Source organism: Coleofasciculus sp. B1-GNL1-01 (assembly GCF_040220235.1).
Taxonomy (GTDB): Bacteria; Cyanobacteriota; Cyanobacteriia; order Cyanobacteriales; family Coleofasciculaceae; genus Coleofasciculus.
This window is the reverse complement of the sequence record NZ_JAVJTO010000082.1, coordinates 57672-115342: the sequence shown is the minus strand read 5'-3', so window position 1 is coordinate 115342 and position 57671 is coordinate 57672. Positions and strand designations below refer to the sequence as shown.

At 45.7% G+C, this 57671-nt stretch carries 50 protein-coding genes and 1 pseudogene; 22 read left to right on the top strand and 29 right to left on the bottom strand.

Going from position 1 to position 57671, the window contains the following annotated elements:
- Positions 1-231: 231 nt before the first annotated feature.
- The 5 genes from RID53_RS20415 to RID53_RS20395 form a co-directional block, all read right to left on the bottom strand.
- Positions 232-534, bottom strand: a complete 303-nt coding sequence (locus tag RID53_RS20415) for a hypothetical protein (RefSeq protein WP_446389847.1) — start codon at positions 532-534, stop codon at positions 232-234.
- 660 nt (positions 535-1194) lie between these two features.
- On the bottom strand, positions 1195-1599 hold the full coding sequence (locus RID53_RS20410; protein WP_446372947.1) for a hypothetical protein: 405 nt from the start codon (positions 1597-1599) through the stop codon (positions 1195-1197).
- 107 nt (positions 1600-1706) lie between these two features.
- Positions 1707-2078: a hypothetical protein gene (locus tag RID53_RS20405; protein WP_006101408.1), complete on the bottom strand. Its 372-nt coding sequence runs from the start codon at positions 2076-2078 to the stop codon at positions 1707-1709.
- Between the two features lie 74 nt (positions 2079-2152).
- Entirely contained in the window at positions 2153-2419 is a 267-nt protein-coding gene (locus tag RID53_RS20400; RefSeq protein ID WP_446372960.1) for a hypothetical protein, read from the bottom strand.
- Positions 2420-3010: 591 nt separating this feature from the next.
- Positions 3011-4780 carry a mechanosensitive ion channel domain-containing protein gene (locus tag RID53_RS20395; RefSeq protein ID WP_446389830.1) on the bottom strand — a complete coding sequence of 590 codons (1770 nt, stop codon included), beginning with the start codon at positions 4778-4780 and terminating at the stop codon, positions 3011-3013.
- A 285-nt stretch (positions 4781-5065) separates the two neighbouring features.
- Between RID53_RS20395 and RID53_RS20390 the strand changes: the two genes are divergently transcribed.
- The 4 genes from RID53_RS20390 to RID53_RS20375 all read left to right on the top strand — a co-directional run bounded on the left by RID53_RS20390 (position 5066) and on the right by RID53_RS20375 (position 9065).
- Complete coding sequence (locus RID53_RS20390) at positions 5066-6136, top strand: TIGR00341 family protein (protein ID WP_446389829.1); 1071 nt, start codon at positions 5066-5068, stop codon at positions 6134-6136.
- Between the two features lie 173 nt (positions 6137-6309).
- On the top strand, positions 6310-7587 hold the full coding sequence (gene ahcY / locus RID53_RS20385) for an adenosylhomocysteinase (RefSeq protein ID WP_446389828.1): 1278 nt from the start codon (positions 6310-6312) through the stop codon (positions 7585-7587).
- 141 nt (positions 7588-7728) lie between these two features.
- Entirely contained in the window at positions 7729-8349 is a 621-nt protein-coding gene (locus tag RID53_RS20380; protein ID WP_446389827.1) for an exopolysaccharide biosynthesis protein, read from the top strand.
- A 56-nt stretch (positions 8350-8405) separates the two neighbouring features.
- Positions 8406-9065 (top strand): Uma2 family endonuclease, encoded by a 660-nt coding sequence (locus RID53_RS20375; RefSeq protein ID WP_446389826.1) that lies wholly within the window; start codon positions 8406-8408, stop codon positions 9063-9065.
- A gap of 473 nt (positions 9066-9538) precedes the next feature.
- Here RID53_RS20375 and RID53_RS20370 read toward each other — a convergent pair whose 3' ends face one another.
- The 3 genes from RID53_RS20370 to RID53_RS20360 form a co-directional block, all read right to left on the bottom strand.
- A complete protein-coding gene (locus tag RID53_RS20370; protein WP_446389825.1) occupies positions 9539-10123 on the bottom strand; it encodes a general stress protein in 585 nt (194 codons plus the stop codon).
- Between the two features lie 279 nt (positions 10124-10402).
- Entirely contained in the window at positions 10403-10873 is a 471-nt protein-coding gene (locus tag RID53_RS20365) for a BON domain-containing protein (RefSeq protein WP_446389824.1), read from the bottom strand.
- A gap of 54 nt (positions 10874-10927) precedes the next feature.
- Positions 10928-11569, bottom strand: a complete 642-nt coding sequence (locus tag RID53_RS20360; protein WP_446389823.1) for a general stress protein — start codon at positions 11567-11569, stop codon at positions 10928-10930.
- Between the two features lie 159 nt (positions 11570-11728).
- Here RID53_RS20360 and RID53_RS20355 point away from each other — a divergent pair, with 159 nt between their 5' ends.
- The gene (locus RID53_RS20355) at positions 11729-14590 is read left to right on the top strand and encodes a pentapeptide repeat-containing protein (protein WP_446389822.1); all 2862 of its coding nucleotides are present in this window, start codon (positions 11729-11731) and stop codon (positions 14588-14590) included.
- A gap of 149 nt (positions 14591-14739) precedes the next feature.
- Entirely contained in the window at positions 14740-14937 is a 198-nt protein-coding gene (locus tag RID53_RS20350; RefSeq protein ID WP_446389821.1) for a DUF433 domain-containing protein, read from the top strand.
- An 80-nt stretch (positions 14938-15017) separates the two neighbouring features.
- Here RID53_RS20350 and RID53_RS20345 read toward each other — a convergent pair whose 3' ends face one another.
- The gene (locus RID53_RS20345; protein ID WP_446389820.1) at positions 15018-15371 is read right to left on the bottom strand and encodes a DUF2442 domain-containing protein; all 354 of its coding nucleotides are present in this window, start codon (positions 15369-15371) and stop codon (positions 15018-15020) included.
- Between the two features lie 69 nt (positions 15372-15440).
- Between RID53_RS20345 and RID53_RS20340 the strand changes: the two genes are divergently transcribed.
- The 3 genes and pseudogenes from RID53_RS20340 to RID53_RS20330 form a co-directional block, all read left to right on the top strand.
- Entirely contained in the window at positions 15441-16487 is a 1047-nt protein-coding gene (locus RID53_RS20340; RefSeq protein ID WP_446389819.1) for a DNA cytosine methyltransferase, read from the top strand.
- A complete protein-coding gene (locus RID53_RS20335; protein ID WP_446389818.1) occupies positions 16488-17456 on the top strand; it encodes a BsuBI/PstI family type II restriction endonuclease in 969 nt (322 codons plus the stop codon).
- Between the two features lie 57 nt (positions 17457-17513).
- Positions 17514-18201, top strand: a pseudogene (locus RID53_RS20330) (DNA cytosine methyltransferase); the annotation flags it as partial.
- On the opposite strand, the gene RID53_RS20325 reads toward RID53_RS20330, so the two are convergent.
- Positions 18177-18392, bottom strand: a complete 216-nt coding sequence (locus tag RID53_RS20325; protein ID WP_446389817.1) for a Cfr10I/Bse634I family restriction endonuclease — start codon at positions 18390-18392, stop codon at positions 18177-18179. The pseudogene RID53_RS20330 and the gene RID53_RS20325 overlap by 25 nt on opposite strands.
- A complete protein-coding gene (locus RID53_RS20320) occupies positions 18385-18627 on the bottom strand; it encodes a helix-turn-helix domain-containing protein (RefSeq protein WP_446389816.1) in 243 nt (80 codons plus the stop codon). The genes RID53_RS20325 and RID53_RS20320 overlap by 8 nt, the downstream gene beginning before the upstream one ends.
- A 294-nt stretch (positions 18628-18921) precedes the next feature.
- Between RID53_RS20320 and recQ the strand changes: the two genes are divergently transcribed.
- A complete protein-coding gene (gene recQ / locus RID53_RS20315; RefSeq protein WP_446389846.1) occupies positions 18922-21051 on the top strand; it encodes a DNA helicase RecQ in 2130 nt (709 codons plus the stop codon).
- A 130-nt stretch (positions 21052-21181) separates the two neighbouring features.
- On the opposite strand, the gene RID53_RS20310 is transcribed toward recQ, so the two are convergent.
- Positions 21182-24379, bottom strand: a complete 3198-nt coding sequence (locus tag RID53_RS20310) for a PAS domain S-box protein (protein ID WP_446389815.1) — start codon at positions 24377-24379, stop codon at positions 21182-21184.
- Between the two features lie 720 nt (positions 24380-25099).
- On the opposite strand from RID53_RS20310, the gene RID53_RS20305 reads away from it, so the two are divergent.
- Complete coding sequence (locus RID53_RS20305; protein ID WP_446389814.1) at positions 25100-25666, top strand: hypothetical protein; 567 nt, start codon at positions 25100-25102, stop codon at positions 25664-25666.
- Between the two features lie 88 nt (positions 25667-25754).
- On the opposite strand, the gene aroB is transcribed toward RID53_RS20305, so the two are convergent.
- Positions 25755-26840 carry a 3-dehydroquinate synthase gene (gene aroB / locus RID53_RS20300; protein ID WP_446389813.1) on the bottom strand — a complete coding sequence of 362 codons (1086 nt, stop codon included), beginning with the start codon at positions 26838-26840 and terminating at the stop codon, positions 25755-25757.
- An 87-nt stretch (positions 26841-26927) separates the two neighbouring features.
- Between aroB and petL the strand changes: the two genes are divergently transcribed.
- Positions 26928-27029 carry a cytochrome b6-f complex subunit PetL gene (gene petL / locus RID53_RS20295; protein ID WP_446389812.1) on the top strand — a complete coding sequence of 34 codons (102 nt, stop codon included), beginning with the start codon at positions 26928-26930 and terminating at the stop codon, positions 27027-27029.
- A gap of 187 nt (positions 27030-27216) precedes the next feature.
- Here the strand turns inward: petL and RID53_RS20290 are convergent, their stop codons facing one another.
- From RID53_RS20290 to RID53_RS20280, 3 genes are all read right to left on the bottom strand, one after another.
- A complete protein-coding gene (locus RID53_RS20290) occupies positions 27217-28449 on the bottom strand; it encodes a DUF1501 domain-containing protein (RefSeq protein ID WP_446389811.1) in 1233 nt (410 codons plus the stop codon).
- Between the two features lie 113 nt (positions 28450-28562).
- Positions 28563-30218, bottom strand: coding sequence for a choice-of-anchor Q domain-containing protein (locus RID53_RS20285; protein WP_446389810.1), 1656 nt, complete (start codon positions 30216-30218; stop codon positions 28563-28565).
- A gap of 295 nt (positions 30219-30513) precedes the next feature.
- A complete protein-coding gene (locus RID53_RS20280; protein WP_446389809.1) occupies positions 30514-32190 on the bottom strand; it encodes a choice-of-anchor Q domain-containing protein in 1677 nt (558 codons plus the stop codon).
- A gap of 554 nt (positions 32191-32744) precedes the next feature.
- On the opposite strand from RID53_RS20280, the gene RID53_RS20275 reads away from it, so the two are divergent.
- A complete protein-coding gene (locus RID53_RS20275; RefSeq protein ID WP_446389808.1) occupies positions 32745-32867 on the top strand; it encodes a hypothetical protein in 123 nt (40 codons plus the stop codon).
- Between the two features lie 48 nt (positions 32868-32915).
- Positions 32916-34133: a TIGR03032 family protein gene (locus tag RID53_RS20270; protein WP_446389807.1), complete on the top strand. Its 1218-nt coding sequence runs from the start codon at positions 32916-32918 to the stop codon at positions 34131-34133.
- A 590-nt stretch (positions 34134-34723) separates the two neighbouring features.
- Here the strand turns inward: RID53_RS20270 and RID53_RS20265 are convergent.
- The 3 genes from RID53_RS20265 to RID53_RS20255 form a co-directional block, all read right to left on the bottom strand.
- Positions 34724-36664: a choice-of-anchor Q domain-containing protein gene (locus RID53_RS20265; RefSeq protein ID WP_446389806.1), complete on the bottom strand. Its 1941-nt coding sequence runs from the start codon at positions 36662-36664 to the stop codon at positions 34724-34726.
- Between the two features lie 733 nt (positions 36665-37397).
- On the bottom strand, positions 37398-38720 hold the full coding sequence (locus tag RID53_RS20260) for a peptidoglycan-binding protein (protein WP_446389805.1): 1323 nt from the start codon (positions 38718-38720) through the stop codon (positions 37398-37400).
- A gap of 169 nt (positions 38721-38889) precedes the next feature.
- On the bottom strand, positions 38890-39990 hold the full coding sequence (locus tag RID53_RS20255; RefSeq protein WP_446389804.1) for a DMT family transporter: 1101 nt from the start codon (positions 39988-39990) through the stop codon (positions 38890-38892).
- A gap of 268 nt (positions 39991-40258) precedes the next feature.
- Here RID53_RS20255 and sppA point away from each other — a divergent pair, with 268 nt between their 5' ends.
- Together sppA and aroH are read left to right on the top strand one after the other, a co-directional pair.
- On the top strand, positions 40259-41083 hold the full coding sequence (gene sppA / locus RID53_RS20250; RefSeq protein WP_446370336.1) for a signal peptide peptidase SppA: 825 nt from the start codon (positions 40259-40261) through the stop codon (positions 41081-41083).
- 181 nt (positions 41084-41264) lie between these two features.
- Positions 41265-41660, top strand: coding sequence for a chorismate mutase (aroH, locus tag RID53_RS20245; protein WP_446389803.1), 396 nt, complete (start codon positions 41265-41267; stop codon positions 41658-41660).
- A gap of 128 nt (positions 41661-41788) precedes the next feature.
- Here aroH and RID53_RS20240 read toward each other — a convergent pair whose 3' ends face one another.
- Positions 41789-42496 (bottom strand): hypothetical protein, encoded by a 708-nt coding sequence (locus RID53_RS20240; RefSeq protein ID WP_446389802.1) that lies wholly within the window; start codon positions 42494-42496, stop codon positions 41789-41791.
- A gap of 191 nt (positions 42497-42687) precedes the next feature.
- Between RID53_RS20240 and speA the strand changes: the two genes are divergently transcribed.
- The gene (gene speA / locus RID53_RS20235) at positions 42688-44787 is read left to right on the top strand and encodes a biosynthetic arginine decarboxylase (protein ID WP_446389801.1); all 2100 of its coding nucleotides are present in this window, start codon (positions 42688-42690) and stop codon (positions 44785-44787) included.
- Between the two features lie 175 nt (positions 44788-44962).
- Here speA and RID53_RS20230 read toward each other — a convergent pair whose 3' ends face one another.
- From RID53_RS20230 to RID53_RS20220, 3 genes are all read right to left on the bottom strand, one after another.
- Positions 44963-46129, bottom strand: coding sequence for a sugar phosphate nucleotidyltransferase (locus RID53_RS20230; RefSeq protein ID WP_446389800.1), 1167 nt, complete (start codon positions 46127-46129; stop codon positions 44963-44965).
- Positions 46130-46512: 383 nt separating this feature from the next.
- Positions 46513-47313, bottom strand: a complete 801-nt coding sequence (locus tag RID53_RS20225) for a segregation/condensation protein A (protein WP_446389799.1) — start codon at positions 47311-47313, stop codon at positions 46513-46515.
- 144 nt (positions 47314-47457) lie between these two features.
- The gene (locus RID53_RS20220; protein WP_446389798.1) at positions 47458-47820 is read right to left on the bottom strand and encodes a lipopolysaccharide assembly protein LapA domain-containing protein; all 363 of its coding nucleotides are present in this window, start codon (positions 47818-47820) and stop codon (positions 47458-47460) included.
- A gap of 83 nt (positions 47821-47903) precedes the next feature.
- Between RID53_RS20220 and pdxH the strand changes: the two genes are divergently transcribed.
- Positions 47904-48548: a pyridoxamine 5'-phosphate oxidase gene (gene pdxH / locus RID53_RS20215; RefSeq protein ID WP_446389797.1), complete on the top strand. Its 645-nt coding sequence runs from the start codon at positions 47904-47906 to the stop codon at positions 48546-48548.
- A 229-nt stretch (positions 48549-48777) separates the two neighbouring features.
- Positions 48778-50058: an ABC transporter substrate-binding protein gene (locus RID53_RS20210; protein ID WP_446389796.1), complete on the top strand. Its 1281-nt coding sequence runs from the start codon at positions 48778-48780 to the stop codon at positions 50056-50058.
- A gap of 19 nt (positions 50059-50077) precedes the next feature.
- Here RID53_RS20210 and RID53_RS20205 read toward each other — a convergent pair whose 3' ends face one another.
- The 5 genes from RID53_RS20205 to RID53_RS20185 all read right to left on the bottom strand — a co-directional run bounded on the left by RID53_RS20205 (position 50078) and on the right by RID53_RS20185 (position 53615).
- Positions 50078-50722 carry a Uma2 family endonuclease gene (locus RID53_RS20205; protein ID WP_446389795.1) on the bottom strand — a complete coding sequence of 215 codons (645 nt, stop codon included), beginning with the start codon at positions 50720-50722 and terminating at the stop codon, positions 50078-50080.
- Positions 50723-50821: 99 nt separating this feature from the next.
- Complete coding sequence (gene hpsU, locus RID53_RS20200) at positions 50822-51445, bottom strand: hormogonium polysaccharide biosynthesis acetyltransferase HpsU (RefSeq protein WP_446389794.1); 624 nt, start codon at positions 51443-51445, stop codon at positions 50822-50824.
- A 99-nt stretch (positions 51446-51544) separates the two neighbouring features.
- Positions 51545-52501: a glycosyltransferase family 2 protein gene (locus tag RID53_RS20195; protein WP_446389793.1), complete on the bottom strand. Its 957-nt coding sequence runs from the start codon at positions 52499-52501 to the stop codon at positions 51545-51547.
- A gap of 185 nt (positions 52502-52686) precedes the next feature.
- Complete coding sequence (locus RID53_RS20190) at positions 52687-52845, bottom strand: hypothetical protein (protein WP_446389792.1); 159 nt, start codon at positions 52843-52845, stop codon at positions 52687-52689.
- Between the two features lie 50 nt (positions 52846-52895).
- Positions 52896-53615 carry a hypothetical protein gene (locus RID53_RS20185; protein WP_446389791.1) on the bottom strand — a complete coding sequence of 240 codons (720 nt, stop codon included), beginning with the start codon at positions 53613-53615 and terminating at the stop codon, positions 52896-52898.
- Positions 53616-53811: 196 nt separating this feature from the next.
- Here RID53_RS20185 and cobU point away from each other — a divergent pair, with 196 nt between their 5' ends.
- A complete protein-coding gene (cobU, locus tag RID53_RS20180) occupies positions 53812-54366 on the top strand; it encodes a bifunctional adenosylcobinamide kinase/adenosylcobinamide-phosphate guanylyltransferase (protein ID WP_446389790.1) in 555 nt (184 codons plus the stop codon).
- Positions 54367-54420: 54 nt separating this feature from the next.
- Entirely contained in the window at positions 54421-55032 is a 612-nt protein-coding gene (locus RID53_RS20175; RefSeq protein ID WP_446389789.1) for a hypothetical protein, read from the top strand.
- A 186-nt stretch (positions 55033-55218) separates the two neighbouring features.
- Here the strand turns inward: RID53_RS20175 and RID53_RS20170 are convergent, their stop codons facing one another.
- Positions 55219-55479, bottom strand: a complete 261-nt coding sequence (locus RID53_RS20170; protein ID WP_446389788.1) for a hypothetical protein — start codon at positions 55477-55479, stop codon at positions 55219-55221.
- A 104-nt stretch (positions 55480-55583) separates the two neighbouring features.
- On the opposite strand from RID53_RS20170, the gene RID53_RS20165 reads away from it, so the two are divergent.
- Positions 55584-57458 carry an adenylate/guanylate cyclase domain-containing protein gene (locus RID53_RS20165; RefSeq protein ID WP_446389787.1) on the top strand — a complete coding sequence of 625 codons (1875 nt, stop codon included), beginning with the start codon at positions 55584-55586 and terminating at the stop codon, positions 57456-57458.
- The last annotated feature ends 213 nt before the right edge of the window (positions 57459-57671 follow it).

Here is a 57671-nt window from a genome sequence, read left to right as displayed (position 1 = left end):
ATCGTGGGTTGATGAAAGAGATTTAACAGAATTAAGGGCTAAAGCCCTTACAACAAGAATTAAGGCGGGTTGTAGGTTGGGTTGACGCAGGAAACCCAACAAGATTAAGGGCTAAAGCCCTTACTACGAACAGGAATTAGGGCGGGTTTTGTTGTTCCGTTATCGGTGAATATCTGAATTTAGTCCCTAAACCCGCCCCTACAGTGGTTAAACCTGCCCCTACAATTTAGTTTAGGCGTTGACTTTATCCAGCAGATTAGACGCGATAAATTCCCATTCTTGATTCAATTCACCGTTAAATTGTGACTGTCCACTGCGTCTGTACCAATAACGGGCGTTGCTTAAGTCACCTTCTTCGCGGTGAAGATAAGCATGAACCCATGCACTATCACTATCGCTGGCATTCTGTACGATGTCATGCGCCCTGTGCCAATCCCCTCTTTTGTCATACCACAACGCTTGCAATGCTTTGGGTAATTCAGAAGGACATTTTTCCTGTTTCGCCGTTAATTGGGTAAATTCATCCAATATCATAGTTCTCATAAAATCCCACATTTATGCTTATCAGCTTGATCTATTATAAAATTTGTTACCCCATAAGACAAATTACATCGATTCTCCCAAATGATCGCGAATTTACCGATAGCGACTTAAATGACTATTGCCACAACTGTAAATCCGTTTACAATTGGCTATTGTTATACTGAGAAGTCTAAGTAATTGGGGTGAGTGCGTGGTGGGGACAACTTGAATCTTATTTTGGTCAACTTGATGCTCAATGAATTGAATCAGTAGATTATTGAAGTAGCTGGCACAAATGCTTCTGCATGAATCGGAATATCTGTCGCTAGTTATACTAGCTGTGATACAACAGGTTGAGAAGAAATAAAATGAATAGGGCGGTTTATGGTAAAGTCAGCGCCACGATGAACTGGCGCTAAAGCGCAACTACAAGCGCAACTACAAGCGCAACTATGAACGAACACAAAAAAGACCCACTGGAGGTCGTGGGTCGTCTAGTCTAGTGCAACGCCTTTATACTACCGACTGTAAAATGGGGAAGTATTGGTCTAGCTCACAGTATCCTGGTGATTTTAAAGTGACCTGGTGCGATCGCGATATCACAGAACTGGCTTCCTTCTTCCCCTGACTGCTGTACTGGCGTTGCATTGACTGGTGTTGGGATGCACCGAATTAAGGAGAGCGATCGCCATAAACCTGTTCAAAGTGAGCATCAATCGGTTCGCAAAAGTTAGTCACGCCTTGGCTGAGAGCCGACATCAGGACTGGTGTTGCTAGAATCGCCGGAAGTAGGGGTGTCCCGGCTAAGTATTCAATCACCTGAGAATAAGAGCCATTGAGCAAATCTTGGCGAAATTCCGGCTTACAAATAACCGCACGGCATTTTTTGGCTAAATCGTCTAACCATCGAGCATTATCGCTTTGGGGTTGTTGTCCGGCTCGAATCGCGAGTGCGATCGCGGCGTCTTCTAGATCCCCCTCGCAATCCTCAATCGCATCAAGCGCTTGCATGGCTTCGGGGTTATGGGAAAGCTGAGAACGGAATCGGGCAATTTCTTGAGAGGTCACAATAGTCATAGTTTCTTTTGGGCAACTTACCCAGCCTGGAATAGCTATAATCAGATCTTGCACCATTCTCAGTAAGCCCGAAAACCTGTCCGGCGTTCCTCAAGGCAATTACTCTATTAAACGCCCAGCAACAGATCACCAATATCTGAACCATTAAGCTGGCGGGCGATTGCCAGTCGAGCTTCCAGTTTGGCTACACTGAACTGATTCCGCAAGTATTCCAAGTTAGCTACAGCGTTCGCCTTTTGATTGGTTAGCCGCATTACGGTGTTGAGGGCGTGCTGATATTCCAAATTCACCTCTAGTAGCTCAAATCGACGTGCTTTGCGTTGAGAGTCATTTTTTAACTCAGAATCGAAGGCAATTTGCTTGTCAATACTGGCTTCTAGGCGATGAATGTTAAGTTGCACCGCCTGAATTTGTGAGTCCAAATCATTAACAGTTTGAGCGGCTTGTGCGATCGCGGCGGGGTACTGACTCATGTTCATTGTCAATCTTCCTGTATGAAAGTATCAATCCGGACAATCCTTGATCCGGTTATCCAAGCTAAACAGTTAACCGACTACGCCACCCATTCCGAAGCTTGGGACTTGACTGTCTTGGTGGCTCCATCTAGGGAATTCCTCTGAGGCTGAGGATTTGGGGCTTTCTCTAAAAGGTTGACTTCAATATTCACCTCCACTAAATACGATCCCGCTTCATCTCCCACCGCTTGGGCGATTAAACTGGCGAAATCCGGGCGTTCTGCGGTGATTGGGTGGCGTAGGATGCGTTGTTCCCACTCGTACTCGGCGTTGGGGTTGATGCTGAGGATGTAATGCTTAATCATGGCAACAATCTTGAATGGTTTAGGGGTCAGGCGTTCACGGCGTAGAATCTTTGATAGTCCTATTATAGTACATTTGTACTGTAATGGCGAGGGGGTTTGGGCATTGGAGGTGTAGGGGCGGGTTTAGTAACGTTATTGGCTTGTAGAGAAACGTTATCAGTGAAACCCGCCCTTATGGGGGTGCAAGAAAAAGATTAAACCGGATTTCTCCTTCATCCGTGTCAACTTAAGCTCAACCCCTCTCCCCCAGCCCCTCTCCCACGCCGGGGAGAGGGGAGCAAGAGAATCCAGTTCCCCTTCTCCCCACGGTGGGAGAAGGGGTTAGGGGATGAGGGGGAAAATGTTGAGGAGTAGATAGAAACAGCTTAAAACATTGCCAGCATTGACTTTCACCTTAAGTTGACACCAATGCACGTCAGTGCGTCCCTACGATTTCTGGACGTAAGCGTTATCCGTCAAGTTAGGTGTGCCACGCCATTACGTTTTAAACTGAATTTAATAGTTATAAACAAATAAAAGACGTAGCATGGCTACGTCTTCCTAAGAATGAATGATTTATTTAACAGTGAACTGCGTCACTGAATTGAGGCTCTATTCCATTTCAGCATACTCTGCCTGAACATCGTGGTGACTATTGCCATTTGAGTGACCATTCGACAAGGATTGCATCGGTAAGGTGTTATTAAACCAGAGCGCTTGCTGAGGCATTGAAAGCAAGATTCCCGCTTCATCAAATGCCACTTTTAGACGACGGCGAAACTCTCGCGCTACTTCCCATTGTTTCAACGGCTGGGTTTTAATCCACACCCGAATAATAAAACCGCGATCGCCAAAGTTATCTACCCCTAAAATATCGGGTTGATCCAGGATACGCTCCCGCCACATTTGGGTCATAATCATCTCCTGTGCCACCTGTCTGACCAAATCCAATGCTTTATCAACATCGGCTTGATAAGTGACGGGAATATTTAAATCTGCTCGTGACCAATTACTGGAAAGATTTGCCACGATTCTAACTTCACTGTTGGGAACCGTAATTAATCGCCCCTCAGCATCCCGCAACTGAGTAATCCGGAGGTTGATCTTTTCGACAAATCCGCCAACGTCTCCCACGCCAATCACGTCACCAACAGCATACTGATCTTCTAAGAGAATAAAGAAGCCATTGATGGCATCTTTGATCAAGTTTTGTGATGCCAAAGACAAACCTAAACCAACGATCCCAAAAGCGGCTAATATAGGACCAATATCAATCCCAATTGCCACCAGCGCCACTAAAAATCCAATCGAACTCAAACTCAAGGTGATAATATTTTTGGTTACTCCAGAAACCGTTGACACGCGCAACTGCGCTCGCTGGGCGCTTTCTGGCGTCAGTAAATGATTTCTAGCAATGGCAGAGGAGAAGCGATCGGTTAAAGCATAAGAGAGACGGATGATCACGTAAGTTCCCAAGCCGACAATACCCACCCGAATGGGAATCCGGAAACTGGCAAGGATTAAAACCTGTAGGGGTCGGGTGTAAGGAAATAGACTTAAAATAAATAGACTTCCCCCCACCCAGATAACGCCTTGAGTTAATTGCAACAGGCGATGTAAAACTTCTTTGACATTTCGCTGTTGGTTTTGGGTAAGTTGAGTGGATATTGGTTCGGCATTTGACTCAGAAGGCTCTAACAGTTGTTTGGAGCGTTTTAAGCGGCGTTCCCAACGATAAATGAGTAAGCTGGCAACAATCATGGCTACGCCAGTACCCACGGCAATTTTAATTCGAGTCCTCAAAAATTCGGGTTGCCGTTCCTGTTTTGCCTGGGGAAGTTGTTGTTCTAGCTGTTCGATAATTTCGTCGGCTCTAGTCTCTATCGGCACTCCTGTGAGATCAGCATCTTGATTGGTAACGCTCATCAAACGAACTTCTTTGAACCGATTGTCTTGCTTATCTAGGAGAGAGATGTAAATTTCGGGTAAATTGCTTTGTTGGTCTAGTTCTTGGCGAAACTCTAATTCAACGTTCTCGTTTTTGAAGTAAGTCTGGCTGATATCCTGTAACCGTTGTTCTATTTCTTGAATGCGTTGGGATAAAGTGATTTGTGCTTCTTCTGTTCCCTCTGCTCCCTCTGCTCCCTCTACTTCCCCAGCCGTAGTGAGGGGTAACTCCGATTTGTTTGCCGCAATCTCGAATAAACAGCGACCATCGAGTCGGACACAATTGGCAACGACGGCATCCTTTGATGGTGTCTTGATGGTATTAGGCGTAGGTATGTTTACATCGGGTAAACCGGGTATCTGAGCCTGAACTGGAGAGATCACCCAGCCGGCTAACGCCATTGATCCGGCAATTGTCAAAGCTGAAATTCGCATATTCTTCGTCCTGATGATTTGCCTGTTACTTTTCTTAACATCCAAGTATATAGACTAAAAAAAAAATTAACAGGAGCGAATTGGGGGCAAAAGGCAGCAAAATGGGCAATATGACTTTGTTTGAGCTGGATACAAATTCTTGATCAAAAAAAGTTATAGCATTGGAGCTAGTTACAAGCAAATATTAACAATCGCTCCTTTCGAGTTATCCTCCATCTTAGGAGGTAGTTGTCGGGGAGTCTCTCAGTCCTAACCTAATCTATCAAACACCCATTTAATTCATTGATGCAACGATATATACACATGCTCAATCGGCTTTTACCGGAAGCCGTCACTGAAGATGTATTTAAACAACTTCACCAAGAATTGTCAACCGATGCGAATTGGACGATTAACTATGTTGTACTAACAATTAGTTCTTGTCTAATTGCCACGTTTGGTCTGATTAGCAACAGTACTGCTGTCATCATTGGTGCGATGATCATTGCTCCGTTGATGCTGCCCTTACGGGGATTAGCGTTTGGGGCGTTGGAAGGAGACTTGATTTTATTTCGTAAAGCCTTAGGTGCGATCGCGGGTGCGACAATCATAGCATTAGTTCTCTCGTGGCTGACGGGACGGATTGCTGGGATTCCCGAATATGGTTCAGAAGTGCTGTCTCGCACCCAGCCGAATTTAGTAGACTTGGGGATCGCGGTGGTAGCAGGCGGGATCAGTAGTTTTGCCAAGACTCGCGAGCGTATCAGCGATGCCTTAGCCGGGGTAGCGATCGCGGTTGCCCTAATGCCACCCTTATGTGTGGTTGGACTGTCGCTGTCTCAGGGGATTTGGTCCTTTAGCTTAGGCGCATTTTTACTGTATGTAACCAATCTTCTGGGTATCACCTTAGCCTGTATGCTGGTGTTTATCGTAGCAGGTTACACCAAAGTCAATCACGCCTTGAGCTGGACATTTGGCTTCACCGCCCTCCTCTTCCTGCCGTTGGGTGTCAGTTTTTGGGAATTAGCCAGACAAGCTCGACTGCAAGCCACGATTAATAATACCCTGGTACGGCGAACAATTACCATCGGTCAGCCAGAGGTACAACTGGTGAGAACCAAAGTGAATTGGACTGCTAAGCCACCCATCGTCTATCTCACGGTTGAGACGGATCAAGAAATCACGCCTAAGCAGGTGCGGTTAGTTCAGGAGTTTATCTCTAAGGAGATGAGACACCCCTATCAGCTTGTTTTCTTCGTCAGTGAAGTTAAACAAGTTACCACCCAAGAACCAGAGGAATCCCCAGAACCTGTCCCACCCTTGTTACCCCCCGCCCAAGCCCCTGTCCTTCATCAGCCACCCAGAAGTCAACTGTAGAGGCAGGTTTAGGAACTAAAATTACATCGACTTCAGGGTGTGTAGTCATGAGTTTATAGCGCTGAAGCGCAACTACGAACCGATCTCCCCCCGGATCAAACGCCCTCTCAGTATTAGAGATCGGCTAAGTTAGGTAAGATGGCAATGCAAATTAAATAAAACCAACCAAATCTATGACAGCAACATCTACTGCGCTCAAACACGAAGTCAAAGACATATCCCTAGCCCCCGGAGGCAAACAGCGGATCGAATGGGCTGGACGGGAAATGCCCGTTTTGCGGCAAATACAGGAGCGTTTTGCTCAAAACAAACCTCTGGCAGGGATTCGCCTAGTTGCTTGCTGCCACGTTACCACCGAAACTGCTCATTTAGCGATCGCGCTGAAAAATGCTGGGGCTGATGGGCTGCTGATTGCCAGTAATCCCCTGTCTACTCAGGATGATGTCGCCGCTAGCTTAGTCGCTGATTACGGGATTCCTGTCTTTGCTATCAAAGGCGAAGATAACGCCACCTACAACCGCCACGTTCAAATTGCCCTGGATCACAAACCCAATCTGATCATTGATGACGGGAGTGATGTGACAGCCACTCTGGTGAAGGAACGGCAAAATCAGATTGGTGATATTATCGGTACCACCGAAGAAACCACCACTGGAATTGTCCGCTTGCAAGCAATGTTCAATCAGGGAGTTCTCACCTTCCCCGCGATGAACGTGAATGACGCTGATACCAAGCACTTCTTTGATAACCGCTACGGTACAGGACAATCCACCCTCGATGGTATTATCCGCGCCACCAACATTCTGCTGGCTGGGAAAACCGTTGTCATTGCAGGTTATGGTTGGTGTGGCAAAGGTGCGGCAATGCGGGCGCGAGGTATGGGCGCGAATGTGATTGTTACTGAAATTGACCCGATTAAAGGGATTGAAGCCGTCATGGATGGCTTCCGGGTAATGCCGATGATTGAAGCCGCTTCCCATGGTGATGTGTTTATCACAGTTACCGGAAACAAGCACGTCATTCGCCCAGAACATTTTGAAGTGATGAAAGATGGCGCAATGGTGTGTAACTCCGGTCACTTCGATATTGAAATTGACCTGAAATCTTTGGCAGAGTTATCCACGGAATATCGCCAAGTTCGCAACTTTACTCAACAGTATTTCCTGAAAAACGGCAAATCTATTATCGTATTGGGTGAAGGACGTTTGATTAACCTAGCCGCCGCCGAAGGACACCCCAGCGCGGTGATGGATATGAGCTTTGCTAACCAAGCCCTAGCCTGCGAATATCTGGTGCAGAATAAAGGCAAACTAGAACCGGGTCTACATTCGATTCCGACTGAGATTGACAAGGAAATTGGACGGCTGAAATTGCAGGCAATGGGTATCTCACTGGATACCTTAACCACTGAGCAAGTGGAGTATATGAACTCGTGGACATCAGGAACCTAGTTCGGAATTGTTCGGGTGTGATATCATGCCTGACTTGATCCTCAAAAAGAGATCCCCGACTTCTTGAAGAAGCCGGGGATCTCCAGAAATCAGGGATATAATTCAGCAAATTCTCAATTTTTATCGAAAGGTTTCAGGAAAATGGCTCGACTTTCGGTTGAACTACAACGTTATTTTTTTGAAGAAGATCGACAGCCTCAGGTGAGACTAGCAGATATTCTGTCTTTCGCGGGGGAGCGAATTTTTGGGTTTTTGTTTGTAATCCTGTCGCTTCCCTCAGCGTTACCCGTTCCAGCACCGGGTTATTCGATCCCCTTTGGCATTGTCATGCTGATTTTAGCCTTTCAGCTAATCATTGGTGCTAAACGTCCCTGGTTACCCCAGAAAGTGATGAATGGCAGGATGAAACTAGAAACGGTGCAGGGAGTGGTTAAAGGGGGGATTCCTTGGTTAAAGAAGATTGAAGCGATCGCGCGTCCACGTCTAGCTTATATCTGTACCAGTCTAACGGGTCGTGTGGTGATTGGGGTAGCGATCGCACTCATGTCCATCTCGATGATGATTCCCATTCCCGGAACCAATACCTTACCCGCGATCGGTATTTTTGTCACAGGTTTTGGCTTAATTGAAGATGATGGGGCAATTAGCTTAGGCGGATTAGTTATTTGTTTACTGGGCGGAATTCTGTCAATTTCTATTTTACTTGCCGTTTGGTTTGGCGGTGCAAGTTTGGTGGATTGGCTCAAAGATGTTCTGCGTTAAAAGATGCCAGCTAAAATAAATAAAAATGCAATTTGCTGTCCTCCCTTTAACGCGCTATGTCCCAAATTCAAGAACTCGCTCCTTCCCCAGACATCTCACAAGATGTTACCTTTCCCCCAAGTGATCTCTATAGCGATGAACCCCCCTTGGAAACTGAACTACATCTACAACAAATCATCCTACTACTCGAAAGCTTAAAATGGCTATGGCGAGATAGAAATGATTTCTACGTTGCTGGCAACCTCACCATCTATTACAGTCCCCGCCAACGCAAATCGGAACACTTCCGGGGACCCGACTTTTTTGTCGTACTAGACACTGAACGGAAAACTCGCAAAAGTTGGGTCGTCTGGGATGAAGATGGGAAATATCCAAATGTGATTATTGAAATCCTTTCTCCCAAAACGGCTGATACAGACAAAGGCTTCAAGAAAAAACTCTATCAAGACACCTTTCGTACTCCCGATTACTTTTGGTTCGATCCAAATACGTTAGAATTTGTTGGATTTCATTTAGTTGATGGAGACTATCAACCCCTTGAACAGAATGCTCAAGGACAATTGTGGAGTCAACAGCTTGGTTTATTCCTAGGAATTCATCAGAATCAGTTGCGTTTTTTCACCCCAGAAGGGAAACTCGTACCGACACCTGAAGAAGTGGCGGAACGCTACGCCGCCAAACTACGAGAATTAAACATCGATCCCGAAACACTGTAATGTAGGATCTGCTACAGGGAGTCTGGTGGTAGGAGAGGCAATAGAGAATAGGCAATAGAGAATAGGCAATAGGCAACAGTTTCAACCCTCTGTTGAGAAAAAATTTTGCGATTAGCTTCGCTAGTGCCGAAGGCAATCGCGGAGGCTTACAATCCAAGGGTTTTGATTTCAAGGGTGTAAAAACCTTGCACTTGTTGGGTTAAAAAATGGATTTAAACCATTGTATAATATAGCTATTAATTCAGCAAACCCTAATGTAGATGTGAAAAAGTCAAGTCGGGCGGCAGGGATCGTCATTCGTTTATGTAATTTGTAAGGATTTGAAGAATATTAAACGAACTTAATCTTAATAAAGTTGAGTTGATTTCCACAAACCTACTTAAAGTATCGCTTAGTGTAACTAGATTATATTGTTTCAGTCGGTTTTAACCGACTTAAGCTATTAGCCAAGAACTTGAGTTCTTGGCATCTAACTAGCGAGAAGCTTTGTTTCGAGGAGCCTCATAAATTTTCCATTCACGAATTCCCATCGGACTAAGAATAGCTTCCGCCAAACCAATTTGATCAGGGGTTCCTTCTACCATAATCAAATACTCACCTTTAGACACTAAATCGTGATAAACCTTAGCTTGCTCGTCAGGAACACCCCAACCGACTAAACCACCAACTAAACCGCCACCAGCTGCACCAACCGCACCGCCAGCAACGGCTGTCGCAAAGGCATTAGCCGCAACCGTACCAAAGGCTAAAACCTGACCAGCGCCAGGAAGTAGAAACGCCGCGTAAGTGGTAATACCTAGGGCTTCCAATGCGCCCAGAACAACGCCACCGATTCCACCCGTCGCCGCACCCGCTTTAGCACCTTTACTGACTTGATGTCCTTTGCCTTTTTCCACATCAACACCAGCAAGTTCCTCGTTCCTACCAGCATCTCTAGCCACGACGGAGATTTGCTGTTCAGGAAAATCTGCTCGTTTCAAATCCTGTACCGCTTTTTCCGCGTCTTCACGAGTCGGGAATACACCAAGCGCGTGTCTGTTGAGTTTGTCTTCAGCCATGTTTCCCTCGCTTTCTTTTAGGATTGTTCCAGCACAAATTCAGCCTTTGGTGCTAGATTTGTGCTTTCTTCCCACATCTACTACACATTGGGTAAGGTATTCATCTATCAATAGAGATAAATTTAATATCCAAAACCACCATTTGTAGGGGACTCTGAGGTACATAGACAGATCCCCGACTTCTTGAAGAAGTCGGGGATTTTGCTTAAGGCTGTACCTCGTAAACCTGAAATCTGCTGTATCTGTTGCCTGTTGCCTGTTCGTTAAAAAACCGAAAATTTAACCCTTATAAGGCAGTAAATTGGGTCCGACTTCAGCTTGGACATTGACATCCCGAACCCCTTTAATTTCTCTCGCCAAAGGTTCAATCCGTTCCAGATTATCTTGGGTTTGGACGTATCCGGTTACCGTAACGATTCCCTGATTAGCCTGAACCGCTAGTTGAGAGGTTGGCAGGTTAACCTCTAACTTACTCCGCACTTCACTTTGGACATTGCGATTAGAGCGTTCCTCTCCTTCCCTAAAAACATTGTATCGTTGCTCCCGCGCCCGAATGTCAGAATTGGCTTGCGCTCTGCGAATGGGGTTTGTTGCATCGCTTTCATTTCCTAACACGGTGTCTAAATCTGGAGGATAACCAACCTCATTGACCGAATTAGGAGCGCTAGTACTGGTTCTCGCTACATCACCACAGGCGGAAACCCCTAACCCTACAACACCTGTTAAGCATAAGAGTGTAAACTTATTCATTTTTTCTATCCTCTTCGACGGTAAATAATCAGTCAAGATGCAGATCAATCCATCTCAATTCAGTTCCGGTTCTCGATAAACCGTTGATCTAGACATCTGAGCATGAGGCTCATCAACAGCCGCAACGGGGAAATCGGTATTTATCCCATCCATCTCTGGCGCATTGTAAATTCCCAACTCTTCGATTCCTCCATCTTTAAGTAGAGAAATTGCCTGACGAATTTGCTCATCCGTACCTTCAACAATGACCAAAAAATCACCCCGTAAAAATCGTTCCTGATATGCTTTAGCCTGTTTTTTGGGAATCCCTAATCCAATCAGTGCGCCCAAAAGTCCACCACTAACCGCACCAATTCCTGTCCCGGCTAAGGTTGTGGCGACAGCAGTCCCCAAAGCATCGGCTAACATGATTGGACCAATCAGAGGAATCGCTAACGCACCCACACCGACGAGTACGCCCGTTACCAATCCAATAACACCACCGACAACAGCGCCATTCGCCGCCTGTTTACCTGTTTGATTGCCCTTGCGAGTCTTCCTATCCGGATCGTGAAGCGACTCCTCTTCTAATTCTCTGGCAATCACGGTAACCTGATCCAGGGGAAAATTAGCCAGGTGGAGTTCCTGTAGTGCTTGCGTCACCGCGTCTCGGTTGGTAAAAATACCGATCGCCCGTTTGTGTTGATGTAAAGCCATTGTTCTCTCCTTTTACACGCTAGAGATAAATTAGTCTGTTCAACTTTAATTTATAAGTAAATCTTATCGTTTATCGGATAGTGTTTCCTCAATCCATAGGTGTAACTTTAGTCTCTATCCATAGAAAGAAGGACATTTATGACAAATGACGAATGACGAATGACGAATAAATTTATTACCACCGAACCACTCGGTAAAGGAGGTGAAGGCGGTGAACAAAAAACCTGGGACGCCGTTCAGCAAGCATTTCGCGATCGCACTTGTATCGGGTATTGGCGTTATCCCATATTTTCCAAGGTGGGTAAGTCTCGCAAGGAACCGGATATCCTGATTGTGGACGCCCAACTGGGTTTAGTCGTGATTGAGATTAAATCCGTCACCATTGACCAAATTCTGGCAATTACGGGTCATCGCTGGGAATTCCAAAACTATTACACCACCAGCAGCAACCCTTACCAACAAGCGGAAAATCAATTATTCTCCCTATTGGGGTATTGCGATCGCGAACCGATATTACGCCGTAACGTTACCGGGCGGGCGTTAATTTGTCTGCCCTTAATTACCGAAGCTGAATGGTATCAAAGTGGCTTCTACCAACTCCCTAGTTGTCCGCCAATTCTCTTTCAAGATAATATCGTTTCCTGGAATGAAACTGTTGGTCAATTGACGAGAAGTCAGATCCCTAAGAGACCCCTCCCTAGCCCTCCCCTACAAGGGGAGGGAAACGGAATACATTTTTCGTTGGAGGAGTTTCCGGCTCCCCCTTCCGTGCAAAAAAAGCGAAGCAGCCTTTGTCCTCCCTCCTCGCAGGGGGGAATGAGGGGGGTTGGGAAGGGGGCTGGGGGGTTAGGTTTTCTCGTCAAACGGATTCAGCAAACCGCTCCAATTATCAAAGGAAACCCGCTGAATAACCAGCAGTGGAAATTACTGCAAGCGGTAATTAGTGGGACACCTGTTTTCCGGAAAAAACAACACCTGAAAGGACACAAAAATGCTATCCCAAAAACCATTAATGGCACACCTCAACAAACCCGTGGTAGTATTCTGGCACAGGTACGCCAACACCTATCCGAATTTGATTTAGCCCAAGAACAAATCGCCAAATCCATTCCCCCAGGTCCCCAACGGATTCGGGGAATAGCGGGTTCCGGGAAAACCGTATTACTCTGTCAAAAAGCTGCCCATATTCACCTCAAGCATCCCGACTGGGATATTGCCCTGGTTTTCTTCAGTCGCAGTCTCTATCACGGGATTATTAGCCAACTGGATAAATGGTTGCGTCGCTTTAGTAGTGGCGAAATCAGATACGACGCCAAACGCAATCGCAAATTAAAAGTTCTCCACGCTTGGGGAGGGAGAAAACAACCGGGATTTTATAGTATCCTTTGCCGACACACGGGGGTAAAAGCGCTTACGGTTAATGATATAGAAACCAAGCAACCGCATCAAGCATTAGCTGAAGTTTGTCTCAATCTTTTACAAGAGACAGCAATTCCAAAATTATACGATGTTATTTTAATTGATGAAGGTCAAGACTTAATCGTCGATGACCCCTTAAAATTTGAAGGAAAACAGCCCTTTTACTGGATGGCATATCAGGCATTACGCCCCGTCGATCCCACCCAACCGGAACAACGGCGGTTAATTTGGGCGTATGATGAAGCGCAAAGTTTAGAAAGCTTAAATATTCCTAATGCCAGTGAATTGTTTGGGGAAGATTTAGGGCATTTAGTCACCGGACAGTATGGGGGCGGAATTAGAAAAAGTGAAACCATGTATCGCTGTTATCGTACCCCTGGGGAAATTCTTACCGCCGCCCATGGAATTGGGATGGGATTATTACGACGAGGGGGAATGTTAACCGGAATTACCCGAATTGAGGATTGGCAAGCGATTGGCTATGAAGTCACTGGCACGTTTCGCCCCGGTCAACAAATTACCGTAAAACGCCCTCCAGAACATTCACCGAATCTGGTATCAAAACTTTGGCAGGGTTCTTTATTTGAGTTTATCGCCTATCGATCGCGTCAGGAAGAATTAACCGCCCTAGCCGATAATATTATCTACAATCTTCGCTATGACGGGCTTAAACCGAGTCGCGAGATACTGGTGATTGTTTTAGGGTTAGGGTTGGAAGCGATGCGACTAGAAACAGCGGTGGCTGAGTTTTTAATGTCCCAGGGAATTGATATTTATCGTCCCAGTGCGATAGATTGCAATATGCTGCACATTGATAAAAATACCCGTGATCCAAATAAGTTTTGGTGTGAGGGTGGCGTAACCGTGTCTCGTATCCATCGGGCGAAGGGAAATGAAGCGGATATGGTGTATGTGGTGGGATTAGATAATGTGGCAAAAGATGAGAGTAATCTGCAATTGCGGAATCAGTTATTTGTAGCATTAACTCGGGCAAAAGGGTGGGTGAAGTTGAGTGGCGTGGGTTCTTATCCTTTGTATGAGGAAATGTGGCGGGTAATACAGAGTGGGGATACGTTTACCTTTACCTTTCGTCATCCGCCCCAGCGAGAGATTAGTGTAACCGATGTTGGCGAAGTGCGATCGCGCTATCAAAGTGGCGGGAGAAATTTCCAGAATGCAGAGTTAGCTGGGGCGCAGTTAGCGGGGGCGGATTTACGGAATGCGAATTTAATTGGCGCGATGCTGCGGGGGGCAAATTTACAGCAGGCGCAGTTAGATGGGGCAAAGTTGGTGATTGCGGATTTAAGTGAGGTTGACTTGAGTGGGGCGAGTTTACGCAAGGCAAAGTTAGTAGGGGCGAGTTTGAAGCAGGCGCGGTTAAGCGGGGCGGATTTGAGTTGGGCGAAGTTGGGGAATGCGGATTTAAGGGGGGCGGAGTTAGTGGGGGCAAAGTTAGTGGGGGCAAGTTTGAGTGGGGCAGATTTAAGGGAAGCAGATTTGACGGGGGCGAATTTGGATAAGGCGGATTTGAGTGATGTTAATTTAGAAGGAGCGAGGATGCCAGATGGGAGTATTTGTAAGACTAATTGGCGTGAACTATGACAGGGTATGGTAGGGGCGGGTTTGACTAAAAAGGTTGCGCCGTTTGAAGTTCACCCTAGTAAACCCGCCCTTAACCCAGGTGTTATCTATAAAAAAAATTAAATGCTAGATGACTACCTAACAGTGCTAGCGGTAAGCTTATACCGATTTTGCGTGGGACTAATCTACGAGTCCAAACAGTAGTCATTGCCGCTCAACAATGGGGTTTATCCTCAAATCAGATAGCTGCTGAGTATGACTTGAATGCAGAACAAATTGATGAAGCCCTAGCATTTTACCACGCCCACCGTGAAGAAATTGATCATGCGATCGCGGCTGAACAAGCCATAGAAGCCGCTCATGTCTAAACGGGTTTGTAGTAGCCAATGCGAGTGGCTTAAAATGCTCAATTTCCTAGCACTAAAGTGCTTACTACGAACATCGCGCCCTAACTTACCTTCATCTTAACCTGAGCCATCCACGCCGCCGTGCCAAACACACCAGCCAAAAGCGCCGGAACACTAAAATCTGCATCCAGCTTTTCCCAATGCAACCCATCCCCCGATGGCGTCACTTCAACCTCAGCCAAATCCTCTGGAGAAGCATCGGCTAACCCTTGCGCTAATGCTGGGGGAAAGCTATACGTCGCCCCACTCTTCAAATTGATAATTACGCGATCGCGACTTGGGTCATAATACGCCGACTCCGCCCTCGGTTCAACAACATTAGCAATGTCTGCGGCTTCTCTTGCTTTTGCGATCGCGGCTTTGATATTTGTCTCATCCCAACCTGAATTAACCATGAATTTCCTCCCATTTTTTGAGTCGTTCTATTTCAGGTAAAGAGTGCGATCGCGTCCTAAAATAGGAGAATGCAAAACCAACTCCCCTACCTTGATTTCCTCTCTCAAGAACTTCAACTTCCCCCCATCGATGGGACAGCACCTTTGGTGATTGATCTGTTTGCTGGCTGTGGGGGACTAGCACTCGGTTTTGAAGCCGCAGGATTTAGAACCATAGGTTATGAAAAATTAGCAGACGCCTGCGCCACTTATCAGCACAATCTGCATGGTTTCTGCTATCAGACCACGCTAACACGCCAACCCGATTTAATCGAGGGAGCCGATGTAATCATTGGTGGTCCCCCCTGTCAACCCTTTAGCGTTGGTGGACATCAACGGGGACTCAAAGACAGTCGCGATGGTTTCCCCATATTTCTTGATGCGGTTAAATCCTATCGCCCTCAGCTTGCTTTATTTGAAAACGTGCGGGGAATGCTATTTCGCAATAAAACCTACTTTGAAGAAATTGTCAGCGCTCTCAGGGAACTAAACTATATCGTTGAATGGGAAATCCTCAACGCCGCACATTATGGTGTTCCTCAGCGAAGAGAACGTCTTTTTTGTGTAGCTCACCGAGGCGGATGGAAATGGCATTCCAAAACTCATAATAATTTACCGTATACGGTTGGTGAAGCACTGGGAGAACTCGCATTGAGTGTACCCCCAAACGCTAAGTTTCTCACTCATAGCATGGATGAATATATCAAAAAATACGAGAAAGCCTCTAAGTGTGTTAGACCCAGAGATTTACACCTTGATGCCCCGTCTAGAACGGTTACTTGCCGCAATTTAAGCGCTCCTACAGGTGATATGCTGCGTATCCGTTTACCCGATGGACGTAGACGACGGTTAACGGTTCGTGAAGGAGCGCGTTTGCAAAGTTTTCCGGATTGGTTTGAATTCAAGGGTACTGAAGAAAGCCAATGTAACCAAATTGGCAATGCTGTTCCTCCCATTTTGGCAAAGGTTTTAGCCTGTTCTGTAAAAGCCTATTTACAGAAAAATACAGCTCAAAAATCAGCAGAGGAATCCCGCTTACTGAGTCAACCCATACAGCTCTCTTTGAAATTGTTTTAAATGGTTGAAAACTCTGAGTATTTCCAAAATCAATTCACTCAACGGATAGAGGAAGCTAAAGCTATTTTGAGAGACCTGAGTTTACCGACTGCACAGCAAAATGACAGGTCGGCTCTCACCTTACTAGCTTTGCTAAATTTAAAACCGGATACTCCGTGGTCTGAGGCGAGTAATCCTCTACTCGGAATCACCCCAATCATTAACTTCATCGCTAAACATTATGGAAAAGAATACGCACCCAATACCCGTGAAACTATCCGTCGCCAGACTATTCACCAGTTTATCGAAGCAGGTCTCATTCACCTCAACCCTGATAAGCCTTCAAGACCCACAAATAGCCCCAAAACTGTTTATCAAGTTGCCGAAAATACTTTAGAGTTACTTCGTGCCTACAAAACTGATGACTGGACTGAGAAACTGAGACAATACCTGACATCTGTCGAAGCGCTAAAAATGCGTTATGCCCAAGAACGAGAAATGGAACGAATTTCCGTTCAAGTAACATCAGGAAAAACAATATCATTATCTCCAGGTGGACAAAATATACTAATTGAGCAGATTATTAACGAGTTCTGCTCTCGATTTACTCCAGACGGAACATTAATCTATATCGGCGATACGGGTAACAAATGGATCTACTTCGACAGTGAATCACTTAAAGCCTTGGGTGTTACCGTTGAAACTCATGGTAAAATGCCCGATGTTGTCGTTCACTATGTTCAAAAAAATTGGCTGGTTTTGATTGAGGCTGTGACCAGTCATGGTCCCGTCAATGCCAAGCGTCGGAATGAGCTTCAGATTCTGTTCAAGAATTCAACCGCAGGTTTGGTATTCGTGACAGCTTTCCTCAGTCGCCGAGACATGGTTAAGTATCTCAACGAAATTTCTTGGGAAACAGAAGTCTGGATTGCAGAGTCTCCAACTCATCTGATTCATTTTAATGGGGAGCGGTTTTTGGGTCCCTACTGATTGATATAGTAAACTAACCCTATCATCTAAAATAGTAGAATAATTTTTATTTTATCAATGAGCATTCGCCCTAAACTATTCTCTTTCTTTGCTGGAACCGGATTTCTTGATTTAGGCTTTGAAGCCAGTGGTTTTGATATCGTGTATGTCAATGAAATTAATCCCTCCTATATGGAGGCTTACCGTTACTCTAGACAAGTTCTGAATCTGACATTACCCGAATATGGATACCATTATGCCGAAGATGGAGACGTTGAGCAACTTACAGAAGGGGAACAAGCCCTACGTCTCTGGTATTTAATCCAGGATGCTCGGAAATCTACAGATATTGTCGGTTTTCTTGGCGGACCTCCCTGTCCGGATTTCTCAGTTGGAGGAAAAAATCGAGGTAAGGATGGCGATAATGGTAAGCTTTCTGCTGCTTATGTTGAATTAATTTGCCAACATCAACCGGATTTCTTTTTATTTGAGAATGTCAAAGGATTGTGGAAAACGAAAAAACACCGCCTTTTTTTTGAACAGCTTAAAGTCAAGCTCAATCAACCAGGTTATCTATTAACAGAACGTCTGATAAATACATCATTTTAAACCAAGAGCTGGTCTCAAGCGATTTCTTTCTGTGGCGGAGGGAGATGATTCCAGAAAGTCATACAAACGCCTTCACCGATGGCGTTACTCCCCTACTGCTTGTTACGGAAATAATGAAGTCCACTTACATCCTTATAAAGCACGTCGCTTATCGGTTGGTCGCCTAGAATATTTGGATTGAAATGCTTGTATTGTTCGTTGTCTAATCCAAGCTATAATCTCACTAACAGATAAGTTACTATCTAGTTTATTGACGACTTCTAAAGATAAACTTCGGTAAATTGCAATGTTATTAATCTGTATTTTACCTTTTTGATTGGGGGTAAACCATTTTGAATAATCAACCATTGTCTCCTTGCTCAATACCATAGTGAGCAAAGAGGGCAGAAATAGAAATTTCTAATGCTTTTGCCAATTTATCAATGTTTTCCAATGAGGGATTGCGGGAGCCTCTCTCAATATCCGAGATGTAAGTGCGATGAAGTCCAGCTCGAAAAGAAAGCTCTTCTTGTGATATGCCTAGCTCTCGCCGACGCTGTTTGACTGCCAGCCCAAAGCGCTGCTTGATGTCTGTGTTGTCCACCCTTGAATCTTGACAGCCATGTAGACTATCAGTCTACAGACTATCAGTGACAAATAGGCAAGTGCCTTAAAATCGCTTGATTTCCTAACACTAAAGTGCTTACTACGCATAGAAGCGATCGCGCCCTGACTACCTTAATATATTCGGTTACAATTGCTAATGCTTTTACTGCCTAATTGGGACAGGCAGATTTGAGTGAGGTGAATGGAGAGGGGGCGAGGATATGCGGTGGGTGGTATAAAATACCAAGGAGAGATCAAAATGATTGAGTCAAAAGCGCCCACAGCATCCATCATGTATCAGTTGCAATCCTTGGGGGACGCCCTCAAACAGTTTTTTGGATATACTACCTTCCGCCCAGGACAGCAGCAAATCGTTGAAGAAGCGCTTCAGAACCGTGATTTGCTGATTATTATGCCCACGGGGGGCGGTAAGTCGCTGTGTTTCCAACTTCCGGCTTTACTTAAACCAGGGTTAACGGTGGTGGTATCGCCGCTAATTGCGCTGATGCAAGATCAGGTGGATGCCTTAGTGGATAACGGCATTGGGGCGACATTTCTCAATAGTACCTTGAGTTGGGATGCGGTGCGATCGCGGGAAATGGCAATCCTTAAGGGTAAGATTAAATTGCTCTATGTTGCCCCAGAACGCTTACTGGCAGAGCGATTTGCGCCCTTTTTAGAACAAGTGCGATCGCAGGTGGGAATTTCGGCGTTTGCGGTTGATGAGGCGCATTGTGTCTCGGCGTGGGGACATGATTTTCGCCCGGAATATCGGCAGATTAAACAGTTACGTCAACGGTATCCTGATATTCCCATGTTGGCGCTTACCGCTACAGCTACCAAGCGGGTACAGCAGGATATTGTCCAACAACTCACACTCCGTCAACCGAGTATCCATATTGCCAGTTTTAATCGCCCCAACCTTTACTACGAAATTCAACCCAAACAGCGCCAAAGCTATAACCAACTCTTCAAAAAAGTTCAATCCCATAAAGGATCGGGAATTATCTATTGTCTCAGTCGTCGCAGTGTTGAAGAAGTGGCATTTCGACTGCAAAAAGATGGCATTTCAGCCTTGCCTTATCATGCGGGGATGAGTGATATTGACCGATCCAGGAATCAAAATCGTTTTATTCGCGATGATGTGCAAGTGATTGTGGCAACTATTGCCTTTGGTATGGGGATTAATAAGCCCGATGTTCGCTTTGTGATTCACTACGACTTACCCCGAAATCTAGAAGGGTATTATCAAGAATCAGGACGGGCAGGACGGGATGGAGAACCAGCCTATTGTACTCTCTTTTATAGTCCCGGTGATGTGCCTAGACTGGATTATCTGATTGATCAAAAACCTGATCCGAGAGAACAGCGCGTTGCCCGTCAACAGTTACAGCAAATTCGCGACTACGCTGAAGGAACCGATTGTCGCCGCACAATTTTATTGAGATATTTCGGTGAACGGTTTAAGGGAAATTGCGATAACTGTGATAATTGTTGTCATCCTAAACCCGTTGAAGATTGGACAATTGAAGCGCAAAAGTTTTTGTCCTGTGTGGCGCGTTGTCGGGAACGATTTGGCATGACTCATATTATTGACGTACTGCGGGGTTCCCGGAAAAAGAAGGTGGAACAGAATGGACATCACCTCCTCTCAACTTATGGAATCGGCAGGGATAAAAGCGTTGACGCTTGGAAAATGCTGGCGCGATCGCTCTTACATCAAGGGTTAATGGATGAAACGACGGATGGCTATCGGGTACTGAAGCTGAATAAACGCAGTTGGGAAGTGCTTCGCAAACAACGTTCTGTGCATATTGCGATTACTCAAACCCCTGTAGCAAAGGCGCTATCTGATGTTAATCCGAGAACGGCGGAAATTGAATTGCTGTTTGAGAGATTGCGAAAGCTACGTAAACAAATCGCGGATACTCAATCGGTTCCTCCTTATGTGATTTTCGCGGATTCTAGCCTCAAGTTAATGGCACAAATAAAACCTAAAACCCTGGAGGAGTTTGCCCAAATATCGGGGGTAACAACTCACAAGTTGACGCAGTACGGCGAGCGATTTGTGTCGGAAGTTCGAGAGTTTTGTCAGGGGCAAAAGTTACCCGTTCCTCTGCCTTCAAATAGCCAAATGGTAACCTTACAACTGTATCAGCAAGGATTAAGTGTAGAGGAAATTGCGGAAAAACGGGGTTATGTTCCTAGCACTATTCTTACTCACTTAAGTGAGCTAATTGAGAAGAATCAGCCTATAGATTTAAACCGATTAGTAGCAGCAGAACGGCAAAAGCCCATCTTACAAGCGATTCAGAATGTTGGGACAAACTCCCTGAGAAGCCTGCGGGATCACTTGGGTGAGGATTATAGTTATGGTGAAATTCGACTTGTGCGATCGTGGTGGATTCGGGAGAAGAGTTGAGGATTGATGCTTATGTTTACGATTAGATAATTGGGTATTATAGCAACCGCCATAGCGGTTAGGATGCATCATTTTGTAGAGACGCGCCATGGCGCGTCTTTACTTTGGACAGGATAGGGTTCAAGTGGCATCAATCAGTGATCGGGATCTGAATCCAGAACTCTGTTCCTTGTCCCGGTTCAGAATAACATTTAAGAATACCGCCATGTTTTTCCACCACAATCTGGTGACTAATTGACAACCCTAACCCTGTTCCCTTACCCACCGGTTTTGTGGTAAAGAAGGGATCAAATAAGCGATCGCGCACGGTTTCGCTCATTCCGGGTCCATTATCGCGAATCCGAATCACGGCTTGATTCTTGTCTACAACCTCGGTGCTAATCCAAATCGTTGGGTTAAGGGTTGTTTGGCTCTTTTCTGTAGCATTTTCCTCGGCTTTAATTAGAGCATCAAAGGCGTCAATGGCATTGCTAATAATATTCATAAAGACTTGATTCAGTTGACCCGCATAACAGGCAACTACAGGCAAGTCGCCGTACTCTTTGATCAGTGTAATCCCTGGCGAATTGCCACAGGGTTTCATCCGGTTGCGGAGAATGAGTAAGGTACTATCAATGCCTTCATGAATATTAACTGGCTTCATTTCGGCTTGATCCAGTCGCGAGAAATTCCGCAAGGAAATCACGATCTCTTGAATCCGATCCGCCCCCATCTTCATGGAGGAGAGCATTTTGGGCAAGTCTTCGATCAGGAAGGATAATTCAATGTCTTCGATAAACTCTTGAATATCAGCCTGGGGATTGGGATAAGATTGTTGATAACATTCGATCAGTTGTAATAAGTCGCCAATATAGTTCGTTGTATGGCTGAGATTCCCGGTGATAAAATTAACCGGATTATTGATTTCATGGGCGATTCCGGCTACCATTTGACCGATCGTAGACATTTTCTCGGTCTGAATTAACAGGGATTGGGTTTGCCGCAATTCGTGTAAGGCTTTTTCTAATTGATTTGCCTGGGTTTGAGCCGCTTGCGCCGCCGCCCGGGTTTCGGCAAATAATTCTGCATGTTCGATCGCGATCGCCAGTTGATCCACGACAGCTTGCAGCAATTTGACTTCGCGATCGCTCCATTGGCGCGAACCCTGATAATAACTACAGATAATCGCCCCCAGTTGTCCGGTTTTCGTTTGTAGCGGTAACACTAATCCGGAGGTAATTCCCCAATCAGCGAGTAGGGTTCTGGTTTCGGGGGCTAAATTTTGGGTTTGGCTGACATCATCAATTCGCAGGGGATGTAATCGGTTAATAATGTCTGCTAAGGGGGTAAGTTGTGGGGGAAGACAGTCTCCTAATAAACTGGGTAAATTCGGATCTCGTGCTTCATGGGTAACGCTTAAACTGGGTTGATCGGCGTTGGACTTTAACCACAAAAAGTGACAGCCGTCAACCTCCAGCAATCCCCGAATTTCCGTGACGGCTGTGTCTAGAATCGTATCGAGTTCTAGGGAATTGCGAATTTGGCTAGCTAACTGAAACAGTAAGGCTTCCCGGCGACTGAGGAGTTCTTCGCGTACCCAAATCCGGTCAATGGCTACCGCGATCGCATTAGCAACCCATCCCAATACCCCTTGCACAATTTTAGAGAAGGGTTGGCGATTGTGTAAGGCAATAAACCCAACCAGACGAGATTCGACAATTAGAGGATAAATTCCGATAAACGTTTTGTTGGACAAGTCATGTCCCGCCGTTAAGATAGGACGATGAATTGGCTTCAGGGTTTGGGCGACTTTGGCGATTAAGCCTTGATTGGTGAGGATGCGTTGAGGGAAGAGGTGTGTGGGTAACTGTTCACCACTATTCGCCTGCATTTCTAAGACTAAGGGCATTTGCGTCTCATCGGTGATACCCGCCACTGTCCAAATTCCAGCACCCAAGGCGTTTAGGTGGCGGATCATAGCTTCGGTACAGCGTTTAAGACTTTCACCTAGACTGCCATTTTGTCCGACGAGAACAGCGCCAATATCGGCTTCTAAGGTAGACAAACGCGATCGTTCTAGCAGACTGGCTTTGCGTTGCTTGGTGTTGGTAATATCACGGGCGATCGCATGGACAACACCCGCTTCGGCTAAAGGTAAACAGTTCCAAGCCAGCCATTTATATGATCCATCTCGACATCGATAACGATGTTCAAAGTAAATATCTGATGAACTTTCTAAAAGAGTTTGCCAAGCTGTTAATGTTGCCTTGTGATCATAGGGATGGACGAAATCGAGGAAGGCTTCGGAGAGGAATTCTTCCGGGTTATAGGCAAGGGTTTTTTGAAAGGCGGGATTAATGCGTTTAAACTTACCATCGAAACCAATAACCGCCATTAAATCAGGTGAGAGGCGAAAAAAGCGATCCAGTTCAATTTTGGCTTGTTTTTGTTCGGTTATATCCTTACAAATTGAGATATATTCATACGGATTACCTTGGTCATCAACCAACGGCACAATCGTCGTATCTACCCAATAGAGATTACCGCCTTTGGCACGATCTTGGATATCACCTCGCCAGATTTTTCCCTGAGAAATCGTGTTCCACAAGTCCTGAAAAAACTGCGGGGGATGATAGCCAGAATTAAGTAAATGATGGTCAGCGCCGTAAAGTTCCTCTCTTGAATAGTGCGAGATCTGGCAAAATTTATCGTTAACGTAACGAATTTTACCGTGACAATCGGTAATCGCTACAATTGACGCCTGATCCAGCGCCACCTTCATATCAACCAGGTTTTGAGGAGACGTTTGCAAGGCTTTCTCCAGGCGTTGGCACTGATGCACCTGGCTTTCCAAATCGATCACTTTCTTTTGCCATTCTAACTGCGCGATCGCCTGTCGGCTTAATGCAGTTAGGGCGTCTTTTTGTTGTCCGGTTAACTGTCTCGGCACTCGGTCAATGACTAATAAAATACCGACCGTTTCCTGTTGAGGGGTAACTAAGGGAACGGCGGCATAAAATCGGATTGGGAGTGACGTTATCTGAGACTCAGATAGGGCTAGAGTATCTTCGACTACTAATAATGGCTTATTTTCTGTTATTATATCCTGGCGGATTTGGCGACAAAATTCTAAGTATTGCGGTGTGGAATCGGTGTCTAAACCCACCTGTGAAGGCAACCACTGACCTTTAGCATCACAGAGACTAATCAGGGCGATCGGAGTTTGGACAACGCTAGCCGCTAAACGAGTTAAATCGTCAAATGTTGCCTTAGCTGCCGAATCAATATGGCGATCTGGATAGAGTTGCTCAAGGTTGACTGTTGTGTTACTCAATACTAGCGTGTTCATTAACTTACTACTCCTTACCCTCGTCAAAGCCAGATGCACGAGTGTTACGTCCTTGCCATGGATGTGATGACTCCAGTGTGATCGATGTTGTCTGGTTGAGCAAACCCTATCCTGGCTTCAAGATAGGACAATGTGTACATAGTTTAAACACATTAGGAAACTCTTGTTTAAAGAAGGGCTTTAGTGTACTATTCGGGTTAGCCCAACGAAATCCTTGTCTGCTCAAGGTCAGTACGCTTGTCCCTAAACCTACTCGTTGGTCAAGGTTGTCGCTACCCAAATTAACATCTATACCTCGATTCAGACTTCCGCTTTCCTGGCTATGCAGGTATTGCTGGGAAATAAAATTCACAAAGTTTCCCCTATTCAATTGGCACGTTAGCACCAAGGTAATACGTTTTATCACATAGCAACAAGGAAGAGGTTGCGCTCCAGGAAAGGGGCGGGGAAGAGAGGTTAACCATGTTTCTCCTATTTTGGCAACGTGCAAGTTCACGCTTATGAGGCGTTTACTGCTTCTGATCAGGGGCATTGTGTTACGATCTTAACCAATTTTAGGATAGCTTTACATTTTCTTCATAAAAACAGCTAGGGTGGAGGAATAACGGGTAATATCAAGTCTGGTAGCATCGTTATCGTTATTACTTATCGGTAAACGGTTAAAAGGGTAGAAAGCTGTAGACTAAAAATAATTAAGCATCTAGTTTAAATTGAGTCGAAGTGGTCTACCGAATTTGGCAACGGTGTTTCTGGGGAGTGTCACTGTTCCTCAGTGTCTTTAGTTTAGCGGTAGCGGTTGAAGCCCAACCTGCACCTGTGTTTATTCCGTTTATGGAACGTATCCAAAAAAATTTGCCTGTGGGGTTAGCCATGCGCTTACCCCCTGAGTTACGAGTGAATGATCTTTTGGATATTGATCCAAACCAACTGATTGTCCGGGTTTTTCCCTCCGAAGCCCCCCCAAGTTATATGGTAAGTCTGTTTACCTGCGATCGCAGTCCGAATTCCTGCTTACTGGGTAGCTTTTCGGTACACCCCAAGGAGTCAGCGAGTGCTCGGCGTGATCTCCAACGCCATGAAACCCTAGGCGATCGCATTACCTTAACGCCTAATGTGGCAGGATATCTGATTGAAGGACCCCTGCAAAATCCTTCCTACCCCTTCTCAACGGTGATGTGGCAGCAAAATGATATGATTTATACGATTAGCTTTCCTGCCATTGAACGACAGAATATTCTCTACATGGCGCTTTCTATGGCAAGGGAACCAGCGTTTTATGGTCGTTAGTGATTGGTCATTCGTCATTTGTCATTCGTCATTCGTTTACTCCCTCTGCTTCCCTAGCTTCCCCACCACAAGCCTGATTCAGCAGTCCCTAATTCAATACCTGGCGAATTACATCGGCTGGAACTTGATCGGTTATGGTGACATGACCGATTTCAGTGGGCAAAATAAATCGCACTTTGCCGTCTTTCACTTTCTTATCGGTTTGCAAGGTATCAATAATTGCATCAATATCCAATCCCGGTGGTAACTGAGTCGGTAATCCGGCTTTCTCAATTAACGCCTTTTGACGTGCGGCTTCCTGCGGTGTCCACATCTGAAGATCTACAGCAATTTGACCCGCCGCCACCATGCCAATCGCCACCGCTTCCCCATGATTAACCACTTTATATCCGGTTAAACTTTCGACCGCATGACCAATCGTGTGACCATAATTTAAAATAGCCCTTAATCCAGCTTCTTTCTCATCCTGACTAACAACATCGGCTTTGGCTTGGCAAGAACAGGATAAAATAAAGGACAATAATTCCTCATCTAAATACCGCCGTTGGTCGAGACGCTTTGTACTCTCCAACTTGGTAAATAATTCAGCATCCCAGATTACGCCATATTTAATCACTTCTGCCATTCCCGCCCGTAATTCTCGTGGGGGTAAGGTTTGTAAGACTTGCGGATCAATTAACACAAAGCGGGGTTGGTGAAAGGCGCCAATTAAGTTTTTCCCTTGGGGATGGTTGACTCCTGTCTTACCGCCAATAGCTGCATCCACCATGGCTAACAGGGAGGTGGGAACTTGGACGGCATTAATTCCCCGTAACCAGGTAGCTGCCGCAAATCCGGTCATATCCCCAATCACGCCTCCCCCTAATGCCACCATCGTGGAAGACCGTTCTAGGCGGTTCTGGAGGGCGGCGTCGTAGATTTTTTGAATGGACTTAAGGGTTTTGTACCGTTCACCTGCGGGTAGGGTACAATGAGACACCTGATAGCCGACTAACTTCAGCGCCGCGATCGCCCGTTCCCCGTAGCGGCGAAAAATGGCGGGATTGGAGACGAGGAGAACCTTTTTCCCTAGTTTCAGCCGACTCATCCAGACGCCGATATCATCCAAGCTTCCTGGCGCGATCGCAATATCGTAAGACTGCGGTGGTACTTCAACCCGAATCACTGATTTCATCTGATTTTCTCCAGCAACTGTGGGCTGTATTTTATCCCACTTGATGATTTAATAGTCTAAAGTAAGACGTTTTTGAGAGAACGGTAAATGTCTGGATCTGCAATTGTTGCCTACTTTTTAATCCTCGGTGGTGCTACGGGTGTCGCCCTAGCCCTGTTTTTTGGTCTCAAAGCGGTCAAATTGATTTAAACCGAGGGATGAGACCCAACAAACTCTGGTTGGGTTTCACGTTGTTCAACCCAACCTACTACTCATTTACCACCACCCGTCTAGGAGTATAGCCGTGAACTCAAGTTCCGGAACCCAAGCTAAAACCTGTTAAAACAGGTTAAAACCTCTAGTCAGCTTTCGCTGACTTTAGCTATCAGCCGGAAATTTATTTCCAGGCTGACTGCAAACGATGATTAGAAGTAAAGCCAGGAAAAACCTGAGCAACTTGATTTGCCTCAAGTTGTATATGTTGTTCTAAGATTGATGCGATCGCGTCTCGAAAATCGGTGGTGACGGCTAAATCTCGTCCTTGGAATAACGCTGATTCACTCAAACCTGACCATTCCCCATAGACTTTACCACCACGAATCCCACCCCCTAAAATCCACATCACGTTACCATGTCCGTGATCCGTCCCCCCATTGCCATTCTCCTTCACCGTGCGACCGAACTCCGATAAGATAGCGATCGCAGTATCGGAATAGACTGAACCTAATTCCTGGACTAGAGTCACTAATCCTTGTGCCAAAGATTTCAGTTTATTGGCAAACTGACCCTGACTGCTTCCCTGATTAATATGAGTATCCCACCCCCCTAACGCCATGAATGCCAATTGAGTCTGGGAATCTCCAACCATTAGCCTCGCCAGATTCCGGGTATCTTTAGCAAATCCATTTGGAGGGGGTGCGCCGTTGTCAGCTTCTCGCATTTCAGCCGCTAGGGTAGCCAGCAAAATTTCCCGCGCTTGTTGTCCTTCCTGATAAGCTAGATGAATCGGATCATTCCCCCGGTAAAGGCGTTCAAAGGCTGCATTGAGTTGAGAACGATCCACTGATAGAGAACGGGTAGCATTACTTCCTGGTGGTAGACTAGCCACAGAACTGTTACCCATCAGAATAGGCGAGATCATCGAACCGATATTGACGGCTTGAGTAGGTCCAGCTTCAGGGAGAGTTGCTAACAAGCGATTCATCCAACCATCGGATGTGGTTTTATCGCCAGGAGTTCCACTCTCCATATAATTTTGAGCATCAAAATGAGAGCGAGTGGTATCCGGTGATCCGCAAGCATGGACAAATGCTAAACTGCCTTGTTTCCATAACGGCATCAGGTCAGCCAAGGCAGGATGCAAGCCAAAATGACCATCTAAATCTAGCACTCCTCCTTTTTCTTTGGGTTGGGGAATAGCAATTCTGGGTCTGGCTTCATAGTAGTCTTGGTCTTGGAAGGGAACTACAACATTTAATCCATCGATACCACCGCGCAGGAATATGACAATGAGTCGTTTGTTGGTAGTCGTGGAAGCCATTCCTCTAGCCGCCCAACCCTGTAACCCAATCGGCGTAAGTCCAGCAGCAGTCAAGAGGCTAGCGTATTGTAAAAATTTGCGTCGGTTCATGGGGATAAGTACCTGGACAGAAATTTGGTTAACTGAGTTAAAGACTTGTCAACATGCATGGGTTCCTTGTTCTCTGTTCTCTGTTAAGAGTTCCCCAATCTCAACCGTCAACTTTAATGTTGTTGTCGTTTGCGCTTCAGCAATGAAGTAGTCCCCAGAATCAATAACCCTAATAAACCTAGCATTGATGATGGTTCTGGTACAGAAGTTCCTGATGAAGGCTGTACCTCGAATGCCCCAACATCGGTTTGACTGCCTACCGTCCGGTTAAAGCCGTCTCCTCGTTGGTCGGTGAGCAGCATTAGAGGGTTACTACCTGCATCAATAGCAGGGCTACCAGGAAGGAGAGCATGAGTTGCAGTGGAACCCCCATTATTTTGTAATAAACCAAGTAGAGGATCAATTGGGTTATCCGTAGTACCAACCTGGTCATTATTGACCCCATTGATGAAACCTGGAGTGCCATCGCCATTGCCAATTAAGTTGTGACCACCGGAGGTGAAAGAATTGCCAGAAATATCAGCAGCATCGGTGTTGCCAGCAATAATGCTACTGGTAATTGTCATCGTCTCTGTATTAAAAATACCGCTACCAATACCAGTGCCGGAGTTGAAACTGTAGCTATCGCCACCTTTAGCGGCGTTGCCAGTGATGGTACTGTTAGTCACTGTACCCCAACCCCATAAGCCGCCGCCGTAGCCATTGCCTCCGTTAGCCTGGTAACCCAGACCGCCTGATGCTATATTGCCGCTAATGGTGCTGTTGCTTAACGTTACTTTACCCGATAAGCCGCCACCGTAGCCATTAGCCGCTTGACCATTGGTGGCGGTGACGCTTCTGCCGCCTACTGCCATGTTGCTATTAACGGTGCTGTTGGTCACTACCAACTCACCAGAACGATTAAATATACCACCACCTTTGCCGGGACCACTGCTAATAAATTGAACACCCGATCCACCAAAAGCTCTGTTGCCACTGATAGTACTATTCTCCACCTTCACCATGCCAGAGTCATTAAAGATGCCACCACCGTTCCCAGGAGAATCAGCATAAAAGGCACCACCACCACCGACTGCGGTATTATCGCTGATCGTGCTGTCCGTTACTACCAACTCACCCGAACGATTAAAAATTCCGCCACCGTTGCCACTACTAAAACTATGTCTACCTGAGGCACCAGATGCTTTATTGTGGCTGATAGTACTGTTGTGTATGTTTACAATACCGGAGCCATTATAAATGCCGCCACCCTCGCCATTACTCAAACCGACACCACTATAAGTGACACCAAATGTTCTATTGTGGCTGATAATACTGTTAGTTAGGGTAAGCTTGCCGGAGCTATTGAATATACCACCACCGACGCCGAAGTCTTTTATGGTATTGTTAGTCACCACAAGATCCAGGAGGGTGAGATTTTCATCCTCATTGTAAATAGCACCGCCAGGATCGGCTCTGCCTTTACCATTACTGTCACTCACAGTTAAACCAGAAATTAGCACATCAAGGATTTGGCTGCCGCCATCATCAATACTAAAGATGCGGGAGTTGTTGTTCCCACTAACTGTCATAAAATCAGCGCCCGACCCGAGGATATTTACGGAGTCGGTAATATTAAGTTCGCCACTGGTGAGGGTGAGGGTACTGGGAAAACCCCCCGTGTCAAAAACAATCTCATCTGTACCTGCTTGTGTATTAGCGTCGAAGATTGCTTGACGAAAGCTGCCTGCTCCCGAGTCAAAAAGATTGGTAACGGTGAAAGTAGCCATTTACTTGTTCCTTATGTATTGTTGTTTGACCTATTCTGTTTTGTCTCTTTTTTTCAGTCTCTATAGCAATCCTAAATAGGATGCAACAAGCGAAATGCTCGAAACCCAGGTATAGCAAGGGTTTCATTTTTTAAAATTGCCACGACCTAAATAGGATTGCTATAGTGCTTCGAGGTAGAAAACTTTAAAGATGGAAAAAGTATAGCAGTCGCCAGGGTCATTAGGACATATTGATGAATGCCATGTATTGTTTTGAGATAGACTTCGTATCCTAACCGTTGTGGCGGTTGCTATATCACGATTTATTTGGTAGTTTGCGCTTTACCAGGCAAGTAGTTCCCAGAATCATCAACCCAATTAAACCCAGCATTGATGATGGTTCAGGGACAGAAGTTGACGGGAGTGGTTGCACTTCAAATGCCCCAACGTCAGTTTGACTGCCTACCGTCCGGTTAAAGCCGTCTCCTCGTTGATCGGTGAGCAGCATTAGAGGGTTACTACCTGCATCAATAGCAGGGCTACCAGGAAGGAGAGCATGAGTTGCAGTGGAACTCCCATTATTTTGTAATAAACCAAGTAGAGGATCAATTGGGTTATCCGTAGTACCAACCTGGTCATTATTGACCCCATTGATGAAACCTGGAGTGCCATCGCCATTGCCAATTAAGTTATGACCACCAGAGATGAAAGAACTGCCAGAAATATCAGCAGCATCGATGTTGCCAGCAATAAGACTACTAGTGATTGTCATCCTGCCTGTGTTGGCAATGCCGCCGCCAAAGCTGAAGTCTGTTTCGCAGTAAGGCAGGTGGCAGCTACCACTTTTGGCTTCATTACCAGTGATGGTGCTGTTCGTTACTGTTCCACTACCCCAGATCCCGCCACCAATACCACCGGCAGCACCATAAAGACCTGAACCACCTTCGGCTGTATTGTGACTAATAGTGCTGTTAATCACAGTCACTTGACCTGAGATGCCACCGCCGTTGCCTGTGGTTGGGTAAGAAGGCGAGTAATAAGACCCAGTGGAGCCAGCTCTTGCTGTATTGTCACTAATCGTGCTGTTGATGACTGTCACTTTACCGAAAATGCCACCACCACTACCCTTGGCAGCTCCATAAAAGCTTGAACCACCTGCTGCTATATTGTTGTTAATAGTGCTGTTGGTTACGACCAATTCGCCAGAACCGTTAAACATACCGCCACCTTTGCCATGACCAGCAAAGCTTCTACCGGAGCCAGCGGCTGCGCTATTGTTACTAATAGTACTATTGTTGACGTTTATAATGCCAGAGCCATTGAAAATAGCACCACCTTCGCCATTGCCGCTATCCCCGTAGCCATCGCCGCCTGCTGCACGATTGTCACTGATAGTACTATTGTTGACGTCTATAGTGCCGGACTCATTAAAAATACCGCCCCCTGAACCATTGGTACCATAACCAGGAGAGTACTCAAATTGACCTGCGGCTAAATTGCTACTGATAATACTGTTAGTGATCGTGAGTTCACCGGAGCTGTTAAAGATACCACCACCACTACCATCCTCAAAAAAATTACCTCTCGCTGTGTTATTAGTCACCACAGCATCTATGAGAGTGAGATTTTCATCGGCATTGTAGATAGCGCCACCCAAACCGAAGGATGAATTGGAATTAGTGGCTCTACCATTGCCATCAGTCAAAGTTAAACCAGAAATCAGCACATCGAGGATTTGGCTGCCTCCATCATCAATGTTAAAGATTCGGGAGTTATTGTTCCCACTGACTGTCAGCCAATCAGCACCTGAGCCGAGGATATTTACTGAGTCGGTAATCTTGAGTTCTCCACTGGTGAGGGTGAGGGTACTGGGAAAACCCCCCGTGTCAAAGACAATCTCATCTGTACCTGCTTGTGTATTGGCATCGAAGATTGCCTGACGAAAGCTGCCTGCTCCCGAGTCCAAAGGATTGGTAACTGTAAAAGTAGCCATTTACTTGTTCCTTATAGGTTATAATCGGAATTCTATCTGTAGGATACTATTCATTCCACAGGCTGAATCCCAAGCAAAATTATTTTCATAAAACCTTTAATATGTTAATTTTTATAAAAAATTATCTTAGTCATGACTCATGAAATGTTAAATAATTAAAACAAATCTCCTCAAACCCCATCTTCAGGGACAAATTATTTCAATGAAGCGAAAAAAATAATCGTTAAATAGGAATACAATGATTAATTGATTACAAGTCCGCTGCCTGGTAACAATGTAAATACGTGAAAAATACGTGAAAATCATTAGGAAAAATTATCATAGAGTTCCCAGGCAAGAGAGGGCTTTGCTTCACACAAGCTTCATATAAGCTGCTGAGTCAAGGATTTGAGTAGAGGGCTACTCGATCAACCTGAGTGGACTCGAGATGTTAGGGAGCTGCGTAAAAATAAAGTACCAGTGAGGAAAGCTGTATTCATGAACTTAGCCAAGCTTCCTTGGTACATTATTAAGTTGCAAGTCCCTAAGACCTCTGAGATCGGGTAAAGTGAGACTTGAGAGACGGCTACCGATGCGATCGCACGCTTTGTAGTCAACTTTGTGGTCAACGCGATCGCACATTGCCGCCATCATCGCACCTTACCCCTCAACTCAAATTAAATCGCGATCGGTGGTAGAGGCTCAAGTGGGACAATAGATCTGTTCTGACTGACTGCATACTTCAGATGACGAACTTTCCTCAGCACCAACCCCAAGACGACCCAATGCGGAGTGTCCATACCACGAACTTTCCCCAAATCCTAACCCAACTGGGGATTTCCTTAGTGGTTTCCACCTACCAAGCGGGTAAGTTAATCGTCCTCCGTGCTGATGGAGAACATATCAATACTCACTTCCGTGTCTTCCAAAAACCTATGGGTTTAGCAGCGGATCGAGGTAGAATTGCCATTGGTACAGCCAACCAAGTTTGTGAACTCCGCAATGTGCCAGCCGTTGCTCAGAAATTGGAACCTATTGGAAAACACGACGCTTGCTATCTTCCCCGCAATTCTCATATTACTGGGGATATTGATATCCATGAAATGGCATGGGCAGACCAAGAACTCTGGTTTATCAATACCCGTTTTTCTTGTCTATGTACTCTAGACTTTGACCACAGCTTTGTTCCCCGTTGGCGACCTGATTTTATCAGCGCCTTGTCACCAGAAGACCGTTGTCATCTTAATGGTTTAGGTATGGTGGACAATTACCCCCAATACGTCACAGCATTAGGAACAACAGATAGTCGAGGAGGCTGGCGAGAAAATAAGGCTTTTGGTGGCGTATTGATGGATGTAGAGACAAATCAGGTAATTGTCCAGGAATTATCAATGCCTCACTCACCCCGTTGGTATCAAAATCGTCTCTGGGTATTGGAATCAGGGAATGGTTCTCTAGCAACCGTTGATTTGGCGTCTGGGAAATGTGAGACAGTGACTCAGCTTCCTGGCTTTACTCGGGGTATAGACTTCTGGGGTTCCTTGGCGTTTATTGGTCTTTCCCAAGTGCGGGAGACAGCAGTATTTAGTGGTATTCCGTTGACTCAACGGCTGGAGGAACGCATCTGTGGGGTTTGGGTGGTGAATATTGAGACAGGGCAAACTGTGGCATTTTTAAAGTTTGAAGAAGCCGTACAGGAAATTTTTGCGGTACAGGTATTACCGGGGATTCGGTTTCCTGAGATTATCGACTGGGATGAACAATTGATTGCCACGTCCTATGTTTTACCCGATGAAGCGTTGGCAGATGTGCCTGATGGACAAAAGCAGTTAGTAACAGAAATGAGTACCTCTCAACTGCAGGTGGAGTCAGATTTAACTCGGTTTTCTAACTCTCCGTTTCCGAAAAAGTCTGGGAAGCCGAAGCGAAAAAAACACGGATTTGGTATCAATCAGCAGCACTAAGCCGTGAACTCAAGTTCCGTCTCAAAGCTCGCGTCCCGTTAAAACGGGTTAAAACGTCTAGTCAGCTTTAGCTGACTTTAGCTATCAGCCGGAAATTTATTTCCCGGCTGACCTATAGATAACTCATAACCAAACCTGTGACAATTCTTTGAGACAGCACTAAGCCGTGAACTCAAGTTTAACCTGAAGTTCCCCCCGTGCGGATGTACTACACCCAGGCTAAAGCCTTATTCCGTGGTGGTTTTAGCGCTCAACCCCCTCAAAAACCGTACCCATGTAGCCCTTGCAAAAATAGCGCGATCGCGCTATTTTTGCAATAGACAAGTGATCGGTTGAAACCCACGCTACATCAAGGTTTCAGCGATTGTACCCATGTAGAACGGCTAAAAAATCGCGGAAAGCCTCACGGTGAGGCAGTTTTGATTTTTTGGCTGGGGGAACTTCAGGTTAAAACGGGTTAAAATGTCTAGTCAGCTTGAGCTGACTTTAGCTATCAGCCGGAAATTTATTTCCCGGCTGACCCACAGATAACTCAGAACCAAACCCCTGACAATGCTTTGAGACAGAAAACCTGAATAAGGGAAGAAGTGTCACAATTTATTTTGCAGTTTCCGCCTCAGCAGTGAACCAGTGCCAATAACCACTAGACCAATTAACCCCAGCATTGACGAAGGTTCAGGAACAGAAGTTGATGGCGGTTGCTGTACCTCAAATGCGCCAATATCAGTTTGACTACCCGAAGTCCGGTTAAAGCCAGAACCACGTTGGTCAGTGAGTAGTCCGAGTGGGTTACTGCCCGCATCAATCGCAGGACTGCCAGGGAGGAGAGCGTGAGTTTCGGTAAAACCGCCATTATTTTGCAATGGACTCAGCAGAGGATTAATGCCAATTAAGTTGTTACCACCAGAAGTGAAACCACCAGCAATATCATCAGCATTGGCGTTACCAGCAACAATGCTACTGGTGATTGTAATAGTATCGGTGTTAACGATGCCGCTACCTATGCCGATGCCACTGGAGTAGTAACCCCCGCCACCTTTTGCTATGTTATCGGTGATAGTGCTGTTGCTCACTGTCCCGCTACCCCAAATGCCACCACCGTAGCCGTTGCGGCCGCCTTCTACTGTGTTGCCGCTGATGGTGCTGTTGATTAGGGTTACTTCACCTGATATGCCGCCGCCGTAACCGTTGGTAGGGTTTTTAAAGATAGTAAAACCTCCTTCTACTTTGTTGTCGCTGATAGTACTGTTAGTTACTATCAGGTCACCAACCCTATTTACAATGCCACCACCATTAGCAGTACCAGCGCGTCCGAAGCCAACGCCACCGAATGCTCCATTGCTGCTGATAATACTACTGTTCAGCCTCACATTGCCAGAGCTATTAAAGATGCCGCCACCGTTGCCAGTGCCGCTAGTATAGTCGTCAAAGCCGCCTGCTGCTGTGTTACCGCTTATGGTACTACTGTTCACGTCCAGATTGCCGGAGCTGTTAAAAATGCCCCCACCATTACCGTTGCCAGGATTGGGTATATATGAACCGACACCATCTGCGCTGTCTGCGCTGTTACCACTGATGGTACTGTTAGTTATTGTTAGCTCGCCGGAGCTGTTAAAAATACCGCCGCCGCTACTGTCGCCGCTACTGGAGCGGCGAGAAAAGGAACCTCTTGCTGCTTGGTTGCTGCTGATAGTGCTGTTAATTATTGTTAGCTCACCAGAGCCGTTTAAGATGCCGCCGCCTCTGCTGCCACCACCGTTGTATCGACCGAATTCGCCATCACCACCTTTTGCTTCATTGCTACTAATCATGCTGTTGACGATTGTTAGGTCGCCGGATTGGTTAAAGATTCCACCAGCACTACCAATGCCACTGTAGTAGAAGTAGAACTCGCCATCGCCACCTTCTGCCCGGTTGCCACTGATGATGCTGTTGGTTATCGTTAAGTTGCCGGATTGACTAAAAATACCACCACCAGTGCTATTGCCACCATAGTATGAGTTACCGTCGCCGAATACTTTGTTGCCACTAATCGTGCTGTTGGTTATCGTTAAATCACCTGCACGATTAAAGATGCCACCGCCCTGACTATCACCACCGTAGAAGCTGCCACCAATGCCTCTTGCGGTGTTGTTAGTAATCACAGCATTCACGAGGCTTAGAGTTTCATCAGCATTATAGATAGCCCCACCCACAGTTAGGAATGGGTTAAAATCAGCGGATTGAGCATTGCCATTGGTCAGAGTCAAACCAGAGATAAGAACATCAAGGATGTCGCTGCCTCCATCATCAATGTTAAAGATACGAGAGTTGTTATTCCCGCTAACCGTCAACAGATTAGCACCTGGTCCGAGAATATTTACCGAGTCGGCAATATTAAGCGCTCCACTGGTGAGAGTGATGGTACTCGGAACACCACCTGTATCAAAGACAATCTCATCCAAACCTACTTGGGCATTCGCATCGAAGATTGCCTGACGAAAGCTGCCTGTGCCAGAGTCAAAAAGGTTGGTAACGGTAAAAGTTGCCATTTTTTCCTTAAAGCTTGTTGAAAACGTTTATAATCCGGTTTCCCTCAGCAGTAAGCGTACTATTGATTCTGACAAAACGATCAAGCCAAGAAATGTCTTCATGAAAACTTTAAAAAGTTAACTTTGTAAATACTTATAGTTGTAAATATTTATTACAATGTAAATTAACTTAATAAATGCGCTAAAGCTTTGATAGAAGGAAAACGAGTTAAATAACACTTAATCTAAAAATAGCTTGATTGTGATTAAGTAATTATTGTCAAAATCTTATCGCCTGAAAACACCATAAATACGTTTTAACTATCAAAAAAACTTATCAAAGAGTTCCGCGTCAGGTGAGGACGTTACTTCACATAAGCTTCATACAGCGCTTTTGGTAATAAGTGAGGTACACAGACAGATCCCCGACTTCGTAGGAGTTGTCGGGGATCTTGCTTATAAATTTTGGTCGAGAGACGAACCCCAATAAAAATCTGTTGGGTTTCACTCCGTTCAACCCAACCCACTGGCGTGGCACAGCTAAAATTGTGGAGTAAATTTTACCATTGAATCGGGCGCACACCATGCGCCCCTACAGTTTCTTTTCCGTAATTCTAATTCATCTTGCTTATACTAAATTCGGGTTAACTCCCCCCGTTATCACCCAGTCCGCGCCGGCGGACTTTGTTTGTGTAGCAGCGATTTCAATCGCCTCCTCTTGCTCTAATACCAACGCGATCGCTCCTCGAAAATCCTATTCAAACATGGGCGGTTCTTGTAGCTGATTTTCCGAAAAACTGAGAGGACTATGGGAAGGGGGTAAACTATTCACTGTGGCAGGTGTGCGGATTCGTTCGAGCTGACTCAATGCCCAACGCGCTGTTTCCTGAACATCAGCCTCCGGATCATCTAAGGCATAGGATAATAACTGACTAATTTGTGCCACTAATTCATACATCAACGTCACATCCCGGATCGCGTTTTTACGTACCTGGGGATTATCATCCTGTAGGGAAAGCGCTAACGCCCGATTCATCGGTTTGAGTGTCTTCATGCCAATTTGGGATAGCGCTTCTACAATTAAACTGCGCTGCTGGGAATCAGACTCTAGCATCAGATTGACTAAAGGTTGTACCGCCCTAGAATCTCCCCGTTGTGCCAGTTCCCAAATCGCTTTGCGTCGTTTGGCTGGATCAGAGTCTTGTAAGTCTTTAATTAACTGATTGACCCCATTTTTTTTCGCTAGCCGATTTTTTGGTTTAGTCAGTGAGGTTTTAGGTGAGGATTCAACAGGGGGTGGCGATTCAGTCAGGTGGGAGTTAGTTACGCTTAATCCTGAAGGATTGTATCCATTTTTATCGGCTTCAGAAGCAGGAGATGGAGTATCAACCGATGCGACGGATGATGATTCTAGCCCATTGCTACTCGACATTACCATGGGTGTTTCCGGTTCCTCTGAAGGGGAAGAGGGCGGAGACTCCTCAGCTTCGGCAGAGGCTTGTCTTTTTTTCGGATTGTCTATTACTTTGAGTAAGAAGAATACAAATGCACCAAATATGATTATGGTTCCAGACAAACCAGCGAGTATCCACAAGAGTTTTTTGCGCTGGTTGTTGGATTGAGCTTCTTGTTCCGCGTTTTTGTTGTCCTCCTCAGCGTTTTCTACTTCCGCCGGAGAATTATCTGGTTCAGGAACTTCCGCCGCTGCTGATTGCAGCTTCGTCCATGTGGTTAAACCTACAACACCATCAGCATCAAGATCAATTGATTCCTGAAATTCCCTAACGGCAAGCCTGGTAGTGTCTCCATAGGCACCATCAGGTTCACCTTCGTAATAGCCTAGCTTTTTCAGCCGAGTCTGTAAGGCTTGCACTGTTTCGCCTCGACTCCCCACTTGCAGGGGTAATTCTTCAATCCCTGTGGGACTAGGGGATTGGGCGAGGAGTAGGGGTGGGGATAGGTTAACCGAAGAATGGGCGATCGCAGGATTTAATCCCACAAAAGAACCAATGCCCATAAACCCGCCCAGGCAGGTCATGTAGGCAGCTAGAAGTACGGGGGAGCGATGGCAAGTCATAGGGAAATTAGGAACTTGAAGGGTTTGCCATGATAGTTTGCCTATTTTAGTCTCACTCCAAGATAGCTCAAATCCTTACTCGTGACGTACTCCCATATTAAATGCCATTCCTCTCATGTCAAATCGAAGATTTTGATGGGAGAGGAATGGCTATTTAAGCTGAAATAGGTTAGCGGGGTAATCCTTCTACTTCAGAATCCTGGAGTTTGATCGGTAAAGCAATTAACCCCATCGCCTTCAAGCTGCGGATAATGCGATCGCTCGTCGTTAAGGGTTCGGCGGTAACGGTTTGATTGACACTCGTCCAGGCTTGGCGGAATGATGTTAATCCCTGAGCAATTTCCTGACGCTGATTAATCAAATAGATACTCACTAACGTCAAACTGACGCCTACCCATTGCAAGGAACTCAAGACTTCCCCTAAAAACAGATTGCCAAATAGCAGAGCAAACACAGGAGTCAGAAACGTCAATGCACTGAGACTGGTGAGATTCCCCTTAGAGGCAAAGTAGAAGAATAACCCATAGGCGATCGCACTACCAAATATTGTTGAGTAAGCCAGTGCCATCCAACCACTTAAGTCAATGTTCACCCACTGTTGAGATTCCCATATACCCGACAGCGCAAACAAGGGTAATCCGCCTAAAATCAGATGCCAACCTGTCGCCACAACCGGATCGGCATATCGACAGATAAAGCCAATCAGTACCGTTCCCACAGCCATCGACAGAGACGCCAGTAACATCAGCCATTCCCCATTTTGAAACAGATGCTGCCAACTCAATTCCACAGTTGTCACATTGCCATGGAGCAGGCTCACAATCCAGGCATCGGGCAACCCAATCAAACTAATGCCCACAATACCGATTGCCAGTCCTATGCCACCCCACAGACCAATAATTTCACCAAAAAGCCAACCTGACAGTAAGGCGACAGCTAAAGGCTGAGAATCAATCATCACCGAACCCAAGCCAGCCCCGGTTCGCACTAAGCCCTCGGCTAGAAATCCTTGAAATAAAGCACCGTCTATTAGCGCAAACAGGCTAATCCATAACCAAGCTACCCACCCTTTAGGCTGAGGACGCCCCATCATCGACGCTGCAATTAGAATAAGCACTCCCGCAGGAACTAAGCGCACTCCCGCCATAAATAGAGGAGTTGTATGAGGAATAACGCCTTTCATCGCGACCATCGCCGTCCCCCACAGGAAAAACGGTGCAATCAAGAGTAAGGGGGCAAAAGGGGATTGGTTGGTTAGTTTGAGCTGCATGAGATCGTGTTTATTATCAACGCTGGGGATCAACCCTATCTATTTTTTTACGATTCTTTACATAGATTGTACTAAATTTTTACTTTATGTTAAGCATACGATCCAAAAAGTTCTGTTGGATAGGAAGCCTCTCGTCAAATCTTCGATTTGATGTAAGTAGCTCACATAGTGCAAACTGGTAAAGTAATATAGCGGTTCTCACGCTGGCTAACGTATTTAACGTGGCGGGACACCGCTTCGTGTCTACATCCCTCATTTTTGAAACGATATGCCCTGGCCCTTTAAGCCTAAATCGCGTAAACAAATTGCTCGCATCGAAATCACGGGTTTGATTGCTGGTAATACTCGCCAACGGGTACTAGACGCGCTCAAAACCGTGGAAGAAAAGAAATTTCCTGCCTTACTGTTGCGAATTGACAGTCCTGGCGGCACCGTTGGTGACTCTCAGGAAATCTACAGCGCCTTGATGCGCCTGCGGGAGAAGGTAAAAATTATTGCCAGTTTTGGGAATATCTCCGCCTCTGGGGGAGTTTACGTGGGTATGGGAGCTGAACATATTGTGACCAACCCCGGTACGATTACAGGAAGCATTGGCGTTATCCTGCGCGGTAATAATCTAGAACGCCTCTTGGATAAGGTTGGAGTGTCCTTCAAAGTTGTTAAATCGGGTCCCTACAAAGATATTCTGGGGTTTGACCGCGAACTCACTGAGCCGGAAAAGACGATTCTGCAAGAGATGATTGATACGAGTTATCAGCAGTTCGTGCAAACCGTTGCTGAAGCACGAAACCTGGCGGTGGAAACGGTGAGAAGCTTTGCTGATGGTCGAATTTTTACGGGTCAGCAAGCCTTGGATTTAGGGGTGGTTGATCGCCTGGGAACGGAGGAAGATGCCCGTCGCTGGGCAGCCGAACTGGTGGGTCTTGACCCAGAGAAAACAAAATGTGAGACGATTGAGGAACCTAAGCGTCTCTTGAGTCGTTTGATTCCTGGCAATACGGGTCGAATGAACTCGGGGTTATCGGCAGGGATAAATTGGTTAGAATTTGAACTATCGACCAGTGGTCAACCGCTTTGGCTCTATCGACCTTAGGGGTTTGCTCCAGGAACAGGGGAACAGGAGAGTCAAAGCTCAAAACTTAGTCAGGGCGGGTTTTGAACAAAGGTTACCATCAATAGCTGGCGCGAAAATCCCTAAACCCGCCCCTACAAGCCAGATTCCCTTGAGCGAAGCGAAGGGTCAAAACTCAAAACTTTTTAGGAGGATATCAACAGTGGAGTGGCGTGTTCGAGCGATTCGTGGGGCAACAACGGTGTCAGAAAATACGGTTGCAGCAATTCGAGAGGCTGTAACAGAACTTTTAGATGAGATAGAAACCCATAATCAGATCGACCACGAGGAAATGATCAGTGTAATCTTTACAACGACACGGGATTTGGATACGATTTTTCCTGCCGCGATCGCTCGCGAACGTCCTCATTGGGAAAATGTAGCATTACTCGATCTCCAGCAAATGCATGTCGAAGGAAGCCTGGAACGCTGCATCCGATGCCTCATCCACATTAATACCCCAGTGAGCCAAACCGAGATTTATCACCCTTATCTGCGCCAAGCCAAAAACTTACGACCCGATTGGAGTTTAGCGCAGTTAAGCTCATCGCCCGTATAAGGGGTGTCATTTGTCATTTATTATTCGTCCTTTGTCGTACTCACGCTTCGGGAAGCACGTCCTTTCAGGGAACAGGGAACAGGGAACAGGGAACAGGGAACAGAAAATTCTAATGGATAATCCAGAATTTATTTGTTATTTAAATAACTTGATGTTCGACTCAGAGAAATGTCTCGCCCTGTAGACAAACTTCTCTGCATAATCGACGCCAGAGACTCGCGTTTGCGTAAGTCCAGCATTTCGGCAAGACTCTGCTCATTCTTATCCAATGGATTTTTTTCTTGATCAGGTACGACGGTTACTTCAGCTTCCGGATCATAGGCAACTGTCTGGGAAGAGTCCAGCGTCTGGATGGCTTGTGTCTTAGCCAGCGATTGCGGGGGTTGGGAAACTTGACGGTGATTTACGGAGCGTCGCCGTTTTTTACGCCGACTTGGTTTAGACGGTTTGATAACTTGACGACGTTGAGTAGATTGCCTAAACGCCTGCGTGACTAACCAAGAACCGGCAGCACAACCAAAGGCTAGACCCAAAAATAAAGTAAGGGGTAAACCTTCTTTTGGTGAAGCGTTTTCTGGCGAGGAAGTTATCGGAGAGTTCGATAAGGGTGTCTGTCTTGCGGTTGATTCCAAAATCGTTGAGACCAAAGGTTTCGGCTCAGATTTATCTGACTCAATCCGCCCAGGATTGAGTAAACCAACTGCTGCCACAGTGCCAATCAAGACGAGAAAGCCCCAGATTGTTCCCCAAAAGACAAAGGGATACCTGTTAACGAGCTGCTGTAATACCTGTGGGTAATTGTGCTGTTCGGAAGAATGGTCAGATGAATTGAGCATTGACGCCCTTTACAGTCAGGATCAACTTGAAAACGCGACGCTTTGCGCCTTGAGAGTAGAGAAACCACTATTGCTGAAGGAATTTTAACATGGTTTCTTGGATAACATGACAAAAATCCTCTCAATGCCATTACCGAGATGCGCTAGCATTAACAATCGCAAGGCATAGTTTTAAGGGTGATCGAACAGATATGACAGGAGAGCTAACATCTACAATTAGCATTCGCGAGCAAAAGCAGCAACCGCATCACCCGGATATTCCAGCTCACACTCGCCTACCTCAGGGCAGATCATCACGCCCCACTTGGACGATTGAGGAGAGTGAGAAACTTTATCGAATTCAGGGATGGGGAGAACCCTACTTTTCGATTAACGCCGTCGGTCATGTAACGGTTTCCCCCAAAGGCGATCGCGGCGGTTCCCTGGATTTGTTTGAATTAGTCGAAGCGCTCAAAGGACGTAATCTGGAACTCCCGTTATTAATTCGCTTTTCCGATATCCTTGCCGATCGCATTGAGCGCTTAAATGCCTGTTTTGCCAAGGCGATCGCTCGTTATAATTACCCCGGTCGTTACCAGGGGGTGTATCCGGTCAAGTGCAATCAGCACCGACATCTGGTCGAAGAGTTGGTACAGGTTGGACACCCCTATCAGTTTGGCTTGGAAGCGGGTTCTAAACCGGAACTGATGATTGCACTAGCCACCTTGAAAACGGATGGCGCTCTCCTTATCTGCAATGGTCACAAAGACCGAGAATATATCGAAACGGCACTGCTATCGATGCGGTTAGGACAAAAACCGATTATTGTGATTGAGCAACTCGAAGAAGTCCAGCTTATTATTGACATTTCGGCAAAACTAGGCATTGAGCCGATAGTCGGTGTACGAGCCAAACTGAGTACAAAAGGGATTGGGCGTTGGGGAGAATCCACAGGCGATCGCGCTAAGTTTGGTCTGACGCTTCCGGAGATCCTTTCGGGTGTCAACCAACTCCGGGATGCTGGATTGCTCAACGCCTTGCAGTTATTGCACTTTCACATTGGCTCTCAAACCTCTGCGATTAGCGTGATTAAAGATGCGATTCGAGAAGCCAGTCAAATCTATGTCGAGTTGCGTGCCTTGGGCGCTAATATGAACTATCTGGATGTGGGAGGTGGCTTAGCCATTGACTACGATGGCTCCAAAACCAACTTCCACGCCTCGAAAAACTACAACATGCAGAATTATGCCAACGATATCGTTGCCGAGGTGAAGGAAGCCTGTGAAGCCCGCCAGATTCCCGCCCCGGTGTTAATTAGTGAAAGTGGTCGTGCGATCGCCTCTCATCAATCCGTACTCATCTTTGATGTCCTCAATACCAGCGATGTTCTCTCCAAAGAACCTGCACCTGCTCACCAGAACGAACATCTGATTATCCGTAACCTTTGGGAAACTTACGGAAATATCGCTATCGAAAACTACCAAGAAGCTTACCACGATGCTATTCAATTTAATGAAGAAGCCAAAAGCCTCTTCAATCTCGGTTATCTCAGCCTGACTCAACGGGCTAGAGCCGAACAATTGTACTGGGCGTGCTGTGAGAAAATTCTCAATATTGTTAGAACTCAGGACTATGTACCTAGTGATCTCGAAGACTTAGAAAAAACAATGGCGTCGATTTATTACGCCAACCTATCGGTCTTTCAATCCGTTCCTGATTCCTGGGCGATGAACCAACTCTTTCCAATTATGCCTATCCATCGGCTGAATGAGGAACCCACCCGTCGGGGTATCTTAGCCGATTTGACCTGTGACAGTGACGGCAAAATTAACCAGTTTATCGATCTGCGGGATGTTAAATCTGTGCTGGAACTGCATCCGTTAAGGAAAGCGAGAGTACAGGAAAACCAGGGTAGCGGCGGGGAGTTTACAGATAAAGTAACTCAACCGACTGTTCTAGAGGAATCGGGGAAAACCTCTCATCCTCAAACCAGAGAACCCTATTACCTCGGCTTATTTTTAGTCGGAGCTTACCAAGAAATTATGGGCAATTTACACAACCTGTTTGGCAACACCAATACTGTCCATATTCGACTCGCACCCAGAGGCTATGAAATTGAGCATCTGGTTAAGGGAGATACCATAACCGAAGTATTGAGTTATGTTCAGTACGACGCTGAGGACTTAGTTGAAAGCATTCGTCGTCGTACCGAACAAGCTCTACGAGACAATAGCATTACCTTGGCAGAATCCCAACGGTTGCTGCAAAACTACCAGAAGAGTCTAAGTAGTTATACTTATCTGTCTTCTTAGCGAGAAGTTGCCCCCAGCTCCCCCAGCTCCCCCAGCTTCCCCAGCTCCCCCAGCTTCCCCAGCTTCCCCAGCTCCCTTACCCCACCACAATACTTATTCAGCCGACTAAATACGGTGGAATTGCCCACCCAACCAGCAACAGGGATGGTTGGGTGAGCAACTCAGAGGTTATGGACTAACCATTTTGACCCAGAAGAATTTCGTCAATCGCTTGCTTTTCTTCGGGATCTTGGGATGGAGGTGTCTGGCGGGTATCCGTAATCAGCCAATCGAGGGCAGCCGCTTGCACGTCAATTGTTGCACCCGTCTTATCAACGCAGTAACGTCCAAAAACCAGCTTATCGACTAAGCGAACGCCTGCACCCAAGCGGGAATATTCAAAAATAACGCTGTTATCAACCGTTGCGCCTTTACAGATCCAGCAATTCGGACCAATCATCGATGGACCAATAATTTTCGCACCATCTTCAATATGGGTCATGCCACCAATGTAAACCGGTCCTTTGATATCCACTTTGTCCCAATTGACCGCCACATTTAATCCAGTGTAAACACCGGGAGCAACTTGTTTACCGGGAATCGAGACATTTTTGATGTCTCCCGTCAAAACACCCCGAACTGCATGCCAATAGTCGGGCACTTTGCCAATGTCAACCCACTGGAAATCCATCGATACGGCATAAAAGGGCGCATCCATTTCCACTAATTTGGGAAATAAATCGCCACCGATGTCATATTCCTGACCAGATGGAATATAATCTAAGACTTCGGGTTCAAAAATATAAATGCCCGTATTGATATTGGTGCTGAGAGCTTCTTCTACCGAGGGTTTTTCCTGGAACGTTTTAATCCGACCGCTTTCGTCAGTCACCACCACACCATAGCTAGAGACTCGCTCTCGCGGCACGGGTTTAGTCACAATCGTAGCTACAGAGCCTTTTTCTTTATGCCACTTGACAGCAGCAGACAGATCCAGATCAATCAGAGCATCCCCGCAAAGGACAACAAAGGTGTCGTCAAAAAAGGGATAAAAGTCTTGGATCTTACGCATGCCACCTGCAGAACCCAGGGCTTCTCCCACCAGTTGACCATCGATAATTCGACCTTCAAATGAATAGGTAATTTCGACACCAAATCGTTGACCATCCCGGAAGTAGCCTTCAATTTCATGAGCTAAGTGAGAGACGTTAACCACAACTTGCTCAAAACCATGCTGCCTTAGAAGTTCTAATAAAAACTCCATTACAGGTTTTTGCAGGATGGGAATCAATGGTTTGGGAATGGTGTAGGTAATGGGGCGAACCCGAGTCCCCTTACCGGCTGCCAGAATCATGGCTTTCATAAATTTATCTTCCTCAAGCTATGCCACAAATGTTCAAGTTGGTCAATTGAGTCTGATGCTCAGTGGTTGCCCTTAAGGACGTCGAACCGTTGTCAAGACTCATCCTATATACCGGGAAAAATGACAGAGATCAGGTGACAAAGGGGTAGATTCACAAAAGTTTGAGTGACTACCGATACCTAATCAATCAATACACACCACTGACCTAGGTAAGTATGTAGGAGGCTACATACCGTATACATAAGTATCTGAATGCTCTTGCCTGAAGCCAGGAAGCAAAACGGCAAGATGCGGTTCGTTCGACTGGTATTGGTGCATTCTGTCACGTATTGAACAGCCGATTAAGCTGCCAATCGGAATCCCAGATAACACCCCTGATTGATTTACCCCAGCGTCCGGATTTTTAAGTCTTGGTAGAATTCCTCTTGGGATAATTCCACCTTAGACTGAGCCGATAACAGGAGCAGCGCCCAAAACACACCGACTCGATCGCTGACTAGGGGTTTAGTGGTATCAACAGCCCTTGGGCGATTGTCATTCGTCGATACTGTTGGTGATACCGTCCACCACTCTAGCAATTGCTCTAGATTCAGCCAATCTTTTCCGGCAGCTATTTCATGCCAATGACCGGAAATAAACTGTTCTAAGCGTTTAGCAATGTCGGTGAGATTTTCATCGTGAGCTAGCTGGGTGATAGCTTGTGCTGCTTGTCCTCGTGATAGAGATTGTCGGCGGGTGGAACGAATGGGTGTGGGGGTGGCTTCGAGTTGATCTGCCATTTGCTGCAATTGCTCGATCAACTCGTTTAGGGTAACGGGGCGTTTTTTTGGAGGGGGTGCAGCCGTGCGACGACGGATATGGCGTTCCAAATATAAGGGTAAGCGCGGTTCATTCGTGGGTTCGATGTCCGCTTCGATGTCGCTGAATTCGGGTTCTTCGGGTTCCTCTAAACGTTGTAGCGTTTCTGCTTTGAGTAAGACAAGCATTGACGCCCATAAAAAAGCTTGTCCGGATTGGGACAAATCGGTGTCACGGGGATTGAGTTGAGCATCATTCCCCCAAGGGAGGCTACTGAGATAGCGATCAATCACTTCAATCACCTGAACATCCCAGGGATTGATTTCTCCCCGTTGGGCTAGGTCAATTAATAGCGCGATCGCTTCGGTAGCAGGTGTTTGTCTCATCAGAGATAGGGGAAGCAGAGGAAGCAGGGGAAGCAGGGGGAGCAGGGGAAGCAGGGGGAGCAGGGGGAGCAGGGGAAGCAGGGGGAGCAGGGGGAGTTGACTAAACATTCAACACTCTCACATTTCCCCAAAATCTATTCACCTTTACTCAACGATGGTACCTTCTGTTACCGTTTCAGATGCCGATAGTGCGGGTAATTGGTGTTCTTCAACTTCTGCCTTGTAGCGTTCCATGTCTTGTTCTAATTCTTCAATGCGTTCCTCTTTCGCTCGGATCTGACGAGCGGCTTTCCAGGACTCTAGCTGTCGCTGTAGCTGCGCCCAAACACTAAAAAGCCATGCCAATACAGAACCAAGTCCCATGGCGATAATCAGCTCTAGCGCTAGAGGAGCCTCAACATCAACACCTTCAATGATTTGAATCGACGCGGGTTGAGTGTTTTGCAAGCTAAATAGAACCAACGCTAAACATACAGCAAAGATGAGCAGAAAATTTAGTTGTCGCATTCGGCTAGCCTTTGAGTCTACAGTGTCTTGATAATTTTAGCAATAGATGCTAAAACCTTTTGTCTGGAGCAAAAATTGAAAAAATGAGTAAAAGCATCGCCGATTTGCGGCAAGAGTATAGCCTACAGCAGTTAAATAAAAAAGATGCTCATCCGAATCCATTCGAGCAATTTACCTTATGGTTTGACCAAGCGATCGCGGCAAAATTACCAGAACCGAATGCGATGACTCTGGCAACAGCAACACCCGATGGAAAACCGTCAGCACGGATGGTACTGCTGAAAGGATACGATGAGCGGGGGTTTGTCTTCTATACCAACTACAAAAGTCGCAAGGGACAACAGTTACTCGCAAATCCTTGGGGTGCGATCGCCTTTTGGTGGACTCAGCTAGAACGACAAGTGCGGATTGAGGGACAGATTGAACAGGTGTCGGCTGAGGAGTCAGATGCTTATTTTCATAGCCGTCCCCAAGACTCTCAACTGGGGGCTTGGGCATCTGAGCAAAGTCAGGTGATTGACAGCCGCGAGGTACTGGAGCAACGATTACAACAGCTTAAAAAAGAGTATGAGACTAAAACCATACCCCGTCCACCTTACTGGGGAGGATTTCGGTTAATTCCTGTCGCCATGGAGTTTTGGCAGGGGCGTCCAAGTCGGTTACATGATCGATTGCTCTATCAACGCACAGAAGAGGGTAGCTGGATGATACAACGTTTATCTCCGTAGCAGGGAACAGAGAACCAAGAACAGAGAAAAGGAAATTCATAATTCATTATTTAAAATTTATCAGTCATCAGCTATTGCCGATCGCCAAAATCAAGGTTATCTTGGAAAAGCTATGATACCAGATATTGATGTTGATTTTTTCAGCATCGATACGAATACTAATTGTTAAAAGTAAACCAGTGGGGTGCATCATTAGATTCAGTTTATTCCCCTTTGGTAGAAAATAGAAATGTTGAGAGCAAAAGTTGGTCAAACACTGACTTTACTATTGAGCTTACCAATACTTTTAGCCGCTTGTAGTCCGGCTCAAAATGAGTCTGCTCAAAGCAATACCGTGACCATTATGGGAGTCGTTACAGGCAAGGGTGAGGAGGAACTTAAAAAAGCTCTAGCACCATTTACTGAAGAAACAGGAATTAAGGTAGTTTACGAAGGCACAAGTGAGTTTGCTACTCTATTACCCGTGCGGGTTGATTCAGGTAATGCGCCGGATATTGCCATGTTTCCCCAACCGGGTTTGATGGCTGACTTTGCCCGCGAAGGAAAGCTGGTGGCGATTGATTCCTTTATGGATATGACGCAGCTATCTGATGCTTATGCTCAGGATTGGTTGAATCTAGCTAGCGTTGATGACCAAATCTATGGTATCTGGTATCGGGCATTTGTCAAAAGCTTAGTTTGGTATAACCCAACCGCCTTTACAGCCAAGGGCTATGAAGTTCCGACAACATGGGATGAAATGATCGCATTATCAGACAAAATTGTAGCCGATGGCGGTGTTCCTTGGTGTATCGGTATGGAAAATGGTAGTGCTACAGGTTGGGTGGGGACAGATTGGGTAGAAGATATCATGCTGCATCAGGCTGGGGCAGAGGTTTATGATCAATGGATTACTCATGAAATCCCCTTCAATCATCCCACTGTTGAGGCAGCTTTTGAAAAATTTGGCACAATTGCCCTTAACCCTAAATATGTCCTTGGGGGTACAACGGGTGTACTGAGTACCCCATTTGGAGACTCACCGAAGGGTCTTTTTGAACAATCACCCAGTTGCTATATGCATCATCAGGGCAGCTTTATTACATCGTTTTTCCCCGATAATGTGGTGATGGGTAAAGATGTTGATGTTTTTCCATTCCCTACGATTAATCAAGATATTGATACCCCTGTGTTAGTCTCAGGAGAAATCGTTGCCATGTTTAACGATACTCCAGAGGCGCAAAAGTTAATGGAATATTTAGCAACATCAAAGCCTCATGAAATCTTGGCAGGTATTGGTGGTTATCTCTCTCCGCATCAACAGGTGAGTTTAGATGCGTATCCAGATGAGGTGACAAAACGACAAGTTGAGATTTTATCTAATGCAAAAGTTGTGCGTTTTGATGGTTCAGATATGATGCCAGGAGCCGTGGGAACAGGTACATTTTGGACAGGTATTGTAGATTATGTGGGTGGAGAAGATGTGGATAGTGTTTTGAATAAGATTGAGGAAAGTTGGTCGGATAGATAATCTAATTTTTCGGTCTAATTTAGTTTTCTTTTCGCTGTCTCACCCAAGCCCGAAAAAGTTTCATCGTTTGATTTCGCCCCTCAATTTTACTCCGTTCTAAATAGTCAGGGAGTGCTTCACCCAAATAAAATCCGGGAAAATGAGGACTTTCGCTGACCTGGATGTATTCACCGTCTTGCAGCATGTTGATTTCTAATTTCGTCCCGTTAAACCGCCACAGTTCCCCTACTCCTAATGCTTCGTAGTTATTAAATCGAGTGCGGGAGGTCAGATCAATTTCCAGGGCTAAATCGGGCGGCGGATCTACGCTTAAATCGATGCGTTTTTTTCCACGAACGGCTGCTTCATTTTCAATATAGAAGCAATCATCCGCTTCTATCCCTTGTTGCATGGTTTCACTTTTAAATGTTGTTGAACCCAAGCTTCTAAACTCTATGTCTAGTTCTTCCAGAAGTACCTTTACAAAGTCGGCAATCATTACTTTATCATCTTCATGTTCGGGTAAAGGTACCATAATTTCCAAGAGTCCTTGACTGTAATTAATCCGTGAACCCCTTTGTTCACCGAACTCCTCTAGCAGTTGTTCATACATTTGCCAACTGACATCGGTCATTAGCAGTTGTTGACCGGGGGGAAGAATTATTTGCCTGAGTTGCACTTGCATGGTTTCCTCCAACTAAGTAGGTGGGGAGCGTAATTTGTCATTTGTCATTTGTTGATTATTCATCGTTCCGCCGAGCTATACCATTAACTTTTGTTGTGCCTATTGATTTAATTCCCGAATTTGCCGTAGATAATGGGGGCGGGCGGGTGTCCCCCAACACACCTGTTGAGCTGGAATATTACTAAAAACACTACTGCGGGTGCCAATAACGGCATTCGCTCCAATTTGCACACCGGGAGCAATAAAGCAATCGGTAGCAATCCAAACTCCGTTACCAACGCTAATTTCCGCCGTTTTCAGGCTAAAAGCCGCATCTTGGATATCATGACTTCCGGTGCAAAGATAGCTTTTTTGAGAAATTACACAATGGCATCCGATGTGAATCTGCTCTAAGCTGTACAAAACCACATCATCCCCAATCCAACTATAGTCCCCAATTTCTACCTTCCAAGGATAGGTAAAGCGAGCAGTTGGGCGGATGAGTACCCCTTGACCAATTTTGGCACCAAATAGCCGCAGGATAAAGCGGCGAAAGCCATTAAAATTATGTGGACTTATCGGAAAAGCAATAGCTTGCACCAACCACCAGAGTAAAATGAACCAGCTTGGACGCCCCCGGTCAAAATTGGACTGGTCATAATTTCGCAAATCAACTAACGGGGTATCATCTAAAACAGGAGGTTCGGTGAAATCTGGAACGTTGGTGTTTAAGTCTCGGCTCATAGATAAGCTGTTCGGCATTTAAACCTTAATATCAATAATGGCGAAATCATTGTATATAGTACGAATATTAATCAGTAATTTAAACAATGTAACAGCCGATTAGGAATTGGGAGAAACCGCAGAAGTAGCCGGAGATTTCGCAGATGATACAGTTGATGTTTCCACCTCTGGATTGAGATGACCGCCAAATTTACGTAATTCGTAGAGTTTGACACCAATTTGATATTCGTATTGACTCAACAAGCGTCCGTAAATATAACCTGCTTTACCATCCAGAAAACCGAATTGGATAAAGTAAAAGATAATGAACCGCAAGGTGGGTTTAAATGGCAGCCACACCCAAACCTTTCTCAAAAAACGCTTACGCTGTACCGCATCCCCAAATAAATTAGCACCAATCGTACCTGATTCATCATGACCCGTGAGCATATTAAGGTAGACCCGGGCTTCCCAGTTAGAATAGCGATTGTGTCGTTCCAGCCAATGGTAGATATCCCGAAAGTCGATATGATCCATATCTGCTTTGAGATAACCAACTAACCCTTGCAGGATAACGTGTTCGTGAACTTCATTATCTCCTGTATTGGGAATTCCTTCAGTTCCCAGATTTTCATAGCGACCTTTTTGATGTTTAAACAAGCGCAGATTCCAGTCTGGATATTTTCCCCCGTGGCGAATCCACTTGCCTAAGAAATAAACCCGGCGATTGATATAGTACCCTTCATAGTTGGGATTTTTAATCGCCGTAGCAATTTCATCCCAAAGCGCTGGGGGAATGCGTTCATCGCAATCCACAATCAGCACCCATTCATTACGAAAGGGCAGATTTTCCAAACTCCAGTTTTTCTTTTTGGGCCAATGCCCATTGAAATAAAATTGCACGACTTTCGCACCCGTTTTTTCGGCAATTTCGATAGAGTGATCGCTACTTTGGGAATCCACTACAAATACTTCATCGGCTCTAGCCACACTAGCCAGACAAGCCGGAAGATTAGCTTCTTCGTTTTTTGCCGGAATTAGAACCGAAACGGGAACTTTAGAATCAAGACTAGTCATACTTTAAAAAGATTGAATCGGTGAGAACGGGAACGGTTTACTTGTAGTTTGAACGCTGATAATGAAGACGATTTAAAACGTGTTCGAGTTGGGGCAGGCGGAACTGTGATCAATAGCGCCAATCGTAGCATTCCCTCGATTCCTGGAGAGGGTTATGAAATTTTGTCACTTTGACCATACCATTTCTACTGGTTAAACAAACGTTTGGCTAGATGCTCCAATTCATAGTTTAGCGTTTTGATCGTTTCTCTTCTGGTGGGATAGGCTACAGTACCATTCTCAATTAAAGAATTTGCACGGGATAAGGGATGGGAAACAGACACATAAGTGCGATTACGTTCCATCAATGTTATAACTTCCTAACTCACTAACCTGCCAACTTTCAGTTAAAGGTTCAGTCGTTACCCAGATGAGCGTGCAATACCGCTAGGGTTTCTGCAAGCTGGCTGAGGCGCGTTTCCAGATCATTTTTGCGACTCAGTAGTTGTCGTAGCTTCTGATAACGTGCGATCGCTAAACTGACACTAGGCACTTGATCCGCCGGACAGATACGCACCCAAAACTGACCATCTGCATCTAATCCACAAAGGCGATACCCTGCACGGGGGGATTCACAGGTGACATTCGCATCGCCCTGGGATTGATGCCACGGTTGGGTTACATAGTCCATGAGTCGATCCACTTCAGCACGGCGTACTCCTGGGTGATCCGCTTCCGGTTGACGGGCATGAGATTCTAACCACCCCTCAACGATTGGTCCATCCATATAAATATCTTGAATTTGCCGGACTATGGTATGCAGTTGCTTCTGCCAACCCGAGACAATCTCTTCAATTTCTTTGAGCAGATTCATTGCCAAGGCGGGATTGGCGCTATGGCGATGTTCACTGAAGCTAGCGGATTTGAGTTTCGGCAGTGTTGGGGTTTTACTTTGCTGCTTTTGAGCCGGAAATGGCGTCACACTAATCGAAAATGAAGGCTCTTTCCCTTTGACGGAGTCGCTAGACTGATCCCCAGTGGAGTCCATTGGCGACGCCATCGCCGTGGATGGGGTTTGGTCATCCTGGGCTAACTGAGATAGAGTGCTTTCGATCCGTTGCAGTTCTGGTTTCATGTTTTTGATGCCACTGGGCAAAAATCACGCTGATTGCAGCAGATGCCGTCCCTAGGGTTGGGTTTGGGGACATTGCCACCTACCTATTCAATTTTTACCCAATCTGGGAAGAGATTCGGCAAATCGCTAATTTTTGCCCAACGTCGATTAAACTTGATCACGGCATATAAAAGCGATCGCGGGAACCACACTATCGATGGGTCAGCTTATCCTGGTCACGGGTCCAGCCCGTTCTGGAAAAAGTGAATGGGCAGAACAATTAGCCGATAAGACGGATAAGCAGGTTGTTTATGTGGCAACGGCACAGGTTGATCCCAACGATTTGGAGTGGGTTGCCCGGATTGAGAAGCACCAACAGAGACGCCCCGCTGAGTGGACTTTGGTGTGGACGCCGATAGATTTAGTCGAGACGATTCTGGAGTGGGATCAACCGGATTACTGTCTGTTAATTGACTCCTTGGGAACCTGGGTGGCAAATTGCCTGGATCAAGAGGATGGGATTTGGCAGGATATCACAGATACCCTCTTGCGGACTGCCAACCAAACCTCAGCCACCATCATTCTGGTTGCTGAAGAAACGGGTTGGGGTGTAGTTCCGGCTTATCCTCTAGGCAGAACCTTTCGCGATCGCCTCGGTCAAGTCGTGCGTCAGTTCGGTATGATTGCCAATCCCGTGTATTTGGTTACGGGTGGTCATGTGCTTAATCTCAGCACCCTGGGATCACCGCTATCGCGGGAATCGCTACCATAGAAATACAGACGGTAACAATAAAGCAGCTTTTGCTGCTGAGGTCTTATATATTCTATGGCATCTGAACAACAAGTCAAACGCTACCTAGCCTATTGGTTTCAGGTTGGCAAAACAATTGTCGTCCACAATGGTGAAAAGGTGCTGCAACCACAGCGAATCATTGCTGGCGATCGCTACAGTCAAGAGTTTGAGGAACTCTGGCAATATCTGCTTTCCCCCGAAAGCGGAGATTGTTATCTCACCGGAACTAGCCAGACGATTTCTGAGTTGTTGACATCCAAGTGGGATCTTGAACCCTGTTCCCGCTGTGATATGCCTGTTCCTATGTTTAACGTGGGATCACCGCCAGAGTCCTGTACCTGTAGTGATTTATCCAATTGGCCCAATACAGATTTACCCAAACCGCGAGAACCGATCAATACTCAGAATCGCTTGAGGGCGATTCACCACCGCCTTCGTAACGCGGAGAATCGAGGCGGTGGCGATCGAGAGGCGTCGGGTGATCCCAAAAATCAGACAAGAGAATCTCCTCATCCCCCAGAATCGTTCAATCAGAAAGAGTATCTGCGGTTGGTGCGCGATCGCTCCGCTTGTCCCCCAGAACCTTGGTCAGCATCACCTGATAATTCCTTGGCATCTGGTAACCAGAAATCCGCGACCGATTAATAATTTCTCAATAAAACTTAACACTGTTGTATGGGGTAACTCTTCCGGACTGGATTGGAACCGGAAGTTATTTTAAGTAGAACTTACACCCCAGTGCAGCGTGTTTCTATATTATCTGGCTGAGAGTAAAACGTCTTCACCCAAAGGTGACGGAGAAGTCCATTCTGGTCTGTCATGTTTTTTTTGCTACTCCGTCGCTGTCAGTATAGACGGGCGATCGGCTTTGAGCAGAATCAGGCAGACGCTTGTATGTCCCACCTGGAGAACAGAGCGAGACATCAACCCAGGTGGGGTGATGAATTTAAACTGTTTTGCCGATTCTAGGTTGAAGGTATCTAACAAGACATAACCTAAACCGAGCCAACACCCTAGCTGGAGAAGTTTTCCGGCTGATGGATCATCATGTTCGCAAAGTTTTGCAAACGATGTCTTTGTTAGCCCTTTCACGCCCTGAAAAGAGTGGATAGGATATCTATCCTGATCGAGTTGCCTGTTTAGGTGTAAGGTCTGTTAAATCGATTGAACCTGAGCTGATTATGAAGTTCTCCGCTATGCGAAATATAGGAATTGCTGCAGGCGGAACTTTTTTATGGGTTATATTATTCATTAAAGCTCAGACTATTAATTTTAGTCAACATCATCAGTATCTGTCAAACTTACACCAGCTCCAGGAAACTGACGCAACTTTAAATACAGATATATTGCAGGCTCAACAGGATTCGTTCAAGAATCATGAAACTATTCTTAATGATTTAAGTCAGATTGGTGACTTACACCATAACTTAGAAGATATACCTGATTTTGTTAATAGAGAGTATTATCCAGAAATCAAGTTAGCCTTACAACAGAATCGCTCCCTCTTTCAAAACAAGCAGGATTTAATCGCAGAAGTAATTGAACAAGAAACGATTCTAAATCAATCTTTAAAATCCCTGCCAAATACAATTCAAAAATTATCGAGTCAAGCCGCAACGGAACCAAGCGCTGATGCGTTAATCAATCAATTGAATACTCTGTTGAACGATGTTTTAATTTATACCCTATCTCCCAGTGATGAATTAATTCTCAAAATCCAGAGACAAATGGCAGCAATTCGGCAACGTGCCGATGTATTGACAGCATCCTCTGCCCTGAGTCTTTCTGAACTCGATGCCGCCCTAATCTATGCCGAAATTATTGTGACCCATGAATCTCAGGTGGATAGTCTGGTGCTGCAAATTCTGGAATTGCCCACGGAGCAAAAAAGTGAACAGCTCCTAGACATTTATCAGCATTCTTATCAAGTGTTTTTAAGGAAAACTCAAATTTATCGAATTTTATTTTATGCCGTTTCTGGTTTGATAGCGGCAACCTTATTCATTGTGCTTATCGTCAAAACTAAACAGTTAACCAAAAATCTGCAAAACTGCGAAGAAAAATATCGGAGTAGTTTTGACAATTCAGTTGAAGGAATTTTTAAGATTACTCCGAGTGGGCGTTTTTTAATGGCAAATACCACGTTAGCGACTCTTTATGGTTATGCTTCAGCAGAGGAACTTTGTGAAAGATTAGTTAATCTTAATCGTCAGCTTTATGTTCAGCCAAACCGTCATGATGAATTAGTCCGCATCTTAGAAAAATATGGATCAGTTTCAGATTTTGAATCACAAGTGTACCGAAAAGATGGCACTAAGATTTGGATTGAAGAGAAGGCACGAGCCTTTCGCGATAACCACGGTAATTTTATTTATTACGAAGGAACAGTAGAAGATATTACGGTGCGGAAAGCATGGCAAGAAGCCCTGCACTATGAGCAAGAACAAGCGGAACGCCTGCTACTCAATATCTTACCCAAACTCATTGCTCAACGGTTGAAACAACTCGAAAGTACAATTGCTGATAACTTTGAAGAAGTCACGGTTCTGTTTGCCGACATTGTCGGCTTCACCGAATTATCGGCTCGCTTTCCACCCGCCCAAGTTGTTGAATTACTCAACCGGATTTTTTCTGCTTTTGATGAATTGAGTGATTACTACGGGTTAGAGAAAATTAAAACAATTGGTGATGCGTATATGGTGGTGGGAGGACTACCCACTCCTCGCCCCGATCATGCCGAAGCGATTGCGAATATGGCACTGGATATGCAACGGGTGATTACCAAATTTAATGATCAGAATAATCAAACCTTAAGTATTCGGATTGGCATCAACACAGGACCCGTTGTTGCTGGAGTCATTGGTATTAAAAAGTTTAGTTATGATCTGTGGGGAGATACAGTCAATATTGCCTCACGCATGGAATCCCAAGGGCTTCCTGATAAAATTCAGGTTACTGAGTTTACGTATAAAAAGTTGCAGGATAACTATCTGTTTGAGGAACGAGGTACTATTCAGGTTAAAGGCAAAGGGAAGATGACGACTTATTTTCTTAGGGGGAAGATTAAATAGGGCTTGCTGAATAAGTGTTGTGGTAAAGAGGAGCGGGGGAAGCTGGGGAAGCAATGTAGAGACGTGCCATGGCACGTCTGGAAGCTGGGGGAGCAAGGTGATGCCATTTGCCGATCAGAGCTAGAGATGGCAATAGGACTTATAAGAGATATCTATAGAAAAAACGGAACACTATTGCATTTTGTTAATAAACTATAAAGATAGATTGAAAAT

Coding starts and splice junctions, on each gene's coding strand:
- RID53_RS20415 (WP_446389847.1), bottom strand. CDS start 534: ATGATATTGGATGAATTTACCCAATTAACGGCGAAACAGGAAAAATGT.
- RID53_RS20410 (WP_446372947.1), bottom strand. CDS start 1,599: ATGACTATTGTGACCTCTCAAGAAATTGCCCGATTCCGTTCTCAGCTT.
- RID53_RS20405 (WP_006101408.1), bottom strand. CDS start 2,078: ATGAACATGAGTCAGTACCCCGCCGCGATCGCACAAGCCGCTCAAACT.
- RID53_RS20400 (WP_446372960.1), bottom strand. CDS start 2,419: ATGATTAAGCATTACATCCTCAGCATCAACCCCAACGCCGAGTACGAG.
- RID53_RS20395 (WP_446389830.1), bottom strand. CDS start 4,780: ATGCGAATTTCAGCTTTGACAATTGCCGGATCAATGGCGTTAGCCGGC.
- RID53_RS20390 (WP_446389829.1), top strand. CDS start 5,066: ATGCAACGATATATACACATGCTCAATCGGCTTTTACCGGAAGCCGTC.
- ahcY (WP_446389828.1), top strand. CDS start 6,310: ATGACAGCAACATCTACTGCGCTCAAACACGAAGTCAAAGACATATCC.
- RID53_RS20380 (WP_446389827.1), top strand. CDS start 7,729: ATGGCTCGACTTTCGGTTGAACTACAACGTTATTTTTTTGAAGAAGAT.
- RID53_RS20375 (WP_446389826.1), top strand. CDS start 8,406: ATGTCCCAAATTCAAGAACTCGCTCCTTCCCCAGACATCTCACAAGAT.
- RID53_RS20370 (WP_446389825.1), bottom strand. CDS start 10,123: ATGGCTGAAGACAAACTCAACAGACACGCGCTTGGTGTATTCCCGACT.
- RID53_RS20365 (WP_446389824.1), bottom strand. CDS start 10,873: ATGAATAAGTTTACACTCTTATGCTTAACAGGTGTTGTAGGGTTAGGG.
- RID53_RS20360 (WP_446389823.1), bottom strand. CDS start 11,569: ATGGCTTTACATCAACACAAACGGGCGATCGGTATTTTTACCAACCGA.
- RID53_RS20355 (WP_446389822.1), top strand. CDS start 11,729: ATGACGAATAAATTTATTACCACCGAACCACTCGGTAAAGGAGGTGAA.
- RID53_RS20345 (WP_446389820.1), bottom strand. CDS start 15,371: ATGGTTAATTCAGGTTGGGATGAGACAAATATCAAAGCCGCGATCGCA.
- RID53_RS20340 (WP_446389819.1), top strand. CDS start 15,441: ATGCAAAACCAACTCCCCTACCTTGATTTCCTCTCTCAAGAACTTCAA.
- RID53_RS20335 (WP_446389818.1), top strand. CDS start 16,488: ATGGTTGAAAACTCTGAGTATTTCCAAAATCAATTCACTCAACGGATA.
- RID53_RS20325 (WP_446389817.1), bottom strand. CDS start 18,392: ATGGTTGATTATTCAAAATGGTTTACCCCCAATCAAAAAGGTAAAATA.
- recQ (WP_446389846.1), top strand. CDS start 18,922: ATGTATCAGTTGCAATCCTTGGGGGACGCCCTCAAACAGTTTTTTGGA.
- RID53_RS20310 (WP_446389815.1), bottom strand. CDS start 24,379: ATGAACACGCTAGTATTGAGTAACACAACAGTCAACCTTGAGCAACTC.
- aroB (WP_446389813.1), bottom strand. CDS start 26,840: ATGAAATCAGTGATTCGGGTTGAAGTACCACCGCAGTCTTACGATATT.
- petL (WP_446389812.1), top strand. CDS start 26,928: ATGTCTGGATCTGCAATTGTTGCCTACTTTTTAATCCTCGGTGGTGCT.
- RID53_RS20290 (WP_446389811.1), bottom strand. CDS start 28,449: ATGAACCGACGCAAATTTTTACAATACGCTAGCCTCTTGACTGCTGCT.
- RID53_RS20285 (WP_446389810.1), bottom strand. CDS start 30,218: ATGGCTACTTTCACCGTTACCAATCTTTTTGACTCGGGAGCAGGCAGC.
- RID53_RS20280 (WP_446389809.1), bottom strand. CDS start 32,190: ATGGCTACTTTTACAGTTACCAATCCTTTGGACTCGGGAGCAGGCAGC.
- RID53_RS20270 (WP_446389807.1), top strand. CDS start 32,916: ATGACGAACTTTCCTCAGCACCAACCCCAAGACGACCCAATGCGGAGT.
- RID53_RS20265 (WP_446389806.1), bottom strand. CDS start 36,664: ATGGCAACTTTTACCGTTACCAACCTTTTTGACTCTGGCACAGGCAGC.
- RID53_RS20260 (WP_446389805.1), bottom strand. CDS start 38,720: ATGACTTGCCATCGCTCCCCCGTACTTCTAGCTGCCTACATGACCTGC.
- RID53_RS20255 (WP_446389804.1), bottom strand. CDS start 39,990: ATGCAGCTCAAACTAACCAACCAATCCCCTTTTGCCCCCTTACTCTTG.
- sppA (WP_446370336.1), top strand. CDS start 40,259: ATGCCCTGGCCCTTTAAGCCTAAATCGCGTAAACAAATTGCTCGCATC.
- RID53_RS20240 (WP_446389802.1), bottom strand. CDS start 42,496: ATGCTCAATTCATCTGACCATTCTTCCGAACAGCACAATTACCCACAG.
- speA (WP_446389801.1), top strand. CDS start 42,688: ATGACAGGAGAGCTAACATCTACAATTAGCATTCGCGAGCAAAAGCAG.
- RID53_RS20230 (WP_446389800.1), bottom strand. CDS start 46,129: ATGAAAGCCATGATTCTGGCAGCCGGTAAGGGGACTCGGGTTCGCCCC.
- RID53_RS20225 (WP_446389799.1), bottom strand. CDS start 47,313: ATGAGACAAACACCTGCTACCGAAGCGATCGCGCTATTAATTGACCTA.
- RID53_RS20220 (WP_446389798.1), bottom strand. CDS start 47,820: ATGCGACAACTAAATTTTCTGCTCATCTTTGCTGTATGTTTAGCGTTG.
- pdxH (WP_446389797.1), top strand. CDS start 47,904: ATGAGTAAAAGCATCGCCGATTTGCGGCAAGAGTATAGCCTACAGCAG.
- RID53_RS20210 (WP_446389796.1), top strand. CDS start 48,778: ATGTTGAGAGCAAAAGTTGGTCAAACACTGACTTTACTATTGAGCTTA.
- RID53_RS20205 (WP_446389795.1), bottom strand. CDS start 50,722: ATGCAAGTGCAACTCAGGCAAATAATTCTTCCCCCCGGTCAACAACTG.
- hpsU (WP_446389794.1), bottom strand. CDS start 51,445: ATGAGCCGAGACTTAAACACCAACGTTCCAGATTTCACCGAACCTCCT.
- RID53_RS20195 (WP_446389793.1), bottom strand. CDS start 52,501: ATGACTAGTCTTGATTCTAAAGTTCCCGTTTCGGTTCTAATTCCGGCA.
- RID53_RS20190 (WP_446389792.1), bottom strand. CDS start 52,845: ATGGAACGTAATCGCACTTATGTGTCTGTTTCCCATCCCTTATCCCGT.
- RID53_RS20185 (WP_446389791.1), bottom strand. CDS start 53,615: ATGAAACCAGAACTGCAACGGATCGAAAGCACTCTATCTCAGTTAGCC.
- cobU (WP_446389790.1), top strand. CDS start 53,812: ATGGGTCAGCTTATCCTGGTCACGGGTCCAGCCCGTTCTGGAAAAAGT.
- RID53_RS20175 (WP_446389789.1), top strand. CDS start 54,421: ATGGCATCTGAACAACAAGTCAAACGCTACCTAGCCTATTGGTTTCAG.
- RID53_RS20165 (WP_446389787.1), top strand. CDS start 55,584: ATGCGAAATATAGGAATTGCTGCAGGCGGAACTTTTTTATGGGTTATA.